Source organism: Vannielia litorea, assembly GCF_019801175.1.
In the GTDB taxonomy this organism is placed as follows: Bacteria; Pseudomonadota; Alphaproteobacteria; order Rhodobacterales; family Rhodobacteraceae; genus Vannielia; species Vannielia litorea_B.
In genome coordinates this window covers 557,697-599,435 of record NZ_JAHVJR010000002.1, presented here as the reverse complement: position 1 = coordinate 599,435, position 41,739 = coordinate 557,697, and the positions used below count along the sequence as shown (strand labels likewise).

44 protein-coding genes (1 of these 44 cut by a window edge) are annotated in these 41,739 nt (G+C 64.9%); 10 read left to right on the top strand and 34 right to left on the bottom strand.

All coding sequences use genetic code 11. The features are described 5' to 3' along the window. From KUV38_RS18310 to rpsL, 4 genes are all read right to left on the bottom strand, one after another. Positions 1 to 119: GTP-binding protein (locus KUV38_RS18310; RefSeq protein ID WP_222471677.1), on the bottom strand; the 119-nt coding region annotated here is incomplete at its 3' end. A 57-nt stretch (positions 120 to 176) separates the two neighbouring features. Beyond that, positions 177 to 2,294 carry an elongation factor G gene (gene fusA / locus KUV38_RS18305; protein ID WP_222471624.1) on the bottom strand — a complete coding sequence of 706 codons (2,118 nt, stop codon included), beginning with the start codon at positions 2,292 to 2,294 and terminating at the stop codon, positions 177 to 179. 28 nt (positions 2,295 to 2,322) lie between these two features. Beyond that, the gene (gene rpsG / locus KUV38_RS18300; protein ID WP_222471623.1) at positions 2,323 to 2,793 is read right to left on the bottom strand and encodes a 30S ribosomal protein S7; all 471 of its coding nucleotides are present in this window, start codon (positions 2,791 to 2,793) and stop codon (positions 2,323 to 2,325) included. A gap of 12 nt (positions 2,794 to 2,805) precedes the next feature. After that, the gene (gene rpsL, locus KUV38_RS18295; RefSeq protein WP_213546064.1) at positions 2,806 to 3,177 is read right to left on the bottom strand and encodes a 30S ribosomal protein S12; all 372 of its coding nucleotides are present in this window, start codon (positions 3,175 to 3,177) and stop codon (positions 2,806 to 2,808) included. A 479-nt stretch (positions 3,178 to 3,656) separates the two neighbouring features. Between rpsL and KUV38_RS18290 the strand changes: the two genes are divergently transcribed. Then, on the top strand, positions 3,657 to 4,490 hold the full coding sequence (locus tag KUV38_RS18290) for a glycosyltransferase (RefSeq protein ID WP_222471622.1): 834 nt from the start codon (positions 3,657 to 3,659) through the stop codon (positions 4,488 to 4,490). Here KUV38_RS18290 and KUV38_RS18285 read toward each other — a convergent pair. Continuing rightward, positions 4,423 to 5,328 (bottom strand): DMT family transporter, encoded by a 906-nt coding sequence (locus tag KUV38_RS18285; RefSeq protein ID WP_222471621.1) that lies wholly within the window; start codon positions 5,326 to 5,328, stop codon positions 4,423 to 4,425. The two genes, KUV38_RS18290 and KUV38_RS18285, sit on opposite strands and share 68 nt — an antisense overlap. Before the next feature lie 55 nt (positions 5,329 to 5,383). Beyond that, on the bottom strand, positions 5,384 to 5,653 hold the full coding sequence (locus KUV38_RS18280) for a DksA/TraR family C4-type zinc finger protein (RefSeq protein ID WP_222471620.1): 270 nt from the start codon (positions 5,651 to 5,653) through the stop codon (positions 5,384 to 5,386). A gap of 161 nt (positions 5,654 to 5,814) precedes the next feature. On the opposite strand from KUV38_RS18280, the gene KUV38_RS18275 reads away from it, so the two are divergent. After that, positions 5,815 to 6,165 carry a hypothetical protein gene (locus KUV38_RS18275; protein ID WP_222471619.1) on the top strand — a complete coding sequence of 117 codons (351 nt, stop codon included), beginning with the start codon at positions 5,815 to 5,817 and terminating at the stop codon, positions 6,163 to 6,165. A gap of 68 nt (positions 6,166 to 6,233) precedes the next feature. On the opposite strand, the gene rpoC is transcribed toward KUV38_RS18275, so the two are convergent. From rpoC to rplJ, 5 genes are all read right to left on the bottom strand, one after another. Continuing rightward, positions 6,234 to 10,472 (bottom strand): DNA-directed RNA polymerase subunit beta', encoded by a 4,239-nt coding sequence (gene rpoC / locus KUV38_RS18270; protein WP_222471618.1) that lies wholly within the window; start codon positions 10,470 to 10,472, stop codon positions 6,234 to 6,236. Further along, entirely contained in the window at positions 10,469 to 10,762 is a 294-nt protein-coding gene (locus KUV38_RS18265) for a hypothetical protein (RefSeq protein WP_222471617.1), read from the bottom strand. Before KUV38_RS18265 ends, rpoC begins: the two co-directional genes overlap by 4 nt. Next, entirely contained in the window at positions 10,759 to 14,895 is a 4,137-nt protein-coding gene (gene rpoB / locus KUV38_RS18260) for a DNA-directed RNA polymerase subunit beta (protein ID WP_222471616.1), read from the bottom strand. Before rpoB ends, KUV38_RS18265 begins: the two co-directional genes overlap by 4 nt. A gap of 247 nt (positions 14,896 to 15,142) precedes the next feature. Next, positions 15,143 to 15,523 (bottom strand): 50S ribosomal protein L7/L12, encoded by a 381-nt coding sequence (gene rplL / locus KUV38_RS18255; protein ID WP_222471615.1) that lies wholly within the window; start codon positions 15,521 to 15,523, stop codon positions 15,143 to 15,145. A 73-nt stretch (positions 15,524 to 15,596) separates the two neighbouring features. Continuing rightward, positions 15,597 to 16,109, bottom strand: a complete 513-nt coding sequence (rplJ, locus tag KUV38_RS18250) for a 50S ribosomal protein L10 (RefSeq protein WP_222471614.1) — start codon at positions 16,107 to 16,109, stop codon at positions 15,597 to 15,599. Between the two features lie 501 nt (positions 16,110 to 16,610). On the opposite strand from rplJ, the gene KUV38_RS18245 reads away from it, so the two are divergent. Beyond that, positions 16,611 to 17,714 carry a Hint domain-containing protein gene (locus tag KUV38_RS18245; protein ID WP_222471613.1) on the top strand — a complete coding sequence of 368 codons (1,104 nt, stop codon included), beginning with the start codon at positions 16,611 to 16,613 and terminating at the stop codon, positions 17,712 to 17,714. Between the two features lie 53 nt (positions 17,715 to 17,767). Here KUV38_RS18245 and KUV38_RS18240 read toward each other — a convergent pair whose 3' ends face one another. The 7 genes from KUV38_RS18240 to rplK form a co-directional block, all read right to left on the bottom strand. After that, positions 17,768 to 18,364 (bottom strand): SCO family protein, encoded by a 597-nt coding sequence (locus KUV38_RS18240; RefSeq protein WP_222471612.1) that lies wholly within the window; start codon positions 18,362 to 18,364, stop codon positions 17,768 to 17,770. Then, positions 18,364 to 19,332, bottom strand: coding sequence for a DUF1775 domain-containing protein (locus KUV38_RS18235; protein WP_222471611.1), 969 nt, complete (start codon positions 19,330 to 19,332; stop codon positions 18,364 to 18,366). The genes KUV38_RS18240 and KUV38_RS18235 overlap by 1 nt, the downstream gene beginning before the upstream one ends. 68 nt (positions 19,333 to 19,400) lie before the next feature. Beyond that, positions 19,401 to 19,754: a hypothetical protein gene (locus KUV38_RS18230; protein WP_222471610.1), complete on the bottom strand. Its 354-nt coding sequence runs from the start codon at positions 19,752 to 19,754 to the stop codon at positions 19,401 to 19,403. A 131-nt stretch (positions 19,755 to 19,885) separates the two neighbouring features. Next, entirely contained in the window at positions 19,886 to 20,323 is a 438-nt protein-coding gene (locus tag KUV38_RS18225; RefSeq protein ID WP_222471609.1) for a hypothetical protein, read from the bottom strand. Then, positions 20,324 to 21,055 carry a hypothetical protein gene (locus KUV38_RS18220; protein ID WP_222471608.1) on the bottom strand — a complete coding sequence of 244 codons (732 nt, stop codon included), beginning with the start codon at positions 21,053 to 21,055 and terminating at the stop codon, positions 20,324 to 20,326. A 192-nt stretch (positions 21,056 to 21,247) separates the two neighbouring features. Beyond that, positions 21,248 to 21,946, bottom strand: coding sequence for a 50S ribosomal protein L1 (gene rplA / locus KUV38_RS18215; RefSeq protein ID WP_222471607.1), 699 nt, complete (start codon positions 21,944 to 21,946; stop codon positions 21,248 to 21,250). A gap of 1 nt (position 21,947) precedes the next feature. Continuing rightward, on the bottom strand, positions 21,948 to 22,373 hold the full coding sequence (gene rplK / locus KUV38_RS18210) for a 50S ribosomal protein L11 (RefSeq protein WP_213546650.1): 426 nt from the start codon (positions 22,371 to 22,373) through the stop codon (positions 21,948 to 21,950). Positions 22,374 to 22,698: 325 nt separating this feature from the next. Here rplK and KUV38_RS18205 point away from each other — a divergent pair, with 325 nt between their 5' ends. Both KUV38_RS18205 and KUV38_RS18200 read left to right on the top strand, forming a co-directional pair. Further along, positions 22,699 to 23,037 (top strand): hypothetical protein, encoded by a 339-nt coding sequence (locus tag KUV38_RS18205; protein WP_222471606.1) that lies wholly within the window; start codon positions 22,699 to 22,701, stop codon positions 23,035 to 23,037. Between the two features lie 64 nt (positions 23,038 to 23,101). After that, positions 23,102 to 23,806: an SMI1/KNR4 family protein gene (locus KUV38_RS18200; protein WP_222471605.1), complete on the top strand. Its 705-nt coding sequence runs from the start codon at positions 23,102 to 23,104 to the stop codon at positions 23,804 to 23,806. Between the two features lie 75 nt (positions 23,807 to 23,881). Here KUV38_RS18200 and nusG read toward each other — a convergent pair whose 3' ends face one another. The 4 genes from nusG to KUV38_RS18180 all read right to left on the bottom strand — a co-directional run bounded on the left by nusG (position 23,882) and on the right by KUV38_RS18180 (position 26,956). Then, complete coding sequence (gene nusG, locus KUV38_RS18195; protein WP_222471604.1) at positions 23,882 to 24,415, bottom strand: transcription termination/antitermination protein NusG; 534 nt, start codon at positions 24,413 to 24,415, stop codon at positions 23,882 to 23,884. 179 nt (positions 24,416 to 24,594) lie between these two features. Beyond that, positions 24,595 to 24,792 (bottom strand): preprotein translocase subunit SecE, encoded by a 198-nt coding sequence (gene secE, locus KUV38_RS18190; protein ID WP_222471603.1) that lies wholly within the window; start codon positions 24,790 to 24,792, stop codon positions 24,595 to 24,597. Between the two features lie 147 nt (positions 24,793 to 24,939). Beyond that, the gene (locus tag KUV38_RS18185; protein WP_222471602.1) at positions 24,940 to 25,989 is read right to left on the bottom strand and encodes a YncE family protein; all 1,050 of its coding nucleotides are present in this window, start codon (positions 25,987 to 25,989) and stop codon (positions 24,940 to 24,942) included. 82 nt (positions 25,990 to 26,071) lie between these two features. After that, positions 26,072 to 26,956 carry an AraC family transcriptional regulator gene (locus KUV38_RS18180; protein WP_222471601.1) on the bottom strand — a complete coding sequence of 295 codons (885 nt, stop codon included), beginning with the start codon at positions 26,954 to 26,956 and terminating at the stop codon, positions 26,072 to 26,074. Between the two features lie 149 nt (positions 26,957 to 27,105). On the opposite strand from KUV38_RS18180, the gene KUV38_RS18175 reads away from it, so the two are divergent. Further along, positions 27,106 to 27,858: an SDR family NAD(P)-dependent oxidoreductase gene (locus tag KUV38_RS18175; protein ID WP_222471600.1), complete on the top strand. Its 753-nt coding sequence runs from the start codon at positions 27,106 to 27,108 to the stop codon at positions 27,856 to 27,858. Positions 27,859 to 27,898: 40 nt separating this feature from the next. On the opposite strand, the gene KUV38_RS18170 is transcribed toward KUV38_RS18175, so the two are convergent. Both KUV38_RS18170 and KUV38_RS18165 read right to left on the bottom strand, forming a co-directional pair. Further along, positions 27,899 to 28,939 (bottom strand): phosphatase PAP2 family protein, encoded by a 1,041-nt coding sequence (locus KUV38_RS18170; RefSeq protein ID WP_222471599.1) that lies wholly within the window; start codon positions 28,937 to 28,939, stop codon positions 27,899 to 27,901. A gap of 71 nt (positions 28,940 to 29,010) precedes the next feature. Then, a complete protein-coding gene (locus KUV38_RS18165; protein WP_222471598.1) occupies positions 29,011 to 29,997 on the bottom strand; it encodes a phosphatase PAP2 family protein in 987 nt (328 codons plus the stop codon). Between the two features lie 187 nt (positions 29,998 to 30,184). Here KUV38_RS18165 and greA point away from each other — a divergent pair, with 187 nt between their 5' ends. After that, complete coding sequence (greA, locus tag KUV38_RS18160) at positions 30,185 to 30,655, top strand: transcription elongation factor GreA (RefSeq protein WP_222471597.1); 471 nt, start codon at positions 30,185 to 30,187, stop codon at positions 30,653 to 30,655. A 76-nt stretch (positions 30,656 to 30,731) separates the two neighbouring features. Next, on the top strand, positions 30,732 to 31,736 hold the full coding sequence (locus KUV38_RS18155) for a hypothetical protein (RefSeq protein ID WP_261385426.1): 1,005 nt from the start codon (positions 30,732 to 30,734) through the stop codon (positions 31,734 to 31,736). An 88-nt stretch (positions 31,737 to 31,824) separates the two neighbouring features. Here the strand turns inward: KUV38_RS18155 and KUV38_RS18150 are convergent, their stop codons facing one another. The 10 genes from KUV38_RS18150 to KUV38_RS18105 form a co-directional block, all read right to left on the bottom strand. Further along, positions 31,825 to 32,661: a YdiY family protein gene (locus KUV38_RS18150; RefSeq protein WP_222471595.1), complete on the bottom strand. Its 837-nt coding sequence runs from the start codon at positions 32,659 to 32,661 to the stop codon at positions 31,825 to 31,827. Between the two features lie 143 nt (positions 32,662 to 32,804). Next, entirely contained in the window at positions 32,805 to 33,728 is a 924-nt protein-coding gene (locus KUV38_RS18145; RefSeq protein WP_222471594.1) for a LysR family transcriptional regulator, read from the bottom strand. 84 nt (positions 33,729 to 33,812) lie between these two features. Continuing rightward, positions 33,813 to 34,976, bottom strand: a complete 1,164-nt coding sequence (locus tag KUV38_RS18140; protein ID WP_222471593.1) for an NAD(P)/FAD-dependent oxidoreductase — start codon at positions 34,974 to 34,976, stop codon at positions 33,813 to 33,815. Positions 34,977 to 35,028: 52 nt separating this feature from the next. Beyond that, entirely contained in the window at positions 35,029 to 35,616 is a 588-nt protein-coding gene (locus tag KUV38_RS18135) for a GNAT family N-acetyltransferase (protein ID WP_222471592.1), read from the bottom strand. Further along, positions 35,616 to 37,709 (bottom strand): molybdopterin-binding protein, encoded by a 2,094-nt coding sequence (locus KUV38_RS18130; RefSeq protein ID WP_222471591.1) that lies wholly within the window; start codon positions 37,707 to 37,709, stop codon positions 35,616 to 35,618. The genes KUV38_RS18135 and KUV38_RS18130 overlap by 1 nt, the downstream gene beginning before the upstream one ends. Next, positions 37,702 to 38,229, bottom strand: a complete 528-nt coding sequence (mobB, locus tag KUV38_RS18125) for a molybdopterin-guanine dinucleotide biosynthesis protein B (protein WP_222471590.1) — start codon at positions 38,227 to 38,229, stop codon at positions 37,702 to 37,704. The genes KUV38_RS18130 and mobB overlap by 8 nt, the downstream gene beginning before the upstream one ends. Beyond that, positions 38,226 to 38,816 (bottom strand): molybdenum cofactor guanylyltransferase MobA, encoded by a 591-nt coding sequence (gene mobA / locus KUV38_RS18120; protein WP_222471589.1) that lies wholly within the window; start codon positions 38,814 to 38,816, stop codon positions 38,226 to 38,228. The genes mobB and mobA overlap by 4 nt, the downstream gene beginning before the upstream one ends. After that, positions 38,813 to 39,280 (bottom strand): hypothetical protein, encoded by a 468-nt coding sequence (locus tag KUV38_RS18115; protein WP_222471588.1) that lies wholly within the window; start codon positions 39,278 to 39,280, stop codon positions 38,813 to 38,815. The genes mobA and KUV38_RS18115 overlap by 4 nt, the downstream gene beginning before the upstream one ends. Positions 39,281 to 39,330: 50 nt before the next feature. After that, positions 39,331 to 39,861 carry a hypothetical protein gene (locus KUV38_RS18110; RefSeq protein ID WP_222471587.1) on the bottom strand — a complete coding sequence of 177 codons (531 nt, stop codon included), beginning with the start codon at positions 39,859 to 39,861 and terminating at the stop codon, positions 39,331 to 39,333. After that, complete coding sequence (locus KUV38_RS18105) at positions 39,858 to 40,685, bottom strand: formate dehydrogenase accessory sulfurtransferase FdhD (RefSeq protein WP_222471586.1); 828 nt, start codon at positions 40,683 to 40,685, stop codon at positions 39,858 to 39,860. Before KUV38_RS18105 ends, KUV38_RS18110 begins: the two co-directional genes overlap by 4 nt. A gap of 45 nt (positions 40,686 to 40,730) precedes the next feature. Between KUV38_RS18105 and KUV38_RS18100 the strand changes: the two genes are divergently transcribed. Both KUV38_RS18100 and KUV38_RS18095 read left to right on the top strand, forming a co-directional pair. Beyond that, a complete protein-coding gene (locus tag KUV38_RS18100) occupies positions 40,731 to 41,444 on the top strand; it encodes an AzlC family ABC transporter permease (RefSeq protein WP_222471585.1) in 714 nt (237 codons plus the stop codon). Further along, a protein-coding gene (locus KUV38_RS18095) for an AzlD domain-containing protein (RefSeq protein ID WP_222471584.1) crosses the window boundary here: on the top strand, positions 41,441 to 41,739 show its 5' portion. 25 nt of this gene lie beyond the right edge of the window; the window shows 299 of its 324 coding nt (coding positions 1-299); its start codon is at positions 41,441 to 41,443; its stop codon lies off the right edge, out of view. The genes KUV38_RS18100 and KUV38_RS18095 overlap by 4 nt, the downstream gene beginning before the upstream one ends.

Sequence of the window (41,739 nt, the reverse complement as noted above, 5' to 3'; positions counted from 1 at the left end):
TTGAAGTCGCCAAACTGCTTGGTGATCGCAGCCGTCAGCGTCGTCTTGCCGTGGTCCACGTGACCGATCGTGCCGATGTTCACATGCGGTTTCGTGCGTTCAAACTTTTCCTTAGCCATGATGGCCTCCTTGTCTGTCGGGAGGGTGCGCGATGGGTGCGCACCCTACGTTGTGGATCAGGCGTATTTGGCCTGGATTTCTTCGCTGATGTTCTGCGGCACCGGCTCGTAGTGGTCGAACTGCATGGTGAAGTTCGCCCGGCCCGAGGACATGGAGCGCAGGTTGTTGATGTAGCCGAACATGTTGGCCAGCGGCACGAAGGCGTCGATCGCAATCGCGTTGCCGCGGGTGTCCTGACCCTGCACCTGGCCACGACGGCTGGTGAGGTCGCCGATGATCCCGCCGGTGTACTCTTCCGGGGTGATCACCTCCACCTTCATGATCGGCTCGAGCAGCTTGGCGCCGGCCTTCTTGAGACCTTCGCGCATGCACATCCGCGACGCGATTTCGAACGCCAGCACGCTGGAGTCCACGTCGTGGAATTTACCGTCGATCAGCGCCACCTTGAAGTCGATCACCGGGAAGCCCGCGAGCGGACCGGAGTCCATGACCGACTGGATGCCCTTCTCGACGCCGGGGATGTACTCCTTCGGCACCGAACCACCGATGATGCGGCTCTCGAAGGAGTAGCCTTCGCCCGGCTCGGTTGGGGAGATGATCATCTTCACTTCGGCGAACTGACCCGAACCACCCGACTGTTTCTTGTGGGTGTAGGTGTGCTCGATCTCGTGACCGATGGTCTCACGGTATGCCACCTGCGGCGCACCGATGTTGGCCTCGACCTTGAATTCGCGCTTCAGGCGGTCGACGAGAATGTCGAGGTGAAGTTCGCCCATGCCCTTCATGATGGTCTGACCGGACTCGATGTCGGTCTCCACGCGGAAGGAGGGGTCTTCGGCGGCCAGACGGCCCAGACCCTGGCTCATCTTCTCCTGGTCGGCCTTGGTTTTGGGCTCGACGGCGATCTCGATGACCGGATCGGGGAAGGTCATGGTTTCCAGCACGACCGGGTCGTTCTGGGCGCAGAGGGTATCACCAGTGGTGGTGTCCTTCAGACCGGCCAGAGCGATGATGTCGCCGGCAAATGCCTCTTCGATCTCTTCGCGGTTGTTGGAGTGCATCATCATCATACGACCGATGCGCTCTTTCTTGCCCTTGGTCGAGTTCAGGATGCTGTCGCCCTTGTTCATCTTGCCCGAGTAGATCCGGGTGAAGGTCAGGGAGCCAACGAAGGGGTCGTTCATGATTTTGAACGCCAGACCGGCGAAGGGCATGTCGTCGTCCGCGCGGCGGGCGATGTTACGCACTTCTTCCTCGTCGCCGGGCTTGAAGCCCATGTAGTCGACCACGTCGAGCGGGCTCGGCAGATAGTCGATCACGGCGTTGAGGAGCGGCTGAACACCTTTGTTCTTGAAGGCGGAGCCCCCGAGCACGGGCACGAAGTGCAGCGCGAGGGTACCCTTGCGGAGCAGCTTGCGCAGCGTGGCCACGTCGGGCTCGTTGCCCTCGAGGTATTCCATCATGGCGTCGTCGTCTTCTTCGACGGCGGCCTCGATCATCTTGCCGCGCCACTCGTCGGCCATGTCCTTGAGGCTGTCACGGATCGGGGCCTTCACCCACGATGCGCCAAGGTCTTCACCCTGCCACAGCCACTCTTCCATGGTCACGAGGTCGATCAGACCTTCGAGCTCGTTCTCGGCACCGATCGGAATGCCAACCGGTACGGCGCGGGCGCCGGTGCGGTCTTCGATCATGCGGACGCAGTTGAAGAAGTCGGCGCCGATCTTGTCCATCTTGTTGACGAACACCATGCGCGGAACCTTGTAGCGGTCAGCCTGGCGCCACACGGTCTCGGTCTGGGGCTCAACACCGGCGTTGGCGTCGAGCACGCAGACGGCACCGTCGAGCACGGCCAGCGAACGCTCGACTTCGATGGTGAAGTCAACGTGGCCGGGGGTGTCGATGATGTTCAGGCGGTGCTTCGGGCTGTCGGGCTCGGTGCCGTTCTCGGTGCGCTCCCAGAAGGTGGTGGTCGCAGCCGAGGTGATGGTGATCCCGCGTTCCTGCTCCTGCTCCATCCAGTCCATCGTTGCGGCGCCGTCATGCACCTCACCGATGTTGTGGCTCTTGCCGGTGTAGAACAGGATCCGCTCGGAGCAAGTGGTCTTGCCGGCGTCGATGTGCGCCATGATGCCGAAGTTGCGGTATCGGTCGAGGGGGTAGTCGCGGGCCATTGGATGGGTCCTCAGGTGTGTGCTTGGGTTACCAGCGGTAGTGGCTGAACGCCTTGTTGGCGTCGGCCATCTTGTGGGTGTCTTCGCGCTTCTTCACGGCGGTGCCACGAGACTGGACAGCGTCGATCAGCTCACCGGCCAGACGCTCTTCCATGGTGTTCTCGTTGCGGTTCCGGGCGGCGATGATGAGCCAGCGGATGGCCAGCGCTTCGCGACGCTCGGGGCGCACTTCGACGGGCACCTGGTAGGTGGCGCCACCAACCCGGCGGGAACGAACCTCAACCGACGGCTTGATGTTGTCGAGGGCCTCTTCGAACACCTCGATGGGCGACCGCTTCAGCTTGGTCTCAACCCGGTCGAGCGCGTTGTAGACGATACGCTCTGCGACCGACTTCTTGCCGTCGATCATCAGGTTGTTCATGAATTTCGTCAGAACCTTGTCGCCAAATTTGGCGTCAGGCAGGACTTCGCGCTTCTCGGCGGCGTGACGACGGGACATTTCGAGTTCCTCTTACTTCGGACGCTTGGCGCCGTACTTCGAGCGGCGCTGCTTGCGGTCTTTGACGCCCTGGGTGTCGAGCACCCCGCGCAGGATGTGGTAACGAACGCCGGGAAGGTCTTTCACACGGCCGCCACGGATCAGAACCACGGAGTGCTCCTGAAGGTTGTGGCTTTCACCGGGAATGTAGCTGATGACCTCGTAGCCGTTGGTCAGGCGCACCTTGGCAACCTTCCGCATGGCCGAGTTCGGCTTCTTCGGCGTGGTGGTGTAGACGCGGGTGCAAACACCACGCTTCTGCGGGCACCCTTCAAGGTGCATCGACTTGGATCGTTTGACTTTCGGCTGCCGCGGCTTGCGGATCAGCTGTTGGATCGTGGGCATTCCGGTGTTCCCCGTCTCGCTCGTTCGTTCATCTCTGGCGCGGGCTGTGCACCGCCCGGCGCCGGTTCAGGTCTTGCGCGAGTGGCGGAATGCCAAACGCAAATACCGCTCCCGTTCCCTCTGCCGGGAACGACGCGGTGGAATCTCAGAGGATCGAGGCGCTGCCGCCTGGATCGTGGCCACTTCGATTTTGATACGGAATGCCGCGCAGGGGTTTGCCCGCACGTGTCCCGTGAGCGCGGCGTATAGGGGGAGTCGGGTGGCCTGTCAACACCTGCGGGGCCTTGCGGAGCAGGCCGGCAAGGTTTGACCGGCTTCGCGCCACACAAGCAGGCCAGAGGGGCCCTGGCACTGGCGTCGCGACGTTGTCAGGTACACCACCTGAGGGCTGGGGCCCCGGCCTGCACCCTTGCCCTGCCGCGGCCCTCCCCCTACCCTGCCGCCCGGGCAGTGCGCCAGAGCGAAGGACAGGTAACACCGTGCAAATTCTAGGACTTTGTCGCTTTTCGTATCCCTGTTTCGGCGGCTTCCGGCGCGAGCATGCGACCATTCAGGACCGGATCGACTTCTTGTATGGCGCGGAACGGCTGGAGGAGCGTTTTCGCTACTTCGAGACCTTCACCCTGCCCGGCCTTCGGCTGCAAACCGATGAAGACTTCAAATTCGTCGTCCTCACCGGCAACCAGCTCCCCAAGGTGTTCGACGAGCGCCTGAAGGACATGCTGGCCACCCTGCCGCAAGCCCGGCTGGTCCAGTACGAGCCGATGAATCACCGGGAGGCCTGCCTGAAGGCGATGCAGGAGCATATCGACCCGCAGGGTGGCGTTTGCGGCCAGTTCCGGCTCGATGACGATGACGGGGTGAGCTACCGCTTTGTCGAGCGCTTCCGCGAGGCCTTCGATGACGGTCATGAGGTGATGAAACGCGAGCATAAGTTCGCGGTGGATTTCAATCAGGGTTATACCGTCTGCATCGACGAGGAGGGCATCCGTGCCTGCGCCCAGCAGCGGCAATACTGGACCCCGGCACTTGGCGTTTACATCCGCCCGCACATCGACAAGACAGTCGTGCACTTCCGGCACGATACGATCTGGCGGCAGATGACCACCCTCACCTATACCGGCGAAGACATGTTTGTGCGCGGCATCAACTCGACCAACGGCACGCCTTTCAAAAAGAAGGACTTCGAGGAGATGGTGCCGATCGAAGGCGAGGTGGCGCGGGCGCTGTCGAAGAACTTCGGGATCACCGAGGAGGCGCTTGCGAAATTTCACGACGCCGAATCGAAAGCCTCCGCTCGCGCAGGTAGGTAAAGAGCCCCGCGCCAATCACCACCGCGCTGCCCAGCAGGGTCAGCGGGCCGGGGAAGTCGCCAAAGGCGAGGAACCCGAGGACCAGCGCCCAGACGAGGCCGGTGTAGCGGAAGGGGGCGACGAACCCCATGTCGCCCACCCGCACCGCCGTCACCGAGAAGAGGTAGGCGAAGAGGATCGAAATCACCGACCCGCTGAGCGCCAGCGCTGAGGGGCCGCTGACCGGCACCCACGGCTCGAAGAGGGCTACGAGCCCGGCCGCCGCCCCGACCGAGAAGGCGGTGACGGTCGCCACGGTCAGCGAGGGGAGCGCGCCGCTCATTTTGCGGGTCAGCACATCGCGCGCCACTACGGCAACCACCGCCGCCAGCGCCCAGATTGAATAGCTGGTGAAGCCATCGCCTCCGGGCTGGACGATCAACAGCACCCCGGCGAAGCCCACCAGAATCGCAGACATCCGCCAGATACCGATTGCCTCGCCAAAGAACAGCGCCCCGGCCAGTGTGACCATCAGCGGCGCGGCCTGGAGGATCGCCGTCGCGTTGGCGAGCGGCATGTTGTAAAGCGCGGTCAGGAAGAAGAGCGCGGCGAGGATTTCTGTCAGACTGCGGAGCGCGAGGAGCCCCGCGTCACGACGTGCCATCCGGAACCGCAAAGCCCCGCGCCACCATGCCATCAGGGCCAGAAGCGGCGTGGCCGCCAAGCCGCGCAAGAAAACCGTCTGCATCAATGGCAGGTCTTCGGCGAGGGATTTGATGAAGGTGTCGTTGATGGTGAAAGCCGCCATCGAGGCGGTCATCAGCACCGCGCCACGGAGGTTTTCTGCTAGGTCGGCCATGCCGCAGCGGTAGGCGGATTATGTGACAAGCGCAAGCGTTTGCGCGAGGGGCGCTCTACTTGAGTTGGCTGTCCTTGGAGCCGCGGCGGTTGATACCGGCCCGGGCCTCGAACCGCCCGTCCCGCTCCTGCTGACAATCGATGCAGAGTTTGATGCCCGGAATAGCCAGGCGGCGCTTCTCGGGGATCTCCTCTTCGCATTCGGCGCAATGGGTCAGGCTCTCGCCCTGCGGCGCGCGCTTGGCTTTCATCCGTTGCAGCTCGTCGCTGATCGAAGCCTCGATCTGCTCGCTCACCGCTCCGTCCTTTGCCCACCCACCGGCCATGCTCCCGCCTCCTGTCGCGCTCCTCTGCCAGATCATTACCTTAGCCCAGATCGCCGGGTTTCCACAGCCCCGACCCTATTTCCACTTCCCAGGGGCGGGTTGGCGCGGCAACATCTGCCCGTGGGAAGATGGTGTGAGTCCATGATCTGAGGACTTGCAAAATGTATTATACGTACCGTTTCTTTTACGACCCAGACCGAAAGCGGCTCGCTTTGTGGCAGCTCACCCGAATGCCGACGCATTGGTATGTGGCGCTCGCAGTGGCCTTGGGCACGACGCTGATGTTCTACAACCTCGCCCCGCCCGACCCTGACATCGCCCGGCATGAGGCGAGCGTTCGCTCTGCGCTGGCCTGCTCGCTCGCGGCGGCGGCATTGCTGTCCGTCCTAACAGGGCTCGTCCACCACGGGCGCAGGCGGCGGGCCGGGGTGATGCTGATGGGTGTGGCGACTGCGGCGAACGCGGGGATATTTACCGGTTACGCCGCGCTCTTCGGCCTCTTCGGGTTTTGACCGCTGAACGAGAAAGGGCCCCGCATCGCTGCGGGGCCCCTCTTGATTTGTAGTGCGATAACCGGTCCTTACCGGCTTTCCGGCGTATCCACGAGCGTATCGAACTCGTCGCCACCCACGATGTCGTCGTCCATCGGGGCCGCCAGCGCCGCCGCGGCTTCTGCCTCGGCCTGACGCGCGTCGATCACCTTCTGGTCGCGCTCGGTGGCAATGCGGCGCACCTTCTGGGTCGCACCACCGGTGCCCGCCGGAATGAGGCGGCCCACGATGATGTTTTCCTTCAGGCCCACGAGCTTGTCGCGCTTGCCCTGCACCGAAGCCTCGGTGAGCACGCGGGTCGTCTCCTGGAACGAAGCCGCGGAGACGAAGCTGCGGGTCTGGAGCGAGGCCTTGGTGATCCCAAGCAGGATCGGCTCGCCCTGGGCCTCGCGGCCGCCCTTCTTCAGCGCCTTCTCGTTGGCCGCGTCGAACTCGGCCTTGTCCACGTGCTCGCCTTTCAGCAGCGTCGTGTCGCCCGAGTCGAGGATCTCCCACTTCTGGAGCATCTGCCGGACGATGACCTCGATGTGCTTGTCGTTAATCTTCACACCCTGAAGGCGATAAACGTCCTGCACCTCGTCGATCATGTACTCGGCCAGAGCCTCGACACCCATGATGGACAGGATGTCATGCGGCGCCGGGTTGCCGTCCATGATGTAGTCACCCTTCTGCACGAAGTCGCCTTCCTGCACCGGGATGTGCTTGCCCTTGGGCACCATGTACTCGATCGGCTCCTGGCTCTCGTCACCCGGTACGATGGAGATCCGGCGCTTGTTCTTGTAGTCGCGCCCGAACTTCACGTAGCCGTCGGCTTCGGCGATGATCGCGTGGTCCTTGGGACGGCGAGCTTCGAAGAGTTCGGCCACACGCGGCAGACCACCGGTGATGTCCTTCGTCTTCGCGCCTTCCCGCGGGATACGCGCCACCACGTCACCGGCCTTCACCTCCTGCTGGTCTTCGACCGACAGAATGGCATCGACCGACATCGGGTAGGTCACCGGGTTGCCCGCATCGTTGCGGACCGGCTCGCCATCCTCGCCGACGATCAAGATCTCGGGCTTCAGCTCGTTGCCCTTAGGCGCGGTGCGCCAGTCGATCACGATCTTCTGGGTCATGCCGGTGGCATCGTCGGTCTCGTCACGCACGGCAATGCCGGTCGTGAGGTCGACAAACTTGGCGGTACCAGCCTTCTCCGCGATGATCGGCAGGGTGTACGGGTCCCACTCGAAGAGTTTGTCGCCGCGGGCCACCTTCTGCCCCTCGGTCACGAAGACCTTGGTGCCGTAGGTCACCTTGTGGCTGGCGCGCTCGGTGCCGTTCTCGTCGATGATGGCAACCTGCATGTTCCGGCCCATCACGATCTGCTCGCCCGCCTCGTTCTCGAGGAGGTTGGCGTTGCGCAGCTCGATTGTGCCTTCCTGCGAAGCTTCCTGGAACGACTGCTGGCCACCCTGTGCCACGCCGCCGATGTGGAAGGTCCGCATGGTCAGCTGGGTGCCTGGCTCACCGATCGACTGGGCGGCGATGATGCCGACAGCCTCACCGGTGTTGACCATGGTGCCGCGGGCAAGGTCGCGCCCGTAGCACATGGCGCAAACGCCCTCTTCGGCCTCACAGGTCAGCGGCGACCGCATGCGCACGGTGGCGACATTGGCCTGCTCGACCATATCGGCCTTGCGCTCGTCGATCAGCTCGTTGCGGGCAACGATCACCTCTTCGGTCGACGGGTTCACGATATCCTCGGCCGCAACACGGCCCAGGATACGCTCGGCCAGCGAGCTCACCACCTCGCCGTCGTTGACGGCGGCGGCAGCGGTGATCGCCCGCTCGGTGCCGCAGTCGTGCTGACGGATGATGCAGTCCTGTGCCACGTCAACCAGACGGCGGGTCAGGTAACCCGAGTTCGCCGTCTTCAGAGCGGTGTCCGACAGACCCTTACGTGCACCGTGGGTGGAGTTGAAGTACTCCAACACGGTCAGGCCTTCTTTGAAGTTCGAGATGATCGGCGTCTCGATGATCTCGCCCGAGGGCTTGGCCATCAGGCCGCGCATCCCGCCGAGCTGCTTCATCTGCGTGACCGAGCCCCGGGCACCGGAGTGGGCCATCATGTACACCGAGTTCGGCTCCGCTTCGGCGCCGTTCTCGTCTTTCTTCGCAGCCGAGATGGTTTCCATCATGGCGTCGGTGACGCGGTCGTTGCACTTCGACCACGCATCGACCACCTTGTTGTACTTTTCGCCCTGAGTGATCAGGCCGTCCATGTACTGCTGTTCGAAGTCCTTCACCTGCTCGCGGGTGTCGTCCACGATGGTCCACTTGTTGTCGGGGATCACCATGTCGTCCTTGCCGAACGAGATACCGGCGCGGAAGGCCTCTTTGAAGCCCATGCTCATGATCTGGTCACAGAAGATGACCGACTCCTTCTGGCCGCAATAGCGGTAGACGGTATCGATGACCTGCTGCACTTCTTTTTTCCGCAGCAGGCGGTTGACCAGTTCGAAGGGCGCCTTGGCGTTGAGCGGCAGCAGCGCACCGAGGCGCACACGGCCCGGCGTGGTGTCGAACCGCTGGTAGACTTCCTGACCTTCGTCGTCGATCTGCTTCACGCGGGCCTTGATCTTGGAGTGCAGGTGCACTTCGCCGGCGTTCAGCGCGTGCTCCACCTCTTCGACCGAGCCGAAGACCATGCCCTCACCCTTCATGCCTTCGCGCTCCATCGAGATGTAATAGAGGCCAAGGATCATGTCCTGCGAGGGAACGATGATCGGCGCGCCGTTGGCGGGCGACAGCACGTTGTTGGTCGACATCATCAGCACGCGGGCTTCCAGCTGGGCTTCCAGCGAGAGCGGCACGTGAACGGCCATCTGGTCACCGTCGAAGTCAGCGTTGAACGCCGAACACACGAGCGGGTGCAGCTGGATCGCCTTGCCTTCGATCAGCATCGGCTCGAAGGCCTGAATGCCGAGGCGGTGCAGCGTGGGCGCGCGGTTCAGCAGAACCGGGTGCTCGCGGATCACCTCGTCGAGGATGTCCCACACCTCGGGGCGCTCTTTCTCGACCAGCTTCTTAGCCTGCTTCACGGTGCTGGACAGGCCCTTGGCCTCCAGACGCGAGTAGATGAAGGGCTTGAACAGCTCGAGCGCCATCTTCTTGGGCAGGCCGCACTGGTGCAGCTTCAGCTCGGGGCCGGTCACGATGACCGAACGACCCGAGAAGTCGACCCGCTTACCCAGAAGGTTCTGGCGGAAGCGGCCCTGCTTACCCTTGAGCATGTCGGAGAGCGACTTCAGCGGACGCTTGTTGGCACCGGTGATGGTGCGGCCACGGCGACCGTTGTCGAACAGGGCGTCGACCGACTCCTGCAGCATCCGCTTTTCGTTGCGGATGATGATGTCGGGCGCGCGGAGCTCGATCAGGCGCTTCAGACGGTTGTTCCGGTTGATGACCCGGCGATACAGGTCGTTCAGGTCGGAGGTCGCAAAGCGGCCACCGTCCAGCGGCACCAGCGGGCGCAGCTCGGGCGGGATCACGGGGATCACGGTGAGCACCATCCACTCGGGGCGGTTACCGGACTCGAGGAAGCTCTCAACGATCTTCAGACGCTTGATGATCTTCTTGGGCTTCAGCTCGCCGGTGGCCTCCTTGAGGTCGGCGCGCAGCTGCTCGGCCTCGCCTTCGAGGTCGATCTGGCTGAGCATCTCGCGGATCGCCTCGGCGCCGATGTTTGCCGAGAAGGCATCCATCCCGTAGGCGTCCTGGGCATCCATATACTCCTCTTCGGTCATCAGCTGACCGTAGGTGAGATCGGTGAGGCCCGGCTCGATGACCACGTAGTTCTCGAAGTAGAGAATCCGCTCGAGATCACGCAGGGTCATGTCCAGCATGAGGCCGATCCGGGAGGGGAGCGACTTCAGGAACCAGATGTGCGCGACCGGGGCGGCCAGCTCGATGTGGCCCATGCGCTCACGGCGGACCTTTTGCAGCGTGACTTCCACACCGCATTTCTCGCAGACAACGCCGCGATACTTCATCCGCTTGTATTTGCCGCAGAGGCACTCGTAGTCCTTGATCGGCCCGAAGATACGGGCGCAGAACAGGCCGTCGCGCTCGGGCTTGAAGGTCCGGTAGTTGATCGTTTCGGGTTTCTTGATCTCACCGAAAGACCAAGAGAGAATCCGCTCGGGCGAGGCCAGCGAGACCTTGATCTCGTCAAACACCTTCGGCGGGGTGAGCGGGTTGAACGGGTTGTTCGTCAGTTCCTGGTTCATTGTTGAACCTCCGAAAAATTGAATGTGCACCAGCTTGTTTTTTCAACCGGTGCAAAGACCGTGAAAGAAAGGAATGGCAGCATATCTTCAGCTTGGTAGCCAAGCACGAACGATACCTTACGGCCGTCAACCTCAGCTTTTCCGATGCTGGTGGTTACCATGCCGTCGCCATTGTCCAATCCCTCAGCCAAATGGTTCCACTCGACCTCAGTGTGGGGGATACCATCCCCCACGACGCCGAAGCCGAACTCCCCACTAGCGATGCGCGGCGGAATTACGAACGGATTCACTCCTCCCCCTCCGCATCCAGGAGTTCCATGTTCAGGCCGAGGCCGCGGACTTCCTTGACGAGCACGTTGAAGCTCTCGGGAATGCCCGCCTCGAAGTTGTCCTCGCCCTTGACGATCGACTCATACACCTTGGTCCGGCCAGCCACGTCGTCCGACTTCACGGTCAGCATCTCCTGCAGGGTGTAGGCGGCGCCGTAGGCCTCGAGGGCCCAGACTTCCATCTCACCGAAGCGCTGACCACCGAACTGGGCCTTACCACCGAGCGGCTGCTGGGTGACGAGGCTGTAGGGGCCGGTGGAGCGTGCGTGGATCTTGTCATCGACAAGGTGGTGCAGCTTCAGCAGGTACTTGATGCCAACGGTGACCGAGCGGGCAAACTGCTCGCCGGTGCGCCCGTCGAACAGAACCGACTGGCCGCTTTCGTTGAAACCCGCGCGCTTGAGCGCATCGTTCACGTCCACTTCCTTGGCACCGTCGAAGACCGGCGTGGCGATCGGCACACCGCGGGTCACATTGCCCGCCGCTTCGAGGATCAGGCCCTCGTCGAGCGACTGGATGTGCTCCTCGTATGCCTCTTCGCCATAGGCGATCTTCATGGCGTCCCGCACCGGGGTCATGTCGCCGGAGCGGCGATATTCGCCCAGAGCCTCGTCCACCTGGATACCGAGGCCGCGAGAGGCCCAGCCCATGTGGGTTTCAAGGATCTGACCCACGTTCATCCGCGAAGGCACGCCCAGCGGGTTGAGCACGAAGTCGACCGGCGTACCGTCACCGAGGAAGGGCATGTCTTCCACGGGAACGACCCGCGAAATAACACCCTTGTTCCCGTGACGACCGGCCATCTTGTCGCCCGGCTGAAGCTTGCGCTTCACGGCGATGAAGACCTTGACCATCTTCATCACACCCGGGGGCAGATCGTCGCCGCGGCGGACCTTCTCGACTTTATCCTCGAAGCGGGCATCGAGCACGCGCTTCTGCGCTTCGTACTGCTCGTGCAGCGCCTCGACCATCTGGGCCTCGGCCTCGTCACCCAGCGCAAGCTGCCACCACTGACCCTTGGAGAGAGCTTCCAGAAGCTCCTCGTCGATGGTCGCATTGGCCTTCACGCCTTTCGGGCCTTTCACGGCCACCTTGCCCAGGATCATGTCCTTCAGGCGGGCGTAGATGTTGCGGTCGAGGATCGCGAGCTCGTCGTCCCGGTCACGTGCGAGGCGCTCGACCTCTTCACGTTCGATCTGAAGCGCGCGCTCGTCCTTCTCCACGCCGTGGCGGTTGAAGACGCGGACTTCCACGACCGTGCCAAAGTCACCCGGCGGCAGGCGGAGCGAGGTGTCGCGCACGTCGCTGGCCTTTTCGCCGAAGATGGCGCGGAGCAGCTTCTCTTCCGGAGTCATCGGGCTCTCGCCCTTCGGGGTGATCTTGCCCACCAGAATGTCACCGGGGCCCACTTCGGCACCGATGTAGACGATCCCGGCCTCGTCGAGGTTGCGCAGGGCTTCCTCGCCGACGTTGGGAATGTCGCGGGTGATCTCTTCCGGCCCAAGCTTGGTGTCACGGGCGGCCACTTCGAACTCTTCGATGTGGACCGAGGTGAACACGTCATCCTTGGCGATGCGCTCGGAGATGAGGATGGAGTCCTCGTAGTTGTAGCCGTTCCACGGCATGAAGGCGACGACGACGTTCTTGCCGAGCGCCAGTTCACCCATGTCGGTGGAGGGGCCGTCAGCGATGACTTCGCCCTTCACCACGGTGTCGCCCACCTTAACCAGCGGACGCTGGTTGATACAGGTGTTCTGGTTCGACCGCTGGAACTTGCGCAGACGATAGATATCGACGCCCGGATCGCCCGGCTCAAGATCTTCGGTCGCGCGCACAACGATCCGCTGGGCATCGACCTGGTCGATGATCCCGCCGCGGAACGCCTGAATGGCGGCGCCGGAGTCGATGGCCACCTTGCGCTCGATGCCGGTGCCGACGAGCGGCGCCTCGGCCTGCAGCAGCGGCACGGCCTGCTTCTGCATGTTCGAGCCCATCAGCGCGCGGTTGGCATCGTCGTTCTCGAGGAAGGGGATGAGCGAGGCGGCGACCGAAACCAGCTGTTTTGGCGACACGTCGATCAGGTCCACGTTCTCGTTGGGCGCGAGGGTGTATTCACCCGACTGGCGGGTGTTGACCATTTCGTTGGTGAACTTGCCGTTCTCGTCCAGCGAGGCGTTGGCCTGAGCCACGGTGTGGCGCATCTCTTCGGTGGCCGACATGTAGTGCACTTCATCGGTCACCTGGCCGTTTTCGACGCGGCGATAGGGGGTTTCGATGAAGCCGTACTTGTTGACCCGCGCGAAGCTGGCGAGGTTGTTGATCAGGCCGATGTTCGGGCCTTCCGGCGTTTCAATCGGGCACATCCGGCCATAGTGGGTCGGGTGCACGTCGCGCACCTCGAAGCCGGCACGCTCACGGGTCAGGCCGCCCGGGCCAAGCGCCGAAAGGCGACGCTTGTGGGAGACTTCCGAGAGCGGGTTGGTCTGGTCCATGAACTGCGACAGCTGCGAGGAGCCGAAGAACTCGCGCACCGCGGCGGCGGCGGGCTTGGCGTTGATCAGATCCTGCGGCATCACCGTGTCGATCTCGACGGAGCTCATGCGCTCCTTGATCGCCCGCTCCATGCGGAGCAGACCCACTCGATACTGATTTTCCATCAGCTCGCCGACCGAACGGACACGGCGGTTGCCGAGGTGGTCGATGTCGTCCACTTCGCCCTTGCCGTCGCGCAGCTCGACCAGCGCCTTGATGCAGGCCACGATATCCTCGCGGCGCAGCGTGCGCTGGGTATCCTCGGCGTCGAGGTCGAGACGCATGTTCATCTTCACCCGGCCCACGGCGCTGAGGTCGTAGCGCTCGCTATCGAAGAACAGGCTGTCGAACAGGGTGCTGGCGGCTTCCACGGTGGGCGGCTCGCCGGGGCGCATGACGCGGTAGATATCCATGAGCGCGGTGTCGCGGTTCATGTTTTTGTCGGCGGCCATGGTGTTACGGATGTAGGCACCCACATTGATGCCGTCGATGTCGAGCACCGGAATGTCGGTGATGCCCGCGTCGATCAGCTCCTTCAGGGTGCCGCCGGTGACTTCACCATCCTTGTCGGTTTCCCAGGTCAGCTCATCGCCGGCTTCCACGTAGATGGCGCCGGTTTCTTCGTTGATGATGTCCTTGGCGACGAACTTGCCCACGATGCGGTCGAAGGGCACCAGCAGGTCGGTGATCTCGCCGTCGTCGATGATTTTCTTCACCGCGCGCGGGGTCACCTTCTTGCCGGCCTCGGCAATGACTTCACCGGTCTTGGCGTCGACGAGGTCATAGGCCGGGCGCGTGCCACGAACGCGCTCGGGGAAGAACTTGGTCACCCAGCCCTTGTTCTTCTTCAGCTTGTAGCTGACCGTCTCGTAGTAGGCGTCCATGATCGCCTCCTGATCCAGCCCGAGGGCATAGAGCAGGGTGGTCACCGGCAGTTTGCGGCGACGGTCGATCCGGGCGAAGACGATGTCCTTGGCGTCGAACTCAAAGTCCAGCCAGGAGCCGCGGTAGGGAATGATCCGGCAGGCGAAGAGCAGCTTGCCAGAGGCGTGGGTCTTGCCCTTGTCGTGGTCGAAGAACACGCCGGGGGAGCGGTGCATCTGGGAAACGATCACGCGCTCGGTGCCGTTCACCACGAAGGTGCCGTTGGGCGTCATCAGGGGCATGTCGCCCATGAACACGTCCTGCTCCTTGATGTCCTTGACCGACTTGGCGCCGGTGTCCTCATCGACATCGAACACGATCAGGCGCAGGGTCACCTTCAGCGGAGCGCTGTAGGTCATGTCGCGCTGCTGGCATTCTTCAACGTCGTACTTGGGCTTCTCCAGCTCGTATTTTACGAACTCGAGAACCGCCGTCTCGTTGAAATCCTTGATCGGGAAAACGCCCTGAAAGACGCCCATGATCCCTTCGCCATCGCTGGGCGCAGGCTGATCGCCGGACTTCAGGAACAGGTCGTAAGAAGATTTCTGAACCTCAATCAGGTTCGGCATCTCCAGAACTTCGCGGATTTTGCCGTAATACCGGCGGAAACGTTTGTGGCCGAGGAGAGTCGTCGCCATCTGGTCGTGTACCTTTCGTCTGTCGCCGCGCACATCCCGCCGGGGCACCGGGAGGTCGGCTCACGAATGAAGGTGCGTCCGGGATCCATACCTGCGTGCCGTCCCACCGGCACGCGCCCGATCCATTCGAACGCGCCTTGGAAAGACCCTTCGCAAAGGGGCTTGCCGAGACGCATTCGGCTGGACCCGGATTTTGCCCGGATCCAGCCAATTCTCTATCGGGCCACCCGCGCGGGGCGGCGTCCGATCACTTGAGCTCCACCTCGGCGCCAGCGGCTTCGAGCTTGCCCTTGATGTCTTCGGCTTCGGCCTTGTCGACGCCTTCCTTGACGGCTTTGCCGCCGGCTTCGACCAGTTCCTTGGCTTCTTTGAGGCCCAGGCCGGTGATGGCGCGGACTTCTTTGATGACGTTGATCTTCTGGGCACCAGCGGCCTTCAGGATCACGTCGAACTCGGTTTTCTCTTCAGCAGCGGCGCCACCGGCGTCGCCAGCCGGACCAGCCATCATCACAGCGCCGCCGGCGGCGGGCTCGATGCCGTACTCGTCCTTGAGGATGGTTTTCAGTTCTTGGGCTTCGAGAAGGGTCAGACCCACGATCTCTTCAGCAAGTTTTTTCAGATCAGCCATTTTTCGCTTTCCGTCTGTCTAGATGTGTTCCAACGCGAGGTAATCAACCCCTGCGCGGCTCTCATTCGTTGCCTTACGCGGCCTTCTCTTCGATGGTCGAAAGGATGGACGCGATATTCGAAGCAGGTGCGCCAATGGCGCCGGCGATGTTGGAAGCAGGCGCACCGATGCAGCCCACGATGGAAGCAATGAGCTCCTCGCGGGACGGCATGGCGGCGACGGCTTTCACACCAGCGACGTCCAGAGCGGTCTCACCCATCGCACCGCCGAGGATCTCGAGCTTCGAGTTATCCTTGGCGAACTTATCCACGACCTTGGCCGCAGCCACGGGGTCTTCGGAATAGGTGAGAACGGTCATACCCGTCAGAAGATCGGCGATGCTGGCGCAAGGCTTCCCTTCCAGGGCGATCTTGGCGAGCCTGTTCTTGGCGACGCGGACCGACCCGCCAGCTTCACGCATTTGCGCGCGCAGGTCCTGCATCTCGGCAACCGTGAGACCCTCGTAGTGGGAGACCACAACGACGCCAGAGCTTTCGAAAATCTGGCCGAGTTCCTCGACCACTTTCTCTTTCTGGGCTCTATCCACAGTTTCACTCCAATTTGGGCAGGTTCATTCCCCGCCCGGCTCATTTTTGCTGGCCGAGGCCAACACTCAGGTCCGTATTACGGGGCTGAAGCCAAGTTCGCCCGAGAGAAGCCTCGCGGGAAAACATGTTCTGACCCGTCTCAGGCAGGAAATTAAGGCGTTCGGATGAGCGCCACCCACCGTCTTGGACGAAACGCAAAACAGCGCACGACGAATCGCACGCTGGCTTGCAGGGGGCGGTTTAGTCGGCGCGCGCCGCGAGGGCAAGGGCCTGAGCCTCACGACGCCGCGATTTTCTGTGCGGGGCGGAGCTTCGTGGTCCGTCGCGCGGGCAGCGTCCGGAGGCTGTCCGCTTGCGGCTGACACTTATCAGTCACTCTATCACACAAGCGCGAGCCCTTAAAACGCGCCACAAATTTTCCTTAATGCCGCGTTAACCCTCCGCACACACCGGCGCCCTCCCCCTTGTTGCGTCCGTGCGAGCAGCGAAGGCGCAAAGCCATGCCCACCGGGTATATCGACCCGATCATCGTCACCGGCGACATGCTCGCCGCGATCTCCGGCAACCCTGTGTTGACTGGGAATCAGGGCGATGCAAACTTCGCCCTGTCGCTCCCCGGCACCGCTGCCCTCGGCACCTCCTCCGATCTCTATCGCCTTGTCTGGGTGCAAAACGTCAACGGGAGCGCCACCAGCTTCTCCAACGGTCAGGGCTGGCGGATCGAGGCCTACGACCCCAGCAAGGACAATGACGGCGACGCGGCAACCGGCAATGGCGGCTGGCAGGTGGTTCCGGGGATGAACAACCTGAACGCTCAGGGCGACATGTATCAGGGTCTCGCCGATGGCGATGAGTACATCATCCTCACCGGCGGCAGCAAAAAGGTGCTGTTCGACATCAACGGCGGCCTGCCCACCACGCCCACCACGCTCGTCTATCCCGGAAGCGGACAGAATGGCGACCCGGCGCAGGGCAACGACAATGGCAAGCTGGAGTTCGAGGACGCCTACAACGCGCTGACTCCGGCCTGCTTCTTGCCCGGCACCCGCATCGCCACCGCTTCCGGCCCCCGTGCGATTGAAAGCCTGCGGCCCGGCGAGCTGATCCTGACGCTCGACCACGGCCCACGCCCGCTGCGGATGCTCCTCAGCCGGTCGATCTCACTCGAAGAGGCCGGTCCTAGCGCTGCGCCTGTGTTGATCCCGGCCGGAAGCCTCGCGCCCGGCTTGCCCGAGTGCCGCCTCGCCTGCTCTCCCCAGCACCGCCTGCTCGAAACGAGCGCAGGACAAAGCCTTGTGGCCGCCAAGGCCTTGCTCGGCAGTTCCGGTGTGCACAGCGCCCCGGCATCAGGCCGCGTGACCTACCTGAACGTGGTGATGGACCGTCACGAGATTGTTTTCGCTGAAGGCGTCGCTGTCGAGAGCTTCTACCCCGGCGCGGTCGCGCTCGAAGGGCTGAGCCCGTTCCAGAAACTGCGCCTCTCGGCCATCCTGCCCGCGCAACCTGCCCCCGCGCGGCCCTTCGGGAAAACCGGACAATGGGCGCGGCGCCTCGCTGAGAGCCCCGGCCAGTTCCAGCCTCTCGGCATCGCCACCACCGCCTGAAAAAACTGAGCGGCGGGTAAGAGGCACGCTCACGCCACCCGCCGCCACGTGAGTTACATCGCCATGACCCGCCGGATCTTGGCCATCGCGCTCTCCAACTCCTCCTGGTAGCGGATCGGCTCGAAGAAGTTGCCCCGGTCGTCGAAGAGCAGCACGAAGGCCGAGTGGTCCATCGTGTAGTCTCCGCCCTCCAGCGGCACCTTCGCGGCAAAGACCCGGAAGGCGCGGATCGCCTTGTCGATCTCTTCGCGCGTGCCCGAGACTCCGACCACGCCAGGCACCCAGCCCACGTAGTCGCCGATCATCTCTACCGTGTCGCGCTCCGGGTCCACGGTCACGAAATAGGTGCGCAGCGGGGCCTCGCCCGCCTCCACCAGCTCGGCCTGCCACAGGTCGATGTCGCCCAGCGTGGTCGGGCAGACCTCGGGGCAATGGGCAAAGCCGAAGAACACCGCCGTGGGCGCGCCGCGCAACGTGTCTTCGGTAAAGGGCTGCCCATCTGTGCCCTGCAGCGCGTAGTCGCCATGCCCGAGGTCGATCGCCGCTTCTTCGTCCAGCTTGGGGGCCAGAAGCGTGAACCATGCCACCGCAAGGAGGGCCGGCGCAGCCAGCCCTCCCGCGATGATGGCGGTCATTGTCCGCCCGGTCATCAGTTGTGCCCGTGGCCGGAGTGATCGTGCCCGCCCGCACCTATCTCGTCGCGCGGCTTGATCGGGAAGCTCACCAGCACCTTTCCGGCGTTCTTAAACTCGAGCTCCACGTCGGCGCTCGTACCCGCCTCCATCGGCCCGGCCAGATCCATGAACATGATGTGATAGCCACCCGGCTTCAGCTCCACCGTCGCCCCGGCCGGGATTGGCAGCCCCTCGGCCAGCTCGCGCATCTTCATCACGTCGCCCTCCATGGCCATCTCGTGCACTTCCATCCGGCCTGCGGCGGCAGAAGTCGCGCCAACCAGCACGTCATCCTCGCTGCCGGTGTTGGTGATGGTCAGAAAACCCCCGGCGACCGGTTGGTTGGGCAGGGTCGCGGCGGCGGCTGGCGCGGTGATCTCCAGCGCTCCGAGCGTCACCTTCTCCGCCATGCCGTGGCCCGTATGAGCGTGCTCGCCGCCGTCCCCGGCCACCAGCGTCAGCTTCGGGGCGGGGTTGGGCACATCATGCGAGCCGGTGGTGTCGGTCCAGTCGGCCACGCCGTTGGCGCAGGTCTGAACGGCAGGGAAGTAGAGCACCTCTCCACCGGCAAACTGCTCGCCGACTGCGCCGCGAAGCGTGAACTCGTCGTACCAGCCATCCTCGAGATTGCCGCCGGACCAGATGACCGCGCGCACCCCCTCGGTCATCTCCGTGCCGTGGTTGTCGTAGGGCAGTTCGTAAGCCCCGACCTCGGTGCTCAGCTCCCAGCCCGCCTTGGGCATCGGCTTCACCGCGTAAACCCCCTCGGGGATCTCGATCCGCACCGTATGGGTCGCTTCGCCAGCGCAGCCATGCGGCACCCGCAGGGTGATCTTTGTGGTCGCGCCTACAGCGGCCTCCTTCTGCTCGAGTGTGGCGTGTGCCTGCGCCGCTCCGGCAAGCAGGCCAAGGCCGAACGCGGCCAGCGTGATGTGTTTGAACATGTCAGTCTCCATGAGAATCCGGGCGCGGGGGACATCCTCGCGCCATGTGTGTCAGTCGTTCGGAAAGCTCAGGAGAGGTGCGGTGGCCCGCGCGTGGTGACGTGAGAGGCAATGTGCTGCGGCCCGCGCAGCAGATCGGCGCCGCGCGCTTCGGGAACCACCCACGCGATCCGTTCGCCACGATCGGGCGCGGCCAGCACGGGTGCGGTCGGCACCTTGTTACAGAACGGGCAGTGGTAGCCTCCTGCGGCATCCAGATCGCCGCAAAGGTCGTCCGCGGTGATGCCCAGATCGCGCAGCTCGGCGGCGGCCAAAGCCTCTTCGGAGGGCGGGCCCATGTGATGCGCAGAGACCGCGCCAAAGACCGCCAGCATAAATGCGGCGGCCCAGGCAATCACGGTCTGGCGAAAGGCGCGGGTCATGGCGGATCAATGCCGTAGGGCACGGCGAAAGAAAAGCGCCGCTTTTGCCGCAGCCCGAGGGATGGCGGGTGGGGTGTCATTGCGCTGCGATGCACCTCACCCGGCAGGCAAAGGATCAACGGCGAGCCCGCTCAAGCCCCCGGGCGCGGGAGGACGGCAATCCGCAAGCGGCTCTTCCAGCCGCCCGTGCGCGAAACCCCGCGTGGGTCGCTGAGTGGCCAGCGCCAGACCGGCGCCGGCAGCACCGTCAGGCACCACGGAGCCCCGCCGAAGAACTCGAACACCAGGCGGTTGCCCGAGGCTTCCAGCACGCGAAAATTGCCGGTCGTGTAGGCCGCGCCGAGGGTCACCGACTCCACGGTGCCGCTGGGCTCCAGCAGCGACAGATGCAGCGCGTCCTCCTGCGGGATATCGTCGGTGCTTGCGAGCAGCAGTGTTGCATCGTCCACCGCCCAAGCAGCCTCCGCGATCACCCCTGCCACCTCCCAGCATTCCGCGCCGCGCCGCGCCAAAGCACGAGGCATCTCGCCGGGCAGTGGCTCCAGCCGGAGGTCACCAAGCGGCTCCATTCAGAAGAAGAAGTAATCGACCCCGATGGCAGCCAGTGCGCCGCCCACGAAGGCCCCGACCGCCACGCAAACCGGGGCGCCCGGCCCGCAGGCCAGCCCAGCCGCCGCACCGCCGACAATTCCCCCGCCAATCCCGGCGCCAGTGACGGCGCCCTCGTGGACCAAAGCCTCGCCTTTGTCCTCCGCAGTGGCCACCACATAGACGGACACCGCAAGCGATAGCACCAGCAGCCCGCGCCCGGCGCGCGAGACAGTGCGCATCCGCGCGGTGATCGCCGGGTTGGACTTGCCCGCAGATTCCACGATCGCGGCATAGACCTGGTTCTGCTGCGCCGTTGAAAGCGCGTTGAAGTTGGCATTGGGGCCGAAAAGTTGCAGGGTCTTGCGGGCGATCATCTCGTTGAGGGTCTTGCCCTGGCTCTTCAACGATTCCGCCAGCGCCCGCCCAAGCGGGGTTGATCGGCCGCGCAGGGAGTCCATGACCGTGTTGCGCACGGTGTTGGCCTCTGTCGCCGCCTGCCGCCAGGTGATCTCGCCCATCGTGGCCTTGCGCCGCAACTCCTCGGCCATCGCCCGAACCTGACGGTCGTAGAGCGCCCGGGTCGAGCCATCGATGGCGCCATGTGCGCCGAGGTTGGCAAGCTCTCCGTGCAGCCCCCGGATCGCGCTCTCGAAGGCGTCGCGGTCTTCGGGGTTGCTCACCAGCCCCCAGCCATAGGATGCGTCAGCCATAGCGGTCCTCTTTCCGGCACCCCGGCCGCGTTTTAGCCGGTGATCCGAAGATCGGCGGGATGCGGTGCGGAATCAAGAGCGGCCACGCCACCGGGGCGGCTTTCGCCTCTAAATCGACGCATACTACGGCGCCACAAACGAAAAAGGGCGAGCCAATCGGCCCGCCCCTCTCAATTCTTTCGCTGTCCGGGCTCAGTTGCCCAGCGCGTTGTCCACTTCGATGCTTACGCCCGGGCCCATGGTCGAAGAGATCGCGATCTTCTTCATGTAGGTGCCCTTGGCGCCGGTCGGCTTGGCTTTGGAGACCGCATCCACGAAAGCGCGGACGTTCTCGATCAGCTTGGCTTCGTCGAACGAGGCCTTGCCGATCCCGGCGTGAACCACGCCAGCCTTCTCGGCCTTGAACTGGACCTCACCGCCCTTGGCGGCTTCCACGGCTTCCTTCACGTCCATCGTGACGGTGCCGACCTTGGGGTTCGGCATCAGGTTGCGCGGGCCAAGCACCTTACCCAGACGGCCGACGATCGGCATCATGTCGGGGGTGGCGATGCAGCGGTCGAAGTCGATCTTGCCGCCCTGAACGGTTTCCATCAGGTCTTCGGCGCCCACAACGTCGGCACCGGCTGCCTTGGCCTCATCAGCCTTTTCGCCACGGGCGAAGACGGCCACGCGGACCTCCTTACCGGTGCCGTTCGGCAGCGAAACCTTGCCGCGGACCATCTGGTCGGCGTGGCGCGGGTCGACGCCGAGGTTCATTGCGATCTCGACGGTCTCGTCGAACTTGGCGCTGGCGTTGCCCTTCACGAGGGCGACGGCCTCTTCCACGCTGAGGTCGTGCTTGCCTTCAAAGGCCTCACGGGCGGCGCGGGTGCGTTTTCCGAGTTTTGCCATCTTACTTCACCTCGATGCCCATGGAGTTCGCGGAACCGACGATGATCTTCATCGCGGCCTCGATATCGGTCGCGTTCAGATCCTTCATCTTGGCTTCGGCGATCTCGCGCACCTGCTTGACGGTAACGGAACCCACGGTCTGGCGCGACGGGGTGTTGGCCCCGGATTTCACCTTGGCGGCCTTCTTCAGGTAGTAAGACGCGGGGGGCGTCTTGATATCCATCGAGAAGGATTTGTCTTGGTAGTAGGTGATCACGGTCGGGCAGGGCGCACCCGGCTCCATCTCCTGCGTCTTGGCGTTGAACGCCTTGCAGAATTCCATGATGTTGATGCCGCGCTGACCCAGCGCCGGACCGACCGGCGGAGAGGGGTTTGCTTGTCCGGCGGGCACCTGAAGCTTCATGGTGCCGGCAATCTTCTTGGCCATAAGGGCCTCCTTTGCTCAACGGCCACCCAACGCGATGGGCTGCCTTCATGTTGACGTGGTCTGGCTTGGCACCCGCGAGCGCCGCCCCTCCCACGCGATTCGGCCCCGCCGGGATGACGGGGGACGAAGGAAGCCGCTGCATAGGGCCTTTCGCGCCCTGCGTCAAACCCCTGTGACGGGGGCGATCCACAGCGCCGCCACTCAACCTCAGATGACGCCACGGCACAGCACGCGCCGCAACAAAGCCACAAATCGGCCCCGAACCCGCCGGACCCGGTCGTATTGTGGTTAATGAGGGAACAAACACTTCAGTGGAGCCGGGGACATGATCCACACCGAGACCGAGGCACATCCGCCCGCGGGCACATGGCTTGCCGTCAGCTACCGGCTGGATGACATTCGCCACGCCACCCCCGGCCGCACCACGCCCCACGAGTTTTGCGAAGAGGCAATGGTGCTGATCGAGGCCTCTCTGGAGATGGCGGACCTCGGCCATTCCACCGGCACGCAGGAGATGCCCAGCAGCGACGAGCCGGGCGCACTCTGGATCAGCTTTTCCGTCTCCGACCCTGTGCGCGCCGAACGGGTGATCCGCAAAACCGTGCGTGGCACCAGCTACGGCGGCTTCGCAGCCATTTCGCGGGCCGATCCGGCCCGCGCCTGAGGTTTCCCTCAAGCGCTGCAGATCAGGGCTTGCTCCTGCCCGTAGCAGCAGGCCCATTCCGCGCATGATTGACAAGCTTTCTGCCGAAGACGCCTGCCTGCTGACCGAAACACTGGCGCTGATCCCTGAGCAGGATGAGATCCAGATGGACAGCCGCGACCGGAAGCGGCTGCGCCAGCCCACTTCGGAGGTCACGCCTGAAGGCCTCTTTCTCTGGCATCTCAGCGAGCACCAGGTTTTTGAAGAAGAGACAGACCCGGCACTGAGGAAGCAGGGCGTACGGCTGCGCCCGGTGGGCGTACATCCTGAAGGGCGTCTCTCAGAGACTGAGATCGCCGCCGAAGAAGCCCGCCTCGGCGTGGCGCTCCCGCAGCCGTGGCGCGTCATCTACCGCCACTTCAACGGCGGCTGGAACAACACTCTGCACTGGGGCGACCCGGAGGACCCGCGCGATACCGAGCCGCTTGCCCTCATCAGCCGTTCTGAGAGTCTGCCCCTGCAAGAAGTCGCTCCGCTGCGCGATCTGATGGCCCCTGACCGCCCGGAGCTGGACCTCTCGCCCATCGATCCGCGCCTCATCGCCATCGGCTATCATCAGAGCGAGGCCATGCTGCTCGATTACCGCGCCGGGCCGGACCCTAGGGTGGGCCATGCCTATATCGACGAATTCAGCGACGACCCTCTGCCGACATGGGAAGAGGAGGCCTTCTGGTGGCCCAACATGCGGGTCTATTTTGCCGGCCTCTACCAGCAAGATCGGGCGGTGTAAGCCCTCAACGCAAAAGGCCGCCCCAACCGGAGCGGCCCCGCAGGGTGGGCAATCAGCCCACCGACATGTTTCGCGTCACACCTGCTTGGAGACCTGCGTGAACTCCAGTTCGACCGGAGTGGCACGGCCAAAGATCGACACCGTGACCTTCAGGCGCTGGCCCTCGTCGTCGACCTCCTCCACGTTGCCGCTGAAGCCCTCGAAAGGCCCGTCGGTCACGTTCACATTCTCGCCGACCTCGAAGGTGATCAGGCTGCGCGGCGCGGCCTCGCCCTCTTCGACCCGGCCAAGGATCGCCTGAACCTCGGCATCGCGCATCGGCATCGGGCGGCCCTGCGGCCCCAAGAAGCCGGTGACGCGGTTGATCGAGGTGATCAGGTGATAGCCCGCATCGCTCATGTCCATCCGAACCAGCACGTAGCCCGGCATGAAGCGCCGCTCAGCGGTCACCTTCTTGCCCCGGCGCACCTCGATGACCTCTTCGGTCGGCACCAGAACCTCTTCGATCTCCTCGGTGAGGCCGGCAGCCTCCGCATCCGTCCGGATCTGCTCGGCCACCTTCTTCTCGAAGTTCGAGAGAACCGCCACCGAATACCACCGCTTTGCCATGTCAAACCTGCTTGTCTCTGGCCCCCCTCGGGGCGCGTCAATCCGACTCCCCGATAAAAAACGGGCGCGCCGTCGATTCGGGCGCGCCATGTTTTCGGGGATTGCTGGCGGGATACTCTCCCCGCCTTCCGATTTCAAGTCCGTAGGGTGCGCATTGATGGCGCACCCGCCCTCCGGCCTCAGCCGAACAGGCCGAGGATCTGGGTCAAGCCGGTGCGGATCAGCCAGTCGACGAGGAAGAAGAAGACGCCCGTGAGGATCGCCATGATGAAGACCATGACGGTCGTCAGCACCACCTCGCGGCGGGTCGGCCAGACGACCTTGCCCACCTCGGTGCGGACCTGCTGGATGAACTGAAGCGGATTGGCGCGGGCCATGATGGGTGCTCTTTCCTCGGGTGTTCGTTCGGGGCCACTTACGGGCTTCACGTGGCGATTTCAAGGCCGGCAGTGCCGCTCGGGGCATCACCGGCTCGGAGGGTGGGCAAACTGCCCACCCCGCTCACTGACCCCGAACTGCCCCGCTCAATACACCGGGTAGGCCGTCGCGCTGCCCGCCGCGCGGTCGATCACCACGATCCGCCAGCCATCGGTCACGGCGATCACCTTGCCGTCAGGCAGGTATTCGAACCCTTGGGTCTTCTCGAACCAGCCGGGAAGGTCCTCCACCCCCAAAGTGAGCGGCGCGCCGCCCCCGACCGGGATGAAGCTCACCTTGCCGCCGTCACCCGCCACGATCTCGGAGCCGTCGGGGCTGATTTCGGCGTAATCGGCATTGGTGCGTTGCAGGTCGAGCATGGTCACCTCGCCCGCGGCATCCGTCACCATCGGGTCGCTGCCCGGCTTGAGGTAAAACACCTGATCGCCCACGCCCCGGATGTCATCGAAGTTCGAGGCGCTGTACCAGCTCGTCGTGGAATCGAATGTGCCGGCCTCGAGGTCGATCTTCAGCAGCTTCGCGGCGTAGGCATCGTGCTTCTTTCGGAAGATCTCCTTGTCGAGCCCCTTCAGGTCGTTGGAAGGCTGCTCCTTGGTCTCGTCTTCGGTCTTCTCCTGCCGGGTGATCGCGTAGAGCATCGTGCCGTCATCGCTCAGCCCCGCGCTGTCGATCGGGAAGCCCTCGGGCGTGCTCACCGTCTTGGTCTGTGCGCCGGTCGCCGCGTCGATCACCGCAATCTCGCTGCCGCCGGAGCTGCCCTTCCAGATCACGATCCGCTGCGCCTCGGGCCGGAAGGCCATGTCACGCACGCGCTGGATCTCCCACTTCTTGCTCATATCGGCGGCGGCATAGGCGGTCAGCATGTCATCGCTGTCGAGCACGTAGACGAGGCTGCCATCGGCGGAGTGATCCATCCACACAGGCATCGCCGGGCTCCAGATCCGGTCCTTCACCTCGAAGGTGGAAGCGTCGATCACGTAGATCACACGGTTGTCTCCGCCCGCCAGCAGGGTGGCACCATCGGGGCTGAGGCTGAAGCCGCCAAGCCCGCCTGAGGGCAGGTTGGCCGCGGCGGGCAGGGCGAGGCTGGCAGAAAGGGCAACGGCAGCGGCAATCCGCTGGAGGGCGCGCGTCATGGCAATGTCTCCGGTCTAATGACTTGTTTCAACGCGGCGGAGGCTGGCAGGCGCACCCGGCCCGGTCAAGACAGGAAATCCCTCAGGCGCTTGCCGCCTCGGGCTTGAGCCGGCTCGGCGCGCAGCCGAACATCCGGCTGAACTCGCGGCTGAACTGGGTGGGGCTCTCGTAGCCCACCGCAAAGGCAGCCTGGCTCACACCCTGCCCCCCGGCCTCGATCAGCCGCCGCGCCTCCATCAGGCGCATCTTTTTCTGAAATTGCAGCGGGGTGGTGCCGGTCAGCGCCTTGAACTGCGCATGGAAAGTGGTCTCCGACATGCCTGCGCCCCGTGCCAGCTCGGGCACCCTGAGCTGGGCATCATAGGTGCGCCGGATCTCCGCCGTGGCGCGGGCGATGCGGGCAGCATGAGAGGCAGGCCGGGCCAGCTCACGCAGCGCCGGGCCGTGGCAGGAGTTCAGCAACCAGTAATGCAGCTCCCGCTTGATCAGCGGAGCGAGCTGCGGAATGGCGGCCGGCGTGTTTTTCAGCCGGAAAAGCCGGGACATCGCGCCGAGCACCGCCTCATCCGCCTCGCCGGTGCTGATCACGGGCCCCACAGCGCCCTCGTCCGCCCCGTCGATCTCTGCGGCGATCTCGTGCAGCAGCGGCGGATCGATCCGCAGGCCCAGAGAGGTGTAGGGCGCTTCCAGAATCCGCGCCTGCGTGGGCAGGTGAAAGCTGATGACAGAGCTTTGCCCGGCGGCAAACCGCAGTGGCCGATCGCCATGCCAGACCTCCTTCACCCCCTCCATCACGAGGCAGAGCACCGGCTCGTACACTACCGGCTCCACTGGGGTGGCCACCCGTCGGCGCATCACGCTCAGGCCTTCCACCGGGGTGGCGGCCAGTTCCCGGCCTGTGTTCTCGCGGTCGGCATGGTCACGCAGTTCGGCAATCAGCGCACGGTCGATCATCGGCATCTCCATGACCCGAAGATGCGCCGATGGGCGGCCAAGTCAAAAGAGGCCGTGCGCGGGTTGCGGAGGAATAGGCAAGTCCGGCGGCGAATGCGGCAGGCCACCCGACCCGACGTGGCCCAGATCAACGCCTATCGGATCAAACAAGGAGTTCCCACATGACCCGCATCGCTCTCATCACCGGCGGCAGCCGGGGCCTTGGCCGCGCCATGGCCACCAACCTCGCCCGCGCCGGGGTCTCTCCCATCATCACTTACCATTCCAACGCCGAGGCCGCCGAAGAAGCACTGGCCGAGGCCAGCGCCGCGGGGGTGCAGGCCGCCGCGCTCAAGCTGGATACGGAAGACACCGCCAGCTTTGGCGACTTCGCTGCCACCCTGCCGGAAACCCTCGCCGAATTGGGCGGAGAGCACCTGCACGCACTGGTCAACAACGCAGGCTATGGCGCCCACGCGACCTTCGAGCAAACCTCGGAGGCCGATTTCGACGCCATGATGCAGGTCCACGTCAAAGGTCCATTCTTCTTAACCCAAGCGCTGCTGCCGCTGCTCGCCGATGGTGGGCAGGTGCTCAACGTCTCCTCCGGCCTCACCCGGTTCAGCTACCCGGGCTTTGCCGCCTATGCGACGGCCAAGGGCGCGGTGGAGGTGATGACCCACTACATGGCCCGCGAGTTCGGCCCGCGCGGCATCGCCGTCAACACGCTAGCCCCTGGCGCAATCGAAACCGACTTCGGCGGTGGCATCGTGCGGGACGACCCGGAGATGAACGCGCGGATGGCGGAGATTTCGGCCATGGGCCGGGCCGGTCTGCCCGATGACATCGGCGGCGCGGTGGCTGCCCTGCTCGCTGGCAAGACCAACTGGATCACCGGCCAGCGGATCGAGGCCTCCGGTGGCGCGCTGCTCTGAACGCAGGCCGCACCCATGGGCGCCCGGCTGTGGGTGCCTCTTACTCGGCCGGGGTCATCGCTCCGGCCGGGGCTGCGTCGCGCGCCATTGCGCGGCGCTTCAGCACCGCCCAGACCAGCCCCACGACCGCCATCGAAACGTAGCCATCTACCGCGTAGTGGTAGCCGGTGTAGACCGAGAGGAACATTACCAGCGCGAGGTAGAGAAACCCCGGCAGCGCCAGCCACCGGCTGCGCTCCGCGAGGTAGAGCGCCGCCACCGAGGCCACAGCCACATGCACGCTCGGGAAGGCCGAGATGCCCGGTCCGATGAAGTTCTTGCCCTTGGAGTAGAGCTGCCACAGGGCATCCTGCGTCATCCCGATCGTGGTGTGCTCGATGCCGCCATTGTTCAGCACGGTTATCAGCCCGCCAAACCGCTCGCCGCCGAGTAGCCGGTCATAAAAGATCGGACCAACCGAGAGGCCGGAGAGCGCCAGCACGTTGCCGATGAAGACCCATGCCACGAGAAACAAGATCAAGAAACGCTTAACCCGCGCCTTGTCACTGTCGACCAGCACCAGCAGGAAGGGGAAGAGCAGCGCCCAGACGCCCCAGATCTTGGTGTAGGCCAGAAACAGCTTCTGACCCTCGCCCATGCCGATCAGCGCATGGGTCCACTCCCACGGCACACCGCCGTGGATCGCCTCGTCGAGATCGGCAAGGAAAGGATCGGCGTAGAAGGGCATCAGCATCGGGAAGGCGCTCTTCATCATCGTGAAGCCCGACTGCATGAGCACGCAAGCGATGAAGACCTTCAGCAGCGCCGCGCCGCGCAACCGGATGCGCTGCCAACCGATCAGGAAAAAGAGGCCAATGACCACCGGGAAGATGCCAAGCAGCACATCGCGGATGAAGTAGAAGAACTTCTGCCCGCCGCCCACCGCCGGGGTCGCTGCAGAGAGCAGGTCCACCCCGAAGCTGACGACGATGCCCGACAGGATCATGTAGATGAAGGCAAAGCGCAGAAACCACGAAATCTCGCTCGCGGCAAAGGGCTCGTCGGCCCCCTTGCGCAGATGTGCAATCGCGTTGCCAAACATGGCCAAACCCCTCGATAGCCCCAGTCACCCGGTTCCCGGGCGTCATCCTTCCAGACTTGGTGCCTGCAAAATCAGATGGTTTCGGGGCTCAAATCGGCCAATTCCGGGGCAGGCCGCGCTGATTGTCTGCGCCGCGCCACTGCCCAGGTGGCGAGGATCACGGCAATCGAGGCATAACCATCCACCGCATAGTGCCAGCCCAAATGCACCGACAGAAACAGGAAGACCCCGGTGATCGCCACCGAGAGCGGCGCCAGCCAGCGGGCGCGTTCGTAGAGGTAGAGCGAGACGACGCAGGCCATGCCCACGTGCACACTGGGAAAAGCCGAAATGCCCGAACCCACGCCCTGCGCCCCGCTGGCATAGACGCCCCATAGGAAATCCTGCACCTGCCCGGTCATGCTGGCCGAGATACCGCTGGCCGCGAGCGCCTCGATCAGCCCGGCAAAGCGGTCGCCGCCCAAGAGCCTGTCATAGTAGATCGGCCCAGCGGAAAGGCCGCCCAGCGCCAGAACCGAGCCGAGAAGGGCCCAGCCCACCGCGTATAGCAGAAGAAACCGGCCCACCCGGGCGCGGTCACCGTCAAAGAGCACGAGGATCACCGGCAGGTACATCGCCGGCACGATCCACGCTCCCATGTAGATCGCCACCGCAGCAGCGGGCGGAATCCACGCGCCGATGGCATGAGTCAGCACGTAGGGGTCCACGCCGAGGTGCAGCGCCCGGTCCAGCGCGGCAAGTGGCGGATCGGCCCAGAACGGCATGGCATAGGGCAGGGAGGTCTTGACCATGGTGAAGGTCAGGAAGAACAGGTTGCAGACCATGAGCACTAGAAAGGCCCTCGGCAGCCGGGCCATCACCTCGCCCCGCGGCAGCACGAAGAAGAGCGCCACGACGCCAGCGATCAGCCACCAGCCCTTCTGCATGAAATAGATCGCCGTCGCCGGAAGAGCGGCCACGAGGCCGCCGATCAGCGCCACCGGATCGTCGCGCACGAGGGCGACAAAGGCGATGCCCGCCAGAAAGTAGATCGCCACGAATCTCAGGAAGTTGCGCATGAACTGCCCGCCTGTTTCTGCCCCTCGTTCCGCCGCGCGATTGCGCCCGGTGTCACCACCTCCGCCCCGCGACCGTTTTCCGCCACCCTAGCCCTGCAACCCTTTCCGGACTATTGACTTTCCCTTCGCTGATTGAGTTAAGAGCCTGAGTGTTGCCCTTTCTCCCAGTGAAAGTTCCACCACCGCGATGGATAAAATACCGATGACCCGCGCGGGCCATACCGCGCTCGACACCGAACTGAAGCAGCTCAAGAGCGTTGAGCGGCCGGCGATCATCAAGGCAATCGCCGAGGCCCGTGAGCATGGCGATCTGAGCGAAAACGCCGAGTATCACTCCGCCAAGGAGAAGCAGAGCTTCATCGAAGGCCGGATCAAGGAGATCGAGGGCGTGCTCTCGCTCGCCGAGGTGATCGACCCGGCCAAGCTTTCGGGCTCCATCAAGTTCGGCGCGACGGTCACGGTGGTCGATGAGGACACCGACGAGGAGAAGAGCTGGCAGATCGTCGGCGAGCACGAGGCCGACATCGAGCGCGGCCTGCTCAACATCAAGTCTCCCATCGCCCGCGCCCTGATCGGCAAGGACGAGGGCGACTCTGTCGAGGTGCGCACGCCGGGCGGCGAAAAGAGCTACGAAGTCCTGAGCATCAAATACGTCTGACGGGAGCCTGCGGGGGGTGAGCGAGGCCGAGAACAGCAGCATGACGCAGCAGCCTGTGCGGCTCGAACCCGCCCCCATGCGCAGCGCCCAGGGCGCCGCCTCCGAGCCCGCGCGCGGCTTCGGCTCCGCCGAGTTTATCGGCATCGGCCTGACCCTGCTCTGGGGCCTGCTGGTCGGCAGCTTCTTCCTGCTGGTGCCGGGCGGCGACGAAGGCTTCGACCCGATCATCTTCGTGATGACCCTCTTTGCCATCTTCATGCCCGTGGCGCTGATCTGGATCGGCGTCTCGGCGGCCAAGAGCAGCAAGATCATGCGCGAAGAAAGCGCCCGGCTGACAGCGGCGGTGGATGCTCTGCGCTCCAGCTACGTCAGCAGCGCCTCGGGCGAGCGGACTGACCCGCGTGCCAGTGCCGTCGAGCGCAAGCTCGAAGAGCTGGTGACGGCCCAGCGCAACGCCGAGGCCGCGCTCTCGCGCATCGCATCCCGCGCCGGGCTCGCCGCCGAGGTGCCGCTGCCGGGCAAACCCGCCCTCTCGCGCCCCGAGCCCGTCCCCGAGGCAGAGGCCCAGCCCGCCTTCGACCTCGGCACCCCGGCCGTCACCGGCGCCGCGCCGATCTCGGTCGAGGAGTTCACCCGCGCGCTCAACTTCCCCGAGAACGAGAAGGACAAGGCCGGCTTCGCGGCCCTCCGCAAGGCGCTGCGTGACCCAACGATCTCGGGCCTCGTGCATTCGGCGCAGGATGTGCTCACCCTGCTCTCCGAAGATGGGATCTACATGGATGACCTGTCGCCCGCACCCGCCCGCCCGGCGGTGTGGCGCAAATTCGGGCAGGGCCGCCGCGGCGAGGAGATCGCCGGGATGGACGGCGTCCGCGACCGCTCCTGCCTCGCCCTCACCTCCGGCCGCATGCGCGCCGATCCGATCTTCCGCGACGCGGTCCACCATTTCCTGCGCAAGTTCGACCAGACCTTCGCCGCCTTCTCCGAAACCGCCTCCGACACCGAGATCATCGCTGTCAGCGAGACCCGAACCGCCCGAGCCTTCATGCTGCTCGGCAAGGTCTCGGGGACGTTCGACTAGGGCCGCACGCATTCAATACAAGTACTGACGCAATAAGAGGGCGGATTTCTCCGCCCTCTTCTATCTTCGTCACGAGGGAAATCGTGGCTCAGTTGAACGAGTACACCAGGCTCACACCGAAGGTGTTGTCGGTGTCCTTGAAGCCCGGCAGCGGGTCGCTGTGGTACTCGGTCAGCACCGAGGTCCGCAGGGCCAGAGCTTTCGACACCGCCACGCTCAGCGCGAGGTCGTTGTAGACCACGGTATCGGAGTCCGACGAGATCACATCGGTATCCATGGTCAGGTAAACGGTGTCGCTCAGCTTGTGCGCGTAGTCCGAGGACACGCCCCATGCCACTTCGTCCACTTCGCCGGCGGCGATGTCGTTCAGCTCGGCAAAACGGTAACCCGGACCGGCCTGAACCGACCACTGCTTGGTCTCGTCGTTGAGGATCCGGTAGCCAACGCCGAAACTGGCAAAGGTGTCGGTCTTGTAAGACGAGAATTCGTCAACCGAGCCCTGCACTTTGGCAAAGCCATAGAGATCGGGGTTGAAGTCACGGGTGTACTCGAGGCCGTAGAAGAGGCTCTCTTCCGATTTCACGCCCTTGTCTTCGCCGTAGGCATAGCTGAGGTTCAGCTCGATGCCGTTCTGGCCCCAGACGTAGCCGAGGTCGGTGCCGATGCCGAGGTCGAAGCTCTCGGTGTTGCCCGACGACGCGATGCCGCGCAGCGCGAAGGAGCCGGCAAACCCTTGGGGGCGGCCTTCGTTGCCAAAGCGGTCGAGGTCGCGCTCGGCGTCATCCTCGATGGCTTCGATGAGATCTTCATTGCGCTCGGCGGCAACGGAGGTGCCGCCCACGATGTCCTGGGCAATCGCGGAAGTCGCGGACAGCGCCGCAACAAGGGTGACGATGCCAGCGCCAAGTTTTGTTGCTTTTTCCATGGGTTTTCCTTTCCAGGGTTCATGATCCCCACCCGGAGCGGGCAGGAGCATCTCTGCTGAGCCGGTAGATAGGAAAGGGTTTATCGTGAGTGAAATTCTAAATAATCACGGATAAAAGCAGTTTTGCTCACGATATAAAATCTTCAATGATTTCCTAGGATTTCCACGGTTTCACCGCCATTCGCTTCGGCCAGGGCCTCGAGGACGGCCTCTTGATCGGCGTCCAGCTGTGTCGCCGTTGCAACAAGTGCCGCTTCCGCAACCTCCCGCACCTCCTCATCCAGATCATCCCGCCAGATCGACCAGACCGGATAGGGAAAGATCGGCGCGTTCGGAACAAGGTGCAGCCGCTTCTCATCGAGATAGCGCTTCACGTAGCGGGCGGGCAGGTAAGCCGCCTTGCGTCGCTGGGCGATGTAATCGGCAGCCATTGCCCCGAGCGCGAGGGTGAGGCCGGAATTGGTCAATTCTGGCAGTTCGGTTGCGTGCGCGTGAAGAAACTCCGGGCCCCAGTCCACGAAGACGTAGTCGGAGGCGATATCCTTCAGCTCCGCCTCCCATGAGGCGACCAGAACCAGTTCTTCCTCCATCACCTGCCGGGCCGTAAGGCCGGGGCGCAGTTGAGGGGTGTACATCAACGCCGCCTGCACCACACCTTCGATGAGAAAGCGTGTCAGCCTGTCCGGCATTCCCAATTCGCCCCTCAGGTTCAGCTCAGGCATCCCGGCCTGCATCCTGTCCATCCAGCGAAAACCAAGGCGTGGCCAAAGCGAGTATTGCGCACCAATGGTCAGGGATTTGGTGTAGCCCTCCGGCATCCCGATCTGCTGCCGCGCCTCCTCCCAGATCTTGATGAGCGAGAGGGCGTATCGCTCAAACTCGCGGCCCGCAGACGTCAACTCTGCGCCCGCCTTGGAGCGGGTGAACAGCACCTTACCCAGCGAGTCCTCCAACCGCTGGATACGCAAGCTCACTGCAGATTGCGTGACGAACAGGCGTTCGCTTGCGTTCACGAAAGACCCGGTGGCTGCGACCTCAAGGAAGGTTCGGATCAGGCTGATATCCATGTCGTCTCTCCCCGGGCCCTGCCGCAAGCGTGAATCACAAGAACCGTCGTTGCAACCCGTGGGGCCGGACTTGCCCTGCCCCTCCTACAGCCCGGCCACCGCCTGCCCGGCAGCCACGCCGCTGGCCCAAGCCCACTGAAAGTTGTAGCCGCCGAGCCAGCCGGTCACATCCACGGCCTCGCCCACAAAGTATAGGCCCGGCACCTTCTTCGCTTCCATCGTCTTGCTCGAAAGTTCGGCAGTCGAAACGCCCCCTGCCGTAACCTCCGCCTTGGCATAACCCTCGGTGCCGTCAGGCCAGACTTCGAGCGCTTCCAGCAAGCCCGCCGCCCGCTCCAGCTCCCGGTCCGGCGCATTGCCCATCTCCGTCGCAAGTCCGACCCGCTCCGCCAGCGCCTCCGCGAGCCGTGCAGGCAGATGCTCCGAAAGCGCCGCCTTCAGCCCGGCCCTCGGCGCCTTCGCCCGCGCCGCCTTCAGGTGCTCCAGCGCGCCTGGCAGCAGGTTCAACCGTACCGCATCACCCGGCTGCCAGTAACTCGACACCTGCAAGATCGCCGGGCCCGAAAGACCCCGGTGGGTGAACAGCGTGGCCTCTTCGAAGGAAACCCCGTTCACCGTCGCGACCGAAGGCACCGCCACGCCCGCAATGGTGGTGAAGAGACGGTCGCGCTCCGGCAGGGTGAAAGGCACCAGCGCAGGGCGCGGTTCCACAATTTCCAGTCCGAACTGCCGGGCGATCTCATAGGCGCGCCCTGTCGCCCCCATCTTCGGGATCGACGGGCCGCCGGTGGCCACGATCAGCCTCGGCGCGCGCGCGCCGGCGACCTCGAAATACCCGTCCCTGTGCCTCACCGCCGTGCCGCTCACACCCAGCCGGATCTCGACGCCGCCCTTCGTACATTCCGCCTCCAGCATCGCCACGATCTGGCGCGCGGAGCCATCGCAAAAGAGCTGGCCCAGCGTCTTCTCGTGCCACGCGATGCCATAGCGATCCACGAGATCGATGAAATCCCACTGCGTGTAACGGCTCAGCGCGGACTTGGCGAAATGCGGATTCTCCGAGAGGTAACACCCCGGCTCGATCCCGAGGTTGGTAAAGTTGCAGCGCCCGCCACCCGAGATCAGGATCTTCTTGCCGGCCTTCTCGGCATGGTCCAGCAGCAGCACCCGCGCGCCGGCCTGCCCGGCGGTGGCCGCCGCCATCAGCCCCGCGCCGCCTGCGCCCAATATGATCACGTCGAAAGTCATGCGGGCCGTCTAAACCGCCCCGCGCGCTTGCGAAACACCCTACCGTGCGTAGTCATGGCGCACCGTCCACCTGCGCCACCATCGTCACCGCCTGCCGGAAGCCCAGAACCGGGGCGAGCACGCCAGCCCGCACCTCGCCCCGTGCCTCGAAGCCGCAGCGCTCGTACAGCGCCCGCGCCCTGTCGTTGCCGTCCACCACATCGAGGCGCACCTCTCCGCAACCGCGCCGCGCCGCCTCTGCCTTGATCGCTCCGATCAGCGCCGTGCCCACGCCCTTCCCGCGGGCGCGTTCGGCCACGAAGATCCCGTCCATCAGCAACTTCCCGGCCACCAGCTCCCGCTCGAACAGCTCCAGCAGCGGCCCGCGCCACGCTGCACCAAACCAACCGTAATGCCGCGCCATATCGGCGAAGTCCCCAGCCATGAAACCGCCCTCTGGGGTTTTGTAACCGGCAACACCCAGCAGCGCCCCGTTCTCGACCGCGCAAATCGCAAACCCCGGCTGCACGATCTGCTCGATGAACCCCAGCGCCTTGCGCTCGGGCCAAAGGATGCGCCCCAGCTTGCCTCGGAACGCACCCCAGAACAGCCGCGCCACCTCGGCCCTCTGCGCCTCATCGAAGCCAGGCCGGATCTGCATCAGAGGCCGAGCGCGGCATAGGGGATGAACCGCACCGGATCGCCCCGTTTCACCTCAAGCGCCCCGTCCGGCAACTCGACCAGCCCTCCGGCCCAGCTGAGCCCGCTGATCCGCCCCGAGCCCTCGGAGGCGAACACCTCCACGCCCTCCGGCCCCATTCGGGCGCGCAAGTATTCCCGCCGGCCCGGCTTCTTGCGCTTCTCGAACGCCGCCGGCACGGCAAAGCCCTCCGGCTCCAGCCAGTGCCCGCCTGCGAGCACTTCCAGCGCCGGGCGGGCAAAGAGCGCCGCCGTCACCAGCGCCGCCACCGGGTTGCCCGGCAGGCCGAAGAGCGGCACGCCCTGCCAACGGCCCAGCGCCAGCGGGCGGCCAGGTTTGAGCGCGATGCGCCATGCGGTCAGGTCGCCTTCCTCGCGTAGCAGGGCCGAAAGATGGTCTTCATCTCCCGCCGAGGCGCCCCCCGAGGTCAGGATCACATCCACGCCCGCGCCCGTCAGCGCCGCCCGCAGCGCGTCGCGGTCATCGCCCACGCGGCCAAGGTCCACCGCCTCATGCCCCCAGCCCTGCGCCATCGCCAGCAGCATCGGGCGGTTGGCGTCATGGGTCTGATGCACCCCTTCCGCCGCGCCCGGCTCCACGATCTCATCGCCTGTCGAGAGCACGCCCACCCGGAGCCGCCCCGCCGCCTGCACCTCTGCCACGCCCGTGGCCGCGATCAGCGCCACATCTGGCGCACGGAGCCTGTGGCCGGGCTCGAATAGCACATCCTGCGCCGCCACATCCTCTCCGGCCTTGCGGGTGTTGGCACGCGGCTTCGGCATCCGGTCAAAGGCCACGCGCGCGCCGTCCGTCACCACGTCTTCGTCGAGCACCACGGTATCGACGCCTTCTGGCAGGAGCGCCCCGGTCAGGATCCGGAGCGCCTTGCCTGCGGGCACCACCCCGTCAAACGGCGCACCCGCCGCCGCGCGGCCCTCGGCCACCGGCATCTCGATCCGCCCGCCCGCATCCGGCGCGGGCAGCTCGCCGTGGGCAAAGCCCCAACCGTCCACCGCCGCATTCGCGCCCGGTGGGTTGGCCCGCTCCGCCCGCACCTGCGCCGCCACGATCCGGCCCGCCGCCGCGCCCACCGGCACTGTCTCGGTGCCAACCGCCGCGCTAAGCGAAGCCCTGAGCCGCGCCTGCGCCTCCTCCACCGGCACCCAGTCCACGCCCGCAGGCAAAGCAAAGCAGTCGTCCCTCAGCGCGGGCGGCTGCAACCCGCGCAGGGCGGGACTTGTGCTGCCATCCGGCAAAACGCCCAGGATCCATCCCGCTTCCGGCGCCTGCACATCCAGCATCGTTCCCAGCTCTTCCGGCGCCATCGCTGCCAGCCGCTCCGCCACCCGCAGGACCTGCTCGCGGTCGGGGATCTCGTCACGCGTCGCCCTCGGCGGCAGCACCAGTGAGGGCCATATCTCCACCAGCGCCACCGGCGCGCCGTCCAGCGGCTCGAACGGCCAAACCTTCGCCCCCAGCTTCCGCCGCAGCCGGGCCAGCACCGGCAGCCCGGTGAGCACCTGAGAGCCGACCGACCCGGCCCCGCTCATCTGCCAGCAGGTGAAGGCCCCCTTGGCCAGCCGCTCCACCTCCCGCCGCTCCGGGAAGTCGTTGAGATACCTGTCCTTCCGCCTTGGCAGGCCCTCGATATCGCGCTTCAGCCCGTTCCCCCAGAACGGCCCGGCCCCGCCGCCCACGGCCCGGTTCACCTCCCCGGCAAGGTCAAACCGGTTGCTCTCGCCGCCCCGGTCCTCGATCCGCGCCTCGATCCAGTCCCAAAGCGCCAGCGGGTCGTCCTGCCCGCAGACCGCCCTCGCAAACCCCGCCGGGTAGCCGAACGGAAAGTCGAAGCCCGCCATCACCCGCCGGCCCTGCGCCATCTCCTCGGCCAGCAGGCGGCCCAAGGCGTCCTCGGCCACCTCCCGGTTGCGCATATACTCCGCCGTCGCCGCCTCGCCCCGCCGCGCCACACCGATCCAGATCGCATCCTTTCGCCGCTTGGCTCCGGTGTCTGTGCCACCCGACCAATCCACCATGACGAAGGTGTCAAACATCACCGTCCCCGTAGGTCGCGGCTTCCTCGGCCTTCGGCGCAAGCTCGACCTCCCGCAGCACGAAATTCGCAATCCCGCCCGTGTCGTCGAGATCGAACACCGGTACACCAACGTCCACCGCCACGTCGCTGGCCACCGCGACAATCCCGTCATCCTCCAGCGCCAGCAAGCCTGCCCCGGTCGCCGCCCTGTGCGCCTCGATCCGCTTGTGGCGCTCGCGCTTGTAACCCTCCACCAGCACCAGATCGACCGGCCCGAGCTTGGCCAGCAGCGCGTCCAGGTCGGGAGCCGGGCCTTCATGCATCAGCGCCCAGCGCGCACCGCTGGCCACCAACACCTCCCGCGCACCCGCCTTGCGGTGCCGCCAGCTGTCCTTGCCCTCCTGATCGGGGTCGAAGGCATGATGCGCATGTTTGATCGTGCTCACGGTGAACCCGCGCCCGGTGATCTCCGTCACCAGCCGCTCCATCAGCCCGGTCTTGCCGCTGTTTTTCCACCCGACGACGCCGAAAACCCTCACAGCATTAACTCCGCGCGGGCGAGGTCTTCCGGCGTGTTCACGTTGAAGAAGGCGTCCGAAGACCCAAAGACCACCTCACGCCCGTCATGCCGCTCGGTCCATTGCACCACCTTGCGGACTCCATCTCCCAGCGCCGCCTCCAGATCGTCGGCTAGCGCCACCGGCCAGAAGCCGAAGGTCGGCTGCCGCCGCACCCGGCCGGCCTCGCGCACGGCCGCCAGAACGGGTGAGGTTCCGGCCGCCCCGGTCTGCAACCGTTCCACCAGATCGGCCGGAAAGAAGGGTGTATCTGCCGCCACGCTCACAACGTGGTCAGCTCCCTGAGCCTCCGCCCATCGCATTCCCGCCAGCACCCCGGCCAACGGCCCGGCGAAGCCCTCGATCGGGTCGGCAACCACATCCAGCCCGAAGGCATCAAAGCGCGCCGCGTCGCCATTGGCATTGAGGCACATCACCTCGACCTGCGGCGCCAACCGACGGGTAACGCGCGCCAGCAGGCTCACCCCGCCAAGGTCCAGCAGCCCCTTGTCGCCGCCGCCCATCCGCCGGGCTTGTCCGCCCGCAAGGATCACACCCGCAACCTTCATGCCGCCCTCCAGCGCTCCAGCCGCACCCGGAAGTCCTCAGGGCTCACGCCCTCCGGCAGGGCTTTATCCGGCACCATGATCATGCCCCCAGTCATGAAAATGCCCGTCGCGTTCCCGAGGTCGCGAGCTTCATCAACCAGCGCCCAACTGCCCTGCCACCGAACCCGCTGCCCGGTTTGCACAATCCCTTCCGGCCCGATCCGTAATGTATAGCCGCCATCGCCGTCCTGTAACTGAAGTGCCATTTCCAGGTCTCTGCGCCTGCCCCAAACGAACGGGAGCATGCTCAGGCCAGCCCAGAAAACCGCACCCACCCCGAAGAACAGCCCCGCCTCCGGAGGCAGTCCCCAACCGTCGATGTGGATGAGCATCGCGCAAATGCCGATCGTCAGCCCACAGCCGATGAGCATAAAGACCCAAAGCGGCCAGCCTTCCCGGCCTCCAAGGGCAATTGCGCGGCTCATCTCCTCCCTCGAAAGCCTGCAGTGAAATTCCAAGGTCTCCGGCAACGCGCTCATCCCGCGACCCTCCAACGTTCCAGCCGCGCACGAAACTCCGGCCCGCCCATGCCCTCCGGCAAGGCCTCATCCGGCACCGGCATGCTGGTCGCGCCCATCCGGATCGCGGTGCCGCCGGGGATTTCGAGTACCGCGCCAATTCCCGGCCATGTGCTGAAGCTCTGCCCGAGCGCCGAGCGCGAGTCTATTCCATCCGGGCCAAAACGGCTCACCACTTCGCCCGCCTTCTCTGCGGCCTCCTCGTGTGCCGCCAAGATCCCGCGGAGCTGCTGCTTCCATGTGACCTGCCAGAGCGCCAACCCGGCAAGAAACCCGGCGCTGCCGAAGACCATCGCAAGCGCCGGAACCATGCTGTCGAACATGCTCTCTAAAGCCACCACCGCAAAGCCAATGGCAACGCCCACGGCCACCCACATCGGAATCCACCACGCCGGGCGCTGGCCTCGCCCCTTGCCCGCAGCCCCCGCGTTGATAGCCGCCTCAAGTAGCGCGGGAGACACCCGATAGCGGCATTCGATTTCGCTCATTCCGGCCACTCCAGCCGCTCCTCTCCCGACAGGCAGACGAACCGCTCGCCGCGCATCCGGCCCACCAGTGTCAGCCCCACCTGCCGCGCGATCTCCACACCCCAAGCGGTGAACCCCGAGCGGCTGACGAGTGCAGGAATGCCCATCAGCGCGCATTTGATCACCATCTCGCTCGTCAGCCGCCCTGTGGTGTAGAGCAGCTTGTCGCCCGCCGTCGCGCCCTCGCGCAGCATCCAGCCCGCCACCTTATCGACCGCGTTGTGGCGGCCCACGTCCTCCATATAAACGAGCGGGCGCGCGCCCTCGCAGAGCACCGTGCCGTGGATCGCTCCGGCCTCAAGGTAAAGGCTCGGCGTCGTGTTGATCTCCTTCGCAAGCGCATAGAGGTCGGTCACCTTCACCCGCGCGGGCGGCAGGGTAAGGCCTTCCAGTCCCTCCATCATATCGCCAAACACGGTGCCCACCGCGCAGCCGCTGGTGCGCACCTTCTTCGAGAGCTTGGCCTCGTAGTCGGTCTCGCCCGCCGTGCGCACCACCACTACGCCCAATTCTTCGTGGTAATCCACCCGCTCCAGCTCGCCCGCCCGCAACATGCCCTGGTTGGCGAGGAAGCCGACGCCCAACAGCTCCGGATGGTCGCCTATGGTCATCGCGGTCACGATCTCTGTGCGGTTGAGGTAGATCGTGAGCGGCCGCTCCTCGACCACCCGCATCTCCACCTCCCGTCCCTCGTGGTCGCGCCCGACCACGCGGCGGGTCAGCCCCACCGCCTCGATGTCAGGAGCCACCAGGTAATTACTTGACGTGCTCAAGTTTGCTGCCATCCTCTGCTTCACGGGCCTCACACCGGCTCATGCTAGAGGCCCTCAATGCCATCCACCACACCGAAAAAAGCCTATGTCTCCGGCTTCAGCGCCGGGCTGCCCTTCCTGATCGTCGTCATCCCCTTCGGCGCGATCTTCGGCGTGATCGGCATGGAAGCCGGGCTAAACCTTGTCGAGGTGATGGGCTTTTCGGTGCTGGTCATCGCAGGCGGCGCGCAGATCACCGCGCTGCAACTGATGCAGGACAACGCGCCCACTGTGATCGTGCTGGCCACCGCGCTGGCCGTGAACGCCCGGATGGCGATGTATTCCGCCTCCATGGCGCCCCACGTCGGCACCGCGCCGATGTGGCAGAAGGCGCTGATCAGCTACCTGCTGGTCGATCAGAGCTATGCCGCGTCGGTGCTGAAGTATGAAGAAAAGCCCCAGTGGGATGTGGCCACCAAGGTCGCCTACTTCCTCGGCACCATCACCCCCGTCGCGCCGATGTGGTATCTCGGCACGCTGGCCGGGGCACTGGCAGGGCAGGCGATCCCCGAAAGCTGGTCGCTCGATGTGGCGGTTCCGCTGGCCTTTCTAGCCATCGTCGCGCCGGGGCTGCGCACCGTGGCCCATATGGCCGCCGCCTTCACCGCGCTGGTCGCCTCGCTGCTGCTGGCCTGGCTGCCGTTTTCGCTCGGCGTCATCGCTGCCGGGATGCTCGGCATGGTGGCGGGCGCCGAAGTCGAGAAGGCCATCGCACAGAGGGCCCCGCAGTGAACGACTATCCGATCTGGCTGATCATCGCCGTGCTGGCGGTGGGCACCTTCCTGATCCGCTTCAGCTTCATCGGCCTCACCGGCGACCGCCCGCTGCCGCCTGCCCTGCTGCGCTACCTGCGTTACACCCCCTTCGCCGTGCTGCCCGCCCTTGTGGCCCCCATGCTGGCATGGCCCGCCGCAACCGATGGCGTTACCGACCCGGCCCGCCTCCTTGCGGCAGCGGCCACCGTGCTCGTCGGCTGGCGGATGAAATCGCTGCTCTTCGCCGTGCTCGCCGGGCTGGCGGTGTTCTA

Coding starts and splice junctions, on each gene's coding strand:
- KUV38_RS18150 (WP_222471595.1), bottom strand. CDS start 32,661: ATGGAAAAAGCAACAAAACTTGGCGCTGGCATCGTCACCCTTGTTGCG.
- KUV38_RS18110 (WP_222471587.1), bottom strand. CDS start 39,861: ATGAGCGAAATCGAATGCCGCTATCGGGTGTCTCCCGCGCTACTTGAG.
- KUV38_RS18130 (WP_222471591.1), bottom strand. CDS start 37,709: ATGTTTGACACCTTCGTCATGGTGGATTGGTCGGGTGGCACAGACACC.
- KUV38_RS18280 (WP_222471620.1), bottom strand. CDS start 5,653: ATGGCCGGTGGGTGGGCAAAGGACGGAGCGGTGAGCGAGCAGATCGAG.
- rpsG (WP_222471623.1), bottom strand. CDS start 2,793: ATGTCCCGTCGTCACGCCGCCGAGAAGCGCGAAGTCCTGCCTGACGCC.
- KUV38_RS18175 (WP_222471600.1), top strand. CDS start 27,106: ATGACCCGCATCGCTCTCATCACCGGCGGCAGCCGGGGCCTTGGCCGC.
- mobA (WP_222471589.1), bottom strand. CDS start 38,816: ATGAAGGTTGCGGGTGTGATCCTTGCGGGCGGACAAGCCCGGCGGATG.
- KUV38_RS18200 (WP_222471605.1), top strand. CDS start 23,102: ATGATTGACAAGCTTTCTGCCGAAGACGCCTGCCTGCTGACCGAAACA.
- greA (WP_222471597.1), top strand. CDS start 30,185: ATGGATAAAATACCGATGACCCGCGCGGGCCATACCGCGCTCGACACC.
- KUV38_RS18230 (WP_222471610.1), bottom strand. CDS start 19,754: ATGACCCGCGCCTTTCGCCAGACCGTGATTGCCTGGGCCGCCGCATTT.
- rplL (WP_222471615.1), bottom strand. CDS start 15,523: ATGGCTGATCTGAAAAAACTTGCTGAAGAGATCGTGGGTCTGACCCTT.
- KUV38_RS18170 (WP_222471599.1), bottom strand. CDS start 28,939: ATGTTTGGCAACGCGATTGCACATCTGCGCAAGGGGGCCGACGAGCCC.
- KUV38_RS18165 (WP_222471598.1), bottom strand. CDS start 29,997: ATGCGCAACTTCCTGAGATTCGTGGCGATCTACTTTCTGGCGGGCATC.
- fusA (WP_222471624.1), bottom strand. CDS start 2,294: ATGGCCCGCGACTACCCCCTCGACCGATACCGCAACTTCGGCATCATG.
- KUV38_RS18225 (WP_222471609.1), bottom strand. CDS start 20,323: ATGGAGCCGCTTGGTGACCTCCGGCTGGAGCCACTGCCCGGCGAGATG.
- KUV38_RS18220 (WP_222471608.1), bottom strand. CDS start 21,055: ATGGCTGACGCATCCTATGGCTGGGGGCTGGTGAGCAACCCCGAAGAC.
- KUV38_RS18105 (WP_222471586.1), bottom strand. CDS start 40,685: ATGGCAGCAAACTTGAGCACGTCAAGTAATTACCTGGTGGCTCCTGAC.
- KUV38_RS18140 (WP_222471593.1), bottom strand. CDS start 34,976: ATGACTTTCGACGTGATCATATTGGGCGCAGGCGGCGCGGGGCTGATG.
- KUV38_RS18180 (WP_222471601.1), bottom strand. CDS start 26,956: ATGGAGATGCCGATGATCGACCGTGCGCTGATTGCCGAACTGCGTGAC.
- KUV38_RS18285 (WP_222471621.1), bottom strand. CDS start 5,328: ATGGCCGACCTAGCAGAAAACCTCCGTGGCGCGGTGCTGATGACCGCC.
- KUV38_RS18205 (WP_222471606.1), top strand. CDS start 22,699: ATGATCCACACCGAGACCGAGGCACATCCGCCCGCGGGCACATGGCTT.
- rpsL (WP_213546064.1), bottom strand. CDS start 3,177: ATGCCCACGATCCAACAGCTGATCCGCAAGCCGCGGCAGCCGAAAGTC.
- KUV38_RS18100 (WP_222471585.1), top strand. CDS start 40,731: ATGCCATCCACCACACCGAAAAAAGCCTATGTCTCCGGCTTCAGCGCC.
- KUV38_RS18145 (WP_222471594.1), bottom strand. CDS start 33,728: ATGGATATCAGCCTGATCCGAACCTTCCTTGAGGTCGCAGCCACCGGG.
- secE (WP_222471603.1), bottom strand. CDS start 24,792: ATGGCCCGCGCCAATCCGCTTCAGTTCATCCAGCAGGTCCGCACCGAG.
- KUV38_RS18245 (WP_222471613.1), top strand. CDS start 16,611: ATGCCCACCGGGTATATCGACCCGATCATCGTCACCGGCGACATGCTC.
- KUV38_RS18240 (WP_222471612.1), bottom strand. CDS start 18,364: ATGACCGGGCGGACAATGACCGCCATCATCGCGGGAGGGCTGGCTGCG.
- KUV38_RS18235 (WP_222471611.1), bottom strand. CDS start 19,332: ATGTTCAAACACATCACGCTGGCCGCGTTCGGCCTTGGCCTGCTTGCC.
- nusG (WP_222471604.1), bottom strand. CDS start 24,415: ATGGCAAAGCGGTGGTATTCGGTGGCGGTTCTCTCGAACTTCGAGAAG.
- rpoC (WP_222471618.1), bottom strand. CDS start 10,472: ATGAACCAGGAACTGACGAACAACCCGTTCAACCCGCTCACCCCGCCG.
- rpoB (WP_222471616.1), bottom strand. CDS start 14,895: ATGGCGACGACTCTCCTCGGCCACAAACGTTTCCGCCGGTATTACGGC.
- rplK (WP_213546650.1), bottom strand. CDS start 22,373: ATGGCCAAGAAGATTGCCGGCACCATGAAGCTTCAGGTGCCCGCCGGA.
- rplA (WP_222471607.1), bottom strand. CDS start 21,946: ATGGCAAAACTCGGAAAACGCACCCGCGCCGCCCGTGAGGCCTTTGAA.
- KUV38_RS18135 (WP_222471592.1), bottom strand. CDS start 35,616: ATGCAGATCCGGCCTGGCTTCGATGAGGCGCAGAGGGCCGAGGTGGCG.
- KUV38_RS18155 (WP_261385426.1), top strand. CDS start 30,732: ATGCGCAGCGCCCAGGGCGCCGCCTCCGAGCCCGCGCGCGGCTTCGGC.
- KUV38_RS18275 (WP_222471619.1), top strand. CDS start 5,815: ATGTATTATACGTACCGTTTCTTTTACGACCCAGACCGAAAGCGGCTC.
- KUV38_RS18115 (WP_222471588.1), bottom strand. CDS start 39,280: ATGAGCCGCGCAATTGCCCTTGGAGGCCGGGAAGGCTGGCCGCTTTGG.
- KUV38_RS18185 (WP_222471602.1), bottom strand. CDS start 25,989: ATGACGCGCGCCCTCCAGCGGATTGCCGCTGCCGTTGCCCTTTCTGCC.